The following is a 56,254-nucleotide window of genomic DNA, read 5'->3' on the forward strand; positions in this document are numbered from 1 at the left end:
GATCGTCGGTCTTCTGGTCGTCCCAGCTCTCGGGCAGGAACAGGCGCCAGTTCAGCGGGGCCGAGCAGGTGTCGGTGACGGCGTGCACGCTGACCTCGCAGGTACAGCCCGCCGTTGAGTCGCTGCTCCCGCCGCGAGAACGGCGCGAACACCTCACCGGCGAACTCCTCCAGGCGGTCACGCACAGCGTCCAACTCGGCGGGCATCACTCCAAGATCATCTCACAGGCCATCCCGAAGTAACAAAGTCCTACTAGTTGACTATGAGCGAAGTGCGTTGATCGCGATCTGCTTCAGGCCCTCTGCCCGCATCTGACCTGCGTCCAGATCGAGACGGTATGGACAACCGGCTGTGGGGTGCGGATCCACGCACGCACGAGCGAGACACCGGCACCCTGCCCGGGCTGCGGGATGGCATCGGGCCGGGTGCACAGCCGCTACGACCGGCACCTGTCCGACACCGCCACCGCAGGCCAGGAAGTGCTGATCCGATTGCAGGTCCGGCGGTTGTTCTGCGACAACCCCCACTGCGTCAAGAAGACGTTCGCCGAGCAGGTACCCGCGCTGACGAGCCGACACGCCCGGCGAAACCGCGATCTTACAACGGGTGCTGGCCGCGGTCGCGTTAGCCCTTGGTGGCCGTGCCGGTGCCCGACTGACACGGCACCTGGCCGCATCGGTCAGCCGGATGAGGCTGCTACGGATCCTGCGTGGCCTTCCCGACCCGCCACACCCCACTCCGAGGGTGCTCGGCGTGGACGACTTCGCCCTGCGCGGAGGTCACCACTACGGCACGCTGCTGGTCGACCTCGAGTCCCATAGCCCGATCGATGTGCTCACGACCGCACCGCGCCGACCTTGGCCGAGTGGCTGCACGTCCATCCCGGCGTCCAGATCGTCTGCCGCAACCGCGCCAGTGCCTACGCCGACGGCGCCCGCGACGGCGCACCGGACGCGACCCAGGTCACCGATCGCTGGCACATCTGAGCCAACCTGGCCGAGGCGGTCGAACGCACCGTGGCCCGACACCAGGACTGCCTGACCGCCGCCCTGACCGTCCAGACCGACGGCAACGCTGACGGCGACGAGGCTGACGACGACGGTCAGCCGATCCAGACGAGCACCCGCAGTCTCCGCCACCCGTTGCGCCGGCGGACCGGACGGATCGGTGGGCAGTTCGAGCGTGTGAACGGCACGCGGCCGTGCACGCAATGCTGGACCAAGGCATTGCGATCAGAGAGATCTGCCGACAACTCGGTCTCGCGCGAGGCAGAGTGTGCCGCTTCGCTCGCGCCGACACCGTTGAAGAGTTGTTGACCCACAACGGAACTGGGCGCCGGACGAGCATCCTAGAGCCGCTCAAACCCTACTTGCGCCAGCGCTGCAGCGAGGGCTGCACCAATGCCGCCGTGTTGTTCGTCGAGATCGCAGCACGCGGCTATCGCGGCGGCCACACCCTGGTGCGCCACTACCTACGACAGTTCCGCACCACCGCGGGCATCCCACGGCCCCCGCGCACACCGCCCTCGGTCCGTCACGTCGTCCGCTAGATCATGACAAACCCGCCGAACATGAACGGGACCGACCAACGGAGGCTGGACGCCATCCTCGCCACCAGCACCCAGCTGACCGCGTTGGCCGGCCACGTCCGCACCTTCGCCACCGTGCTATGTTCGCGACGCGGTCAGGAGCTGGAGGCGTGGATGACCACCGTCGACACCGATGACCACCAGCACTGCGGTCATTTGTTCGAGGGTTGCGCTGTAACCACGACTCGGTCAAAGCCGGGCTCACCCTGCGCTGGTGCAGCGGGATCGGCGAAGGCCGCGTGAACCGCCTGATTATGTGGAATCTGATCTGTCAAGGTCGTCGGCGGTGCCGGTGACAGCTGGCCCGCAGTCATTCGGGAGGTGGGGCGATGACCAAGGCGACCGCGTCGTGGGGGTTGTCGGATTCTGCGATGACGGGTCCGTCGGGCGAGCGCGCTCCACGGAATCTGAGCCAAAACCACATCACGCAGACAGAACTAGCCGCCGATCGTAGCGGCTGTGCACCCGACCGGCGCGGGGTGACCACATGTGGGGCAGGCTACCTCCCTGCCCGGGACCGCACCCACACGTACACGGCATCGGCCGCTCGCTCGATCCGCTCGATCACCACACTGCCGAGATGCGGAAGCGCCACGTCAACAACATGATCACCGCACGCTGAAGATGATCACACATCCGATCGACACCCGAACTACTTGATCACGCAAACTGGCCCAGAGTCCGTGAACACGGCAGGCGGCAGGCGACCACACGACACCCGACTTATTACCCAAAAATTTCGACAGTCTCACTACATGCGAACCGGCAGGCGACAGGTTAAGCTGACGGAGTCAACTCTTGCGAACGGAGAAATTGAGCGGTGAACAACATCGAACTGGCCGCCACTGCTGGGTTTGTGAATATGCAAACACTGGAGGTGGTCGAGCCGGTCTCGCCCACAGGATGTGCCTATATAGTAGTCGCGACAAAGGGTTTCGTTCAGGTGCTTGAAGGAGAAGCGGTTCGGTCCGTATGGCAATTCCCCGCCCGCGCCCGTCAAGGCTTTACTCATCAGTCGAATCTAACAGTCCCTACCGGTCGGCAGCTTGGTCAGGCGCTCTTCTCGGAGATGTCCGCCGACGCCCTGTGTGGCGCAATTGCCGGCGCCTAGTGAGGTGATCTCGCCAAGATTGGGTTGCCAAACACGAAGCGCTGATTCGAGGTGGCGGGGTAGGGAATCCCGCGCGAAGACGGACGGGGAGCCCTTGGTGGAAGTGCTCTCGTCAAAGATGATCTCCATGTCTCCAAGGAGTCCATGTGATCACGTATCGAGCCATGCTCGATGTCCCGCGCGCACTCGCCTAGTGAGGTTCACTTCGAACGGTGGACAGGGCTTACAAGGTTCAAGCAGCCGCTGGCGGTGATTTCCCATAGGCGTCGGGCTGAGCATGCCGATCGAGGAGTGTCGTCGCGCACTGTTGTAGAAAGTGCCAACTTGTCAACCGTGGCAATGAGTTTCGCCTTCGTAGCGTACACGCGCCAGTAGTACTCCTCGTGTTTGAACGTCGACCAGAACGACTCCGCCGGGCTGTTGTCCCAGCAGATCCCGGTCGCACCCATCGACCGCCGCAGCCCATGTCGGAAACACGCCCGCGCCGTCAGGTGCGCGGTGGACTCGCCGCCGCGGTCCGAATGCAGAATCGTGCCACGACGCCGGCCGCCTCGTGTCGCCACCGCGCCATGACGCTGTAGCCCAACACTTTTCGGGAATGACCGTCCCGGATTGCGCACAGGAACATCTCGCCCTCACCATCGCTGCAGGCGACAACAGAGTGCGCTACCGGAACGCGCGACCATGGTCAATACCAGATGGTGGCAGCATCGGGGTTGTCCTCAATATTCTAGTCGGTTTTCCAAAATTATCTGACTAGTATTTCAGTGCAATGGTGCATGTGCCCCGATGGGTGTCGCCGCTCGCCTTGTGTAGCATTAACTCGCCTCGTCTTCGTCGGCATAGCCATGAGGCTGTGGGGTGTGATTCAGTCTATTCAAAATAGAATTCGTTTGCCATTTTTGTTGAATCTTGGATGTAAGAATCTGCGCGCGAGACGTGTCCGTCCACGGGGGTGTAGGCCGGTAATCGGCTCCGACCTGGAAGTCTTGATCAAGGGCTCTTCATAGGCCCCCGCATCGTCCCAGGTCAGAGGTGTTCGGGTATGGGTACCGCGAAAGCGAGTTATAAAAATGGTTGAAGTAGCCGCTTTTGGTCATTTTTCCAACAAGTCGAAGTCTCTATTACCTTTGAGTATCACTGTGGCTAACAATCTGATTGCGTGTTTCGCGGAAATTGTTGCCGAGGCTGGCGTCAACACCGCTGTCAATCTTGCCGGCTTCTTTCGTGCTAATGCGCTGCGGACTGCGGCAAAGGCTGCGCATGGTGGCTTCGTGGGGGATTTCGAGGTTGACGGCAGCTATCTTACCGAGATTTCTGGCGCGTCAGTTGATGCCCTGGTCGCCATTCGGACTGGTGTGGCGTCCAGCTGAAAGCATCCGACTCTGGACCTCGCCCGGTTTAGCTGCGGGAGACCGGGTTGAGACTGCAGTAGTGGTACAGCCGTTGTCGTATTGGTACTCCAGCCGCACTTCGTAGTATTTGACCTGTCTGCGCTGGTAGTGGGGTTGGTGGGCGCGGTATTGATGCCGGCGGCGCCAGTGGGACCAGGCCCAGGTCACGACGTGGTTGAACGGCGTGGTGATCAGGTGTGCCAGCAGACGTTTGACCTCGCCCAATGTGACTGGGATGAGGCCGCTGCCAGGGCTTCTGGGGCGATCGCGGCGGTGACGGCGAGGTAGGTGTGCGCGAGCATCGCCAGGGTGATGTACCGGTACCAGGCGTCGTAGCGACGCACTTGGTAGTGGTCCAGGCCGACTTCGGTTTTGGCGGTCTGGAAAACAGTCCTCGATCGCCCATCGCGCCGCGGCCATCTGAATGAGGTCGTCATCGGTCGTTCCTGTTGGAGCGCAACACAAGTAGTAGGCGATCTCGTACTTGCCTTTACTGTTGGGGGTCAGTGAACGGCGAGCCGGCGGCCACCGTTCCCATCCGGGCGGGGTGGTGTCGGAGTAGGTCGGTAACTCCGCGACGGCCCAGTCGAACCTCCGTGGTCCTTTGGCTCCCTCACTACAGCTGCGGCGTTCCACGCCTGATCGGGTGCGTGGGCGACGAGCATGTCGGCGCGGGACGGGCCGGCCACCGCGGGGATGGTCTGACTGCTGGACACGGCCACGACGCAGCCGATGCGTTGGTCTTCCAGCCAACGGCGGAACTTTGAGTCCCCGCCGTAGGCTTCGTCGGCGGTGACCCACGTGGCGGGCACGCTGGCGTCCATAGCACGGGCGAGCATCTGTCGCGCCAGCACTGGCTGGGTCGCGAAATCGACCTCGTCAGGGCACCGCGGCCTTACGACAGCGGTCCCGATCGGCGATCCAGGACTTCGGCAGGCACAGTTCGCGGTCGATCGACGTGCGGCCTTTGCTTGTGGCGTAGGCGCAGAACACTCCGAGTCGGCAGTTCTCGATGCGGTCGGCGGTGCCGGAGTACTCACGTTGGACGCCGGCAGACTTGCAGCCCTTCTTCAGGAACCCGGTTTCGTCCACGATCAACACGCCGTCACGCTCGCCCAGGTGGCTGACCGCGATTAGGTGCGGACGTCATCCCGCACACCGTCGGCGTTCCAGACCGCCGCGTTGAGCAGGCGCTGCATGCCATCGGGAGTCAGGTCACCGGCCGCCTCGGCCAATGTCCACCCGTTCTTTCCGGCCAGCGGCGCCAGTAGGCCACGCACGTAGGCTCGTGTCCGCCGCCGGGGCTCCGCTCGCTGGAACCCCGCGCAACTTGCGCGAACAGATCGTCCAGTCCGGCCACCCACGCGGTCGGGTCACCATCCGTCGCGGCGGCGGTGCCGAAGTCCATCTTGGTGGTGTCCATGCAGTTGGCCAAGGTTCGGGTTGCGCGGATGATTGCCGACGTCGCGGACGCAGATCGGCAGCGGCTCAGCTGCGGGGACGGAGTTCGTGGCCCTCGGGTGTCGGACTGGACTGGACGGCGGTGGAGATCCGACCGCTGCGCCGGTGGGGGCAGGGGCACTGGTTGTTGGCCCGTCGCTCGGTCAGCGATCCGACCGACATCGCCTACTACGCGTGCTTCGGGCCTGTCGATACCAGCTTGGCGGAGCTGGTCCGAGTCGCGGGCAGCCGCTGGGCGATCGAGGAGTGTTTCCAGACGGCGAAGAACGAGACCGGCCTGGATCACTACCAAGTGCGGGGCTACCAGGCGTGGTGCCCTGCACAGCACGTTGTCGATGACGGCGCTGGCGTTCCTGGTGATCACACGGCCAACCCTTGAAAAGGGGGCTCAGCCGCAGGCGGCGGTCAGACCGTGATCCTGTTGTCGGTCAACGAGGTTCGCCGGTTATGGAATTGGGCCGTGGTCCGCGTTGTCCACACGGTCGATCACGTCCTGCACTGGTCACGGCGGCGGTTGGCGAGCCAGGCTCGCGCTCGCGCCAGCCACCACCGGAGACGAGATCACAACCTGTCGTTGTCGTACTAAGGTGCGAATGTGGGGTGTGCGTACCTGGGCGGCGATCGTGGGCAGGGTCACCCTGCTGGTGGGCATGCTCTTCGACGACGCCGGGCGACCCCAGCTGTTGGCCAGCGCGGTGCTCACCGTTGTGGTGACTGTTGTCGGCCTCGTCCGGCAGCGGCAATCGGCGCTGGCGCTCGACGAGTGAAGGCGCGCCCGGTAGAGGTCCGATGTGGACGGCCAGCGCCGTCGGGAACGAAGAGGGCTCTCGCGTCACTTGGATGGGGGGTGACACAGGTGACGCGAGAGCCCAGGATCCCCTCATGGTCCGGCTGGGACCGGTCGCCACGAGGGGAGCTCGTCATCCCAGCCGGCGCAGCGGTGGGAAGCTGTACGAGAACATGCTCGACACGTCGTCCCGGGTGGTAGCCAGGGTGGCGATCGGCCGCAGCTGCAGCTGCACGCCCGGTCCCCTACTGGTGTACAGCATGGGCGGGATGCGGCCTCCGTAGTCACTTGTGCAGAGCACGAGTTCGTCGTCGGCGTACACCTCGATGAACTCCCCGACAAGCAGCAGGCGCAACCGTGTCGGAACGGACCTCAGCTCGACGACCTCCCCGCCCCCTCCCGGCCGCCACAACTCCAGCGAGCGGTCCACGTAGCGCAGCTCCAAGCTCTGCCGTAGCGCGATTGACACCGGGCCTTTCGGCCTCACAGTGACGGTGCCGCTGGTCTGGCCGGAGAGGCATGCCGGCAGGAAATACGGGTCCAGGCCGGGCCACCAGCGCAACCTGGGTCGCGTCGGGTCACTCAGGTCGAGCAGCTTCGGCTGTGCGAGCATGCCTCGACATGGCTTCCCCTCGTCGGTGAGTCCGGTCCTGCGCTGCACAGTGTGCAGCAGCAGCAACTCGTCCCTCGGGCCACGGACCAGCCGTGGGGCGTACGGTCCGGGCGGGGCGATCGGCCCCAGCGGGTGCCACGGCCCACCCAGCTCGGGAGCGGTCCAGGCCCGGATCTGGTGCACAGGAGCGTGCGAGCCCAGCAGCAGCCAGCCCTGCGGGATCCGCTCCAGCACCGGGCACTCTAGCTCGTCGATCGTGCCTGGGCTCAGCATCGGCGGCTGGACCTCCCAGTTCACCAGATCATCGGATGTGGCCAGACCAACGCAGCCGGACACTCCGAGCGGCCTGCTCCGGTCGGACGCGCACACCGCCATCGCCCACCGCGTTCCCTCGCCGGGTACCACGAACGGATCCCGCCAGGCCATGCCGGGCTCGTCGACACGATACCAACGCGGGTCGGCCCGAACGATCGGGTCGGACCGCACCCGACGCCAGCCGGTGCCGTCGCGGCTGTCGGTGTGGGCGAGCCCGATTGCCTGTTCTGCCCAGGGGCGGGCGGTGACCCCGGTATAGGCCATCGCGGCTCCGGACGACAGGGGCACTGTGTGCATGGCCCAGACCCCGGAATCGTCGAAGTTGCCGGGTGACGCCACCCCGAAACAGGGGCCGAGGGGCTCCCAGTCGACCAGATTCAGACTCGAGGCGTGGCCGTAGGAGGTCTCCATGGTCTTCTCGTCGAAGGTCGCGGCCCACGGTCCCTGCACATGCAGCAGGTGGTATACGGAATCGATCGTGAGCAGCTCGAAGTCGTTGAGGAAAAGACCAGGGGGTGCGAAACGCATCCCGGCTCCAATCGGTGAAGTCATCCAATCCTATATCTGTCCGACCAGGTCGTGGAATCAGCGTTCTGCGGAAATCTCTGTTCTCAGCCCGCCGAATCGGTTGCCGACGCCGGGGCGACGTCGACAGCGGCCTCGCGCGCGGTCAGGGCGGTGCCCAGCACCTGCAGGCCGCGTGTCGACGTCGGGTCCTGCCCGGTGACATCCTCGATGCGTTGCAACCGGTAGTCCAGCGTGCTGCGATGGATCTCCAGGTCTGCTGCGGCCTTGGTCCTGTTTCCGTCAGCGGCGAGCAACGCCTGCAAGGTGGCCAGCATCTGGGGGCTGTTGGCCACCGGTTCGATTATCGAGACCGTGGGACTGACCACTGCCGGTTGCGCCAGCACCGCGTATTCGACCAACACGTCGCTGAGCCGATAGCAGCCTGGGGCGCGGCCGAACGCGAGCGCGGAGGCGACTACGTCCACGGCCTCGGCGCGGGCCTGTGGCAATTGTTCGGTGGGTGCCCAGCACACACCTGCCCATGAGGGTGAAGGCAGTTGTTTGTGCAGTTCGGCGCAGTGTCGCATGGCGGAGACGCCGTCGGTGGCCGGCACCAGCAGGTAGCCGCCGGCCGGACAGAGGGCAGACAGGACGTCGTCAGAGAGTGGCCCGACGGGGTGGCTGTCGACCGTATGGCCGGTCGGCGCGGTCGTCCGGTAGGCCAGGACGGCGTAGGCGAGGGCGATCGCGCCCGTCGCCGCGGGGGCGGGGCGGCCGTGTAGCAGCTCAACCGCGGTCGGATGCAGTTTGGTGGCCCGGGCGCCGCGCGCTTCCTGGTATCCGAGGAGCAGCTCACGCGTCAATCGATTGCCGGTCTCGGTGAGTGATCGCAGCCGCCGGGCGATCAGTTCGGGCTTGCCATGGACGGCGCGGGTGAGCGTGGCGGCGGCCTGCTCTTCGACCTTGTCCAGCAGGTCCAGGAGCGGATCGAGTGGCCATCGCCGCAGCGCCCAACTGAGGCCGAGGGTACGCAGCGCGGCCTCGTCGCTGGGGTCCCACTCCGCGCTCGCGCCACTGTCCACCTGAGAGCAGTAGACCGCGATCGCCACCTTGACGGTTTCTCGAGCCTTTCGGTGCTGTTCTTCGGTCAGACCGCCGAATTCCTTGACGACGTGCGACCAGATGCTTATTCGATGCTGGTCGGCGTGGACGGACCCAGGTGCAGTCATTACTCGTGAATTTCCTTCACGTGTGACCGGTGCCTTCACGGTTCGCTCCATTTGGTATTATCTGCTTGGTCGTAGTGTAATCGGGGTGCCAGGCAGATTTGCATGTTCGTTGGGTCACTGTGCTGATTGTCGGCGAATTTCGGAAGGTGTTTCACTTTTTTTCAAAGATGCTTGGTGGGGTTGTGTTGCTCTGGTCGGGTGAACCTCTGGGGCTACTCTGATGGTGGTCGATTATTCGGTTGGGGAAGGGCGGTGACAGTCGTGTCAGACGAGATCAAGGCACACCAGGTCCGGTGTCGCGACGCTGCCGGCCGGCAGCGGTCGAGCAGTGTGGTGCGGTTGCCCGACGGGCGGGTGGGCATCGGTGTGCCGGCCGGGGAGTGGGCCGAGCCGGAACCGGGCGACGCAGCCGCGTTCGCCATGGCGGTCGGGAGCGCCGGCATCGGCGCAGTCCCGTTCGCCATGGCCGCGAGCGGGAACAGTTCCGTGACACGGCTGAGGAAACCTGCCTGAGGCAGTCAGTTCGGCATCCCGACCGGGCTGCCGCTGCTGGCCCGCACGACCAGTTCGGTCGGCACCACGACGTCCCGCGGTGTGGTCGACCGCCCGCGCAACTCGTCCAGCAGCACCCGCACGGCCTCGCTGCCCTGCTCCACCACTGGCTGGGCGACGGTGGTCAGGTCCAGCGCGGCCGCCAGCTCGTGATTGTCGAAACCCACGAGTGACACATCCTCGGGAACGGTCCGGCGTCTCCGTCGCAACGTCCGCAGCGCGCCGTAAGCCATCTCATCGGACAGCGCGAATACCGCGGTGGGCGGCGAGTCGCCGTCCAACAGCGTGTTCATCGCCGCCTCGCCGCCGGCCACCGTGAACCCGCCCACGGCCTGCCACTGAGGCAGCGGCGTGATGCCGGCAGCGTGCAGCGCACTCAGGTAGCCCTGCTTTCGCTGTCGCGGAGTCGTGAACCCGAACGGCGCGGGATCGTCGTCACAGATCAGCCCAATGCGCTCGTGTCCCAGCCGAATCAGGTAGTCGACCGCATGCGCCGACGCCGTGAAGTCCTCTATTCGCACCGAGGAGAAGCCGGCCACCCGCGTGCCGACGAACACCACCGGCACCCCCAGGCTCCGCACCGCGGCGAGCTCCCGCTTGGTCAGCGGCAGGCAGAGTACGATCATCGCGTCGACCCTGCGCCGCATCGACATCTGCTCGAACAAGCGGGTGCGGCTCTCGGCATCGCCGATTCCGTACAGCACCAGATCCAGCCCTTCATCGCGCAGCACGCGCTCGATCCCGGTGATGACCGTGCCGAAGAACCATCGGGAGGTGAACGGCGCCACCACGCCGACCGAGTTGGTGAGGCCGGAAGCCAGGCTGGACGCGTTGAACGGCAACACGTATCCCAGCTCGGCGGCGGCTGACTCGACCCGAGCCCTGGTCTCCGCGGTCACCGAGGAAAGTCCGCGCAGCGCTCTCGACACCGTCGCCGTCGAGACGTTCGCATATCGAGCGACGTCACGGATCGAGACCATCAGTGCTTCCCGGTGTGCTCGTGGCTTGTGTGCTCACTAGTGGTTGGCCACGGAAGGAAGGGCGGCGCGTTCCATGTCCACAGTGCAGATGGTCAACGCGGCGCCGAGCACCTGCAACCCGCGCGGCGTCGTCGGGGAATGACCGGTCATCGCCTCGATGCGGCTCAGGCGGTAGTCCAGTGTGCTCCGATGCACCACGAGCAGTCGAGCCGCCTGGCTGCGGTTGCTGTCGGCCTCCAGCAAGGCTTTCAACGTCGTCCGCAGCACGTGGTTGGCCACCACCGGTCGGCCGATGCGGATCAGCTCGTCGCGAAGCCTGTCCTGCCGGGACGCCGCGTATTCGACGAGGAAGTCGGCAACACGGTATGTCCCCGGGGGGCTCGCGGTGGCTATCGCGATGGCGACGGCCTCTGCGGCCTCCTCGCCGGTGGCGGCAAGCGTGGCGCGCTGTCCCCACGCCACCCCGCACCACAGCGCGTCCGTGGTCAGGCCACGCAGTTGCCTGGCCACGTCGGTCGCGACCTCGACGCGGGCCGCTGGGCCCACCAGGTAGCCGCCGACGCCCTGCAGGAGAGCGGCGTAAGTCGACCATGCCGACGTCGCCAGCATCCGCCGCAGCTGGGTGATCGTGTCGGAGGACTTGGCCCGGACGGCCACCACGGCGTAGGAATCGGCCAGTCGCTGAGGCAGGTCTTCGGGCACCTCGGCGCCGGACAGGAGCTTGCGCACCAGCTGTTCGTCACTCCAGCTCTCGGCCGCCGGTCTGTCGCCGAGCCACCCGCTCAGGAATCCACTCAGCAGCGATCTCGTCAGCCGGTGCCCGCTCGCCATCATCTGCTTGAGCCGGCCGGTCAAGTCGGCGAGCGCCGGCGCGGCGACGAGCGTGACCTCGTCCATCACTCGGACAGTGAGGTCGCCGAGCACGCCGACCAGCGCGTCGATCGACACTCCGGTGACGGCCGCGCTGACTCCCAGCCTGTGCAGGTCGGGCCGTGGTTGGGGGACACCTTCGGCCACCGCGACCAGATGGGCGGTGACGATCCGCAGCAACGGCTCGAGATCGGCGAACCTACGGGCGGCCGGGGACGCGGCGGTCAGTGCTCGATCGGCCAGGACCGACGTGTCGAGGGAGTCGGCGAGCACGCGCGCGTCGTCGGGGCGGACGGCCTCACGACTCAGATCCGTACCCATCACTGGACCAGTCCTCCCGCCGTTAAGGGGTTATTTCGCGCCCACGCGAATGTGTTTTGCAGTGAACCACCGGCCGTGTGGTCGCTGCAAGCGTTACATCGAGATCTCCGCCGCAGGTCGTTCCTTGCGGCGAGGAACTTTCTCCGATTTTTGTGGAGTCGGCGCCCGTTGCGGACTTGTGGAAATCTTTGAACAGTTTTCTCTGCTTGTTCGGATAGTCCGGGGGCTAATTTGGTCATGATGGTGGATGTCTCTATAGTGTCCCTCTTGTAAAGTCTATGTCTGGGCAGTGGTTGGGCCATTGTGGGAAATAGAAATAGCTACAGTCAGAGGGGACAGTAGATGGGTAAGAACAGTGCGGTCTCGTTCTTCGCAAACGGTCCTGCGGGCGCCGCCGTTCGGCCGCTCGACCTCACCGACTCGGTCGCGCCCGCGTCGTGCTTCTGGGCCGCGGCCAACGGTGCGGCGCTCGGCGTGATCACCGTCGCTATCTGTGAGAAGGCGGTCGAGTATGTCACGGCGCATTTTGTGCATGGAAACTTCTCGACGGACCATGCTCCGGAGATCGACGGAATGGTGGTGAGCCTGTCAGGTGACGAGCTCATCGCCCTGCTCGATAACGTGTCGTCGAACCTGCGGTGACGCACTGCGCACGTCTCATGTGTTGAATTGAATTTCCTGGACATGGCAAGTCTGTGTTGTTCACCTCGGCGGACGTGTCGCATTCGCCCACGTCACGTTGAGCGGCGTTCTCTGACGCTGCTGTGACATTTTCCTTCGAGACAAAGGTAAAACTGATGAACGCTATCGAGATGTTCGCCAACGGTCCGTCCGGCGGAGAGGTCCGCCCGCTCGCAGTGGTGGAGGCGGCGTTGCCCACCTCGTGCTTCTGGGCGGCCCTCGCTGGCGGCGCGTTCGGCGTGCTCGCTCAGGCTGCTGTGAACAGGTACGTCGCGGCGCACTACGGCTCCCACCTCACCGCGGAGAGCCCCGTGGCCTCCAGCGCCGTGTCCGTAGCTCTATCCGGCGACCAACTGTTGGCCCTGGCCAGTGGTCACACCGCCTGACCGGCAACGCTGTTCACGGCGCAGGGGTGGGAGCACGCAACGCGTGACTCCACCCCTGCGCCGTGCTCGGGCCGGAATCCGGCGGCTCTCGTCCATGGTCAGCGTGTGGCCGGCCAGGCCCGCCGTCAGCGCCTGAAGTCCCCTGGTTCGTGACCGGTGATCTTGGGGATCCGGTCGGGCCGGTTCTGTAACCGATTCGGAGACGGCGCCCCGAATCGGTGGCCATTCGGGCAGCACGACCGGCTGAGGTTGTCGACAGGAATACCGTCGGGGAATGGCCGATGAGTTCAGCCAACGCCAGCCCGGCGTGGCAGACCACCGCGGGAATGCCCGCGGACGCGGCTTGCCGGATGGTCTCGGCTTGCTCGGTGGCGTCGAAGCCGCACAGCATGATGCCCAATGGCCACAAGGCGATGGCCTGGTACAAAGCCTGCGTGCGTCCTTGGCATTGCCCATGCCGTCCAGGATCGTGACGTGCCACGCCGCCGCGACCACCGCCTTGCCGACGCTGCTGACACCGTAGTTGGTCAGGTCGGCCGCGACGTGCGTGACAGTGCCGCCCCGGCGCTGAGCTCGCGGTCCCCTGGGAGAGGTGAGAACCCCGCGGCGTTGTTGAGACCTTCGGCCACCCGCTGCCGGGCGTCCGTGAGGATGTCCTTAACGCCGGGCGGAACCGTCATGTCGACGGCGGCCACCGGAGTGTGGTCGCTCAGCGCCGCGTCGATCGGGCCGGTGCACGCGGATCCCAGCAGGGCGACGGCGACGGCCGTGACGACCCAGCGCTTCACGGCTCGACCGAGAGCTGTCGGGCGCGAGCCGCTCGCTTGTGGCTGGCGAGGCTGGCGATGACGATGGCCGCGACCAATGTGAGTCCGGTGAACAGTGGCTCCAGGTAGAACTGACCGGGAAGCACCTGCTGCAGGCCGGAGATGCCGATCATGGTAGCCGTGACACCGGTCAGCGTTCCCCAGGCGTTGACCCGGCCGGGACGGATGGTCGTGGAGCCGATCAGGGCCGCGGCCAGTGCGGGCAGCAGGAAGCCCGGGCCGATGTCGGCCTGGGCTATGCCGGCCTGACGGGCGGCGAGCAGGATGCCGCCGAGCGCGGACAGCACACCGGCGGCCATCATCGAGCCGACCACGTAGTGCCGGCAGCGAATGCCTGTCGACTCGGCGCCGTGGCGATTAGAGCCGACCACGTACAGGTAGCGGCCGACAGGGAAGAACTCCAGTACGACCCAGACCACGACGGTAAGGGCGACGGCGAGCACGAACGGACCGGCGACCGGCCCAATCGACCAGTCGACCAGCCCGTGGAGATAGGCGGATTGCTGGCTGCCGGGGTCGACCAGCTGTCGGCCGCCGGTGCGCCAGTAGCTGATCGCGAAGATCAGCTGGCCGGTGGCGAGGGTGGCGACGAAGGCGTCGACCTTGGCCAACTCGATCAGCAGGGCGTTGGCCAGTCCAACGACGGCGCCGCCGACCAGTACCAGTGGAATCGCCAGCCAGCAGTCGATGCCGTCGATCTGCAGCGACACCGCCATCACCTGCCACAGGCCCAGCGCGTAGCCCGCGGACATGTCGATCTTCCCGGCCACCATCGGTACGGTCACCGCGAGCGCCATGACCAGCGGCACGGCGTTGCCGGCCGTGATCAGTCGGAGATTGAGCGGCGTCGGGAAGGTGCGCGGGCACAGCACCGCGAACAGCACGAACAGTGCCAGGGTGGCCAGGACCATGCCGTAGACGACGAGCACACGGCGGGAACGCGACGTGCCCTTACGAGGCTCGAGCGCGGTCGACCGCACCGAGGTGTCGTTGGACAAGGCTGCCTCCTCGATATGCGGGACTTTTTCCTACGACTGCGCGGGGACGAGGTAACCGACACCGCGGATCGTCCTGATCAGGCGCTGCTCAGTGTCGGCGAGTTTGCGGCGCAGGTAGTAGATGTAGGTCTCGATGTTGCCGTAGTCGTGGGTGCGGTTGTGACCCCAGACCGCCAGCTGCAGGTCCGCCTTGGCGACCGGCCGACCGGCGTGCGTGATCAGGTGGTTGAGCAGCTTGTACTCGGTCCCGCTCAGTTCGACCGTCCGGTCGTCCAACATTGCCTGTTGGGTCAGCGGATCCAGTTGGATGCCGGCCGCGTGCGGCGGTCCGACCTGAGTCGTGGCGAACACCGGACCGCGCCGTAACAGGATCCGCACCCGGGCGACCAGTTCGTTGATGTTGAACGGTTTGGTGACGTAGTCGTCGGCGCCGACGGAGAGACCGCGAACCTTGTCCTCGTCGTTGTGGCGAGCGGTGAGGAACAACACCGGCGCGGCCAACCCGGCCTGGCGCAACCGATCGTACAGCGTGAATCCGTCGCTGTCGGGCAGGGTCAGGTCCAGCAGGACGGCGTCAGGGCGGTGTCGTGTGACGTGGTCGATGGCCTGACGCGCCGTGGACGCGACGGTGACGTCGAAGCCGCGGAAGCGAAACGCTGTGGACAGCAGGGCGGCGATGCTGACCTCGTCATCGACCACGAGCAGTTGGATCCGCGTTGTGGTGGGGGTCATTGACCCATTAGAACAGTTGGTCGGGGACTTCCATACGTGCCAATTCCTTGTGAGGCAGGGGAAACCGCATCGACACGAAAGACTTCCGCGCATGGCGGGCATGGCGTACGGGAGGGCGAGCGAGGCCGTCACATCGATCTGAGTGATAATCATTTTCATCTAACGTCTGGTCGTTCTGGGGCACGGCGAGAGGGCGGGATGGACGACAGTGCGACCGATCCGGACGGGTGATCCTGAGGTGAACCGGAGTCGGCCGCCCGACGGCAGGCCGATCTGGCTGTCGGCGGCGCCGACCTGGACTCGCTCTACCGGCTCATCCGCGAACTCGACCGTGTGGCATGGCTGACGATGGCCCACGCCCTGCGTTGCTCCGGCCTGTTCGCCGGTGACGGCGACGAGTACGACCTCGATCAGATCTACCGATTCATAGGTGCCGCGCCACCAGGGATCGTCTGCCGTTGGTGGCGATCGCCTGGTGGGAAGGGAATACCGGTGTCTACGGTGGACTGACCGAGGCCTCCGCGGCGGCGATCGATGGCGTGCTCGCCGGCCTCGACACCATAGCCGCCGGTCTTGAGCAGGGCCTTGGCATGGCAAGGTTCTTCCGCGCGTCGGCCTCCTACCTGCCGGAATTGCTGCGGGACGCCGTGTCGTTGCAGGCGCTGCTGTTCGCCGACGGCGATTCGGACGTCGTCCATGACGTCTGCCAGCGCAACCTGTCCAGCCGCAATGCGAACGCGGTCGCAGCGGTGGTGATCGCGGAGTTCGCCGATTCACGGCCGGAGTTGCGGGTCGTCGAGCTCGGCTCCGGCATCGGCGGCACGACCGTGGTGGTGATCGATGCCCTGCAAGGCAAGCAAGTCGATTACCTGCTCACCGACCTGACCAGGTCCTTCCTGACTTCGCACGGGCGACAGTCGGGCACTTGCCTTGGTTGCGGCGTGGACTGCTGGACGTCAACCGCGAATGCACCGAGCAGGGACACCGTCCGAGCACAGCCAATGTCCTGCACACAGCCCACCACACCACCGGGGCTCTGTCCAGAATCAGGGACCTCGTCGGCCCCAGCGGCTGGGTGATGTTCCTTGAAGGCAGCGTCGAGCACTACCAGTTGATGACGTCGGGGCAGTTCCTGATGTCACCGCCGGCGCAGCACGCGGACCGCGACTTCGCGGACTTCCGCCGCGGCGCCGACAGTGTCTTTCCCCAGCCGGGACGAGTGGTTGGAGGCCTTGCGCGCGGCCGCGGACGCGGTCGGTGCCTGCGCCGGCGCCGCGATCTCCGCCCACCCGGTGACCAATCTCGCCCACCGATTCGACCCGCTGGGTGGCGCTGATCCGGCCGTCAGCCCGCACCTGCACACCGGCAACGTCGCCGACTACCGCATGTTCCCTCATGGACATGGCTACCTCCATGTCCCGACGGCCCGTTCTCCGCCGACGGACACACCCCCCGTACAGCGCGAACGCCCGAGGCGTGGTGTTCACTCAAGGAGCCGGAGTCGTTGCTGAGCTGGCTATCGGACGTACTCGCCGACGGCGACCAGGTGCGCGCGGTGTTTATGAGCCTCGGCGGTCGGCAACGACGGTGCCGGGCGCGCCGGCTTCACCGCGCTCCCTCCGCGCTCGGCCAGGCCCGCACCAACGCCGAGCCGCTGGCCGTCGCCGACGTCGAACCACGCCGGTGTCCTCTATGGAGTGTGACGGCACCGGAACAGCGCTGGGGTACCTGATCGAGGTGTAGGCGCTCAAGTGGGCGTTCGGGCCGGCGGATCGCCCTGGTGCGGTTGGCTCGCTCAAGGGCAACGTCGGGCACGCCGACTCGGCCGCCGGCGTCGCCGGCCGGATCAAGGCCGTGCAGGCGCTGGAACCCCGCACCCTGCCGGCCACGCCCCACCTTTACCGGCCAAACCCGCAGCTGAGCCTGGTTGGATCGGCGTTCCGGCTGGTGGACGCGCTTCAGGAGTGGCGGTCGGACGGGCTCCACATCGCTGGTGTCAGCTCGTTCGGCATCGGCGGTACCAACTGCCACGTCGTTGTCAGGCAGGCGCCGGAGCTGCCGGCGGCCACTGTCGAAGCCGGGCGGCAGCCTCGCGCCCGTTCGACCCGGGCCACCAGGAAGGCTACCGGGATCGAGCCAACCGTGTTGCCGTGCAACGGTTTGACGTCGGACGAGTACTCGCAACCGGAGTCGCGCACAGCCGACCGACACACCACAAGGTGGGGACCAAACATCGACGAAAAGCTTAAAAGACAAGCTTAGAAAGCTGAAACCGCACGTGGTTTGCTGTCCGGCAGATCTCCTTCGGCGGCGATGAGTCGTAAGTCTGACTGTATTAGCCTCGCCGCGCAGGCTCGCACGAGCGGTGCGAATCGGTAGCGGAAGGGCTTGAGCGCCGAATCCGCCGTGACCGCTTCGACATCGGCGAGCTGGAACTCGACCAAGGTTTCCAACGTCAACTCAGCGGAGCGGCGGTCAACGCCCAGGATGTCGGCGGCCTGGCTGACGCTGATGGGGGCGGTATTGCGGACCAGGCTAAGGAAGGCAGCACCGTGACCGGCCGGGAGTGCACGGCAGGTTAGTTCCACACCGTGCAATACGTCCATCTGAGCGCTGACGAGTTCGTCAGGCCAGTCGTCCTCGTTGCGCAGACGTTCTACAAGGTGGCCAATTGACCAATGTGGACGGACCGCCAGTCGGCCGCCACACGCGACCAGGGCAGCTGGGAGTGCGCTGAACATGTGGATCAATTGGCGGGCGGCATCTAGTTCACGGCGCAGGCGTCCCCAGCCGATGATGCTGCTCAGCAGCTCCAGGGCTTCATGTTCGGTCAGCCTCGGCAGCTCCACATGGAGACCGACGGCGCGTTGGGACAGTCGAGTGCGGGTTCCGATGATGGCGGCTCCGCCGCTACCCTGGGGGATGAGCTGAGTCAGTTCGCCCTCGCTGACGACATTGTCGAGCACGACCAGGACACGGCGCCGGTCGGTCCAGTTGTGGAACAGCCGGGCGCGTGCGTCCGCGCCGTTGGGCAGCGCGCCGTTGGGCAGCCCGCCGGTAGGCCCGAAGATGGCGTGCAAGAAGCTGTCCAGCGCCTGCTCAGGAGTGATCTTGGCAAGGTCAGCGTGGAACTGGCCGTGCGGAAAACGGGCGCGCACGGCGTGGGCGGAGTGGACGCAGAAGGCGGTCTTGCCCGCGCCCGGCGGCCCCACGACGGTGACTACGGCGGGGGCGTTGGTGGTGCGGTTGGCAAGGTGGTGCTCAACAGCCGCCCTTGCGTCCGTGCGACCGATGAAGGCGGGCACATCCGGGGGCAGCTGAGCGGGTGATTCCAGCAGAGCGGAAGTGTGGATTGCACCGGTGGTGGCGACCGCCTGGTCAAGATTGCCCACAAGCAGCGCGCGCTGGGCGCTTTGCAGTTGTGGGCCAGGCTCCAGGCCGAGGCTCTCGATCAAGGCAGTGCGGATTCGTTGGAAAACCTTCAGGGCCTCGCCGCGGCGGCCGGCGCGGTGCAGAGCGGTGATGAGCTTGGCGTGGAGGCCCTCGTGGACGGGGTGCTCCCGGACGAGGGCGCCAAGTGTGGTGATGACCTCTCCGTGGCGGCCGAGCATGAGCTGGATGTCCGTGTGCTGTTCTATAGCCGCGATGCGAATTTCCTCCAGCCGCCGGACGTGCCCTTCGAGCTCGGGGCCGGGGCTCACGTCGCTCAGGGCTCGGCCGCGCCAGAGGGCCAGCGCATCGCGCAGAGTAACGGCGGCGACCTCCAGCTTGCCGTGGTCGAACTCGGCCTGGCCCCGGTCGACCAGTTCGGTGAACAGCCAGGCGTCCACAGCGTCATCGGGCAACGTGAGGGTGTAACCGATGTTCCGGGTGTGCAGGATCGTGGCCGTGCCGTCGGCGGGTACGCCCACGGCCAGGAGCTTGCGTAAATGGGACATGTGGGTCTGGAGTGTGCCTATGGCCTTCTCTGGAGGGGTCGTACCCCAGAGTTCTGTGATCAACTGTCCGATGTGAACGACCTGGTTGACATTGATCGCCAGTAGAGCAAACGCCTGTCGAAGCTTGCCCTGGGACAGAGTGACCGGTATCTCACCACGGGTCACCTCGAACTGGCCGAGCACACGGATCTGCATGGGCGCACCTCCCGGGTCCCAGGGATCCTAGGTGCACTCGAATGCCCGCAAGAGCGGATTCCGACCAATTAGGGAATTTGTCAGCGTGAGTCGGGATGCGACGTCCGCGACCCTGTTGTTCGTCCATGGGCAGGGTGACGGGGGCTGATATCGTATCGGGTCGGCCAGCTTCAGGTAGTCGTGGTGACCTGCATAGTTCGGAAAACAAGTTCTTGTTTCGCGCATGGTACTCGTCGTTGCGGCGGGATATCCTGTCCAGATCGAACCGGGCGGATGAATGGTGGTATTCCGATGGGACTCGACGTCGAACCACTCAGCCGTCGCGCACTGAACATGCTCCGCGCGGTAGCCGCCGGACGCGGCCGGTTGACCCTGAGCTGTGAGCTCGACCTCTACGTGGATGGGCTTCCTTGCTGCGACCAGATTACGGCGAGGTCCCTGACGCGCGCGGGGCTGATTGCCCCGGGCCAGCCAGGGCGGTTGGGGGAGAGCGTACCGGCGGTACTCACTCCCGATGGCAGCGCGGCCGTCGCCGACGCCCGGCTGTCCGTCGCCAGCTGAATCAGCCGAGTTCGAGCAACTCTGTCACAGTCATCGGATCTATTGACCAGTCGTCTCGCCGCAGGGCAATGGGCAGGTCGCCAACGAAGCCGAACGCGACGTGGGCGGCACGTCTGATATAGAAACCTGCTTTCGCTGTGACCATGATGGTCTACAGGTCCGTGCACGCTACGAATGTGTATGTGCTGGTGATCTGCAGTGGGCGAAGGTGGTTTGCTTATCCGTCTCGGCCAAGGCTGCGACTCGTTCTGCGAGGGGCCGGCGTGCGTAGGCTTGAATGTCGTTCATGCTGCGTTATTTCGCCAGTCGTCAGTGTTTGCACGGAGTATCTTGCCGTTGCGGGTCTGTGGCGTCGAACATCCGAGTGTTTCGCGATGCGGAGGCGTCTGCGCGCATCGAAGGTATTTCGTGCACAGCGCGTACCGTGAAGTTCGGAAATCGTTCCGAAGTCGTCCCAATGTATGAGGTGTTCCAGGCATGAACCTCTATGCTTCCGGCATCACGCCGAGCCCCTGATGGGTCCGGCCTCCAGTCCTGTCGAAGGTGCGCCCGATGGAAGTCCACCACGAGATGGTCTATGCGGCCCTGTTCTCCAAACTACGCCCCTCGGGCGAGGACTCATCACGGATTGTGCTGGCAGAGCTCTGCTACGACAGCGGCGATCCGTACGCGGTCACAGTCGATCTCGACTGCGGATCGAACGTGCGCTGGCTGATCGGACGGGATCTGCTCGTGGACGGGATGTTCTCGCCGGTCGGCGAGGGGAACGTGCGGGTGTCACCGGCTGGCAGTAGACAGGTAATCGTGCTTGCGTTGTCCTCGCCGGATGGCGAGGCCGTGCTGGAGGTCGCGGCTGTGGCGCTCGGCGCGTTCCTCGCCGGCACATTCGAATGCGTCGCCGCAGGCGAGGAGAGCGCGTTCATCGACTTTGATACTGAAATCGCGAAGCTGCGCGGATACTGAACGGAAGTCGCGGTTGGCATTGTGATATATGAAGGCCGGGCCCAGAACGTGCCGGTACCTGTGCCCGTGAGAAGGGCCGTAAGCCCCTCGTCGCCAACCGAGGCACAGTGTCGAGGTGTACCTGTCAAAGTTCTGGCCGCCCAACCGAAAAAAACACATGTGTGGTGTGTGCCATGGTTCGTGGCACACACCACACATGAATTAGCTCACCCGACCTGGCCTGTTCGCGCGGGTTCCGAGCGACACCAGGATGTCCTTTCCGTGACCTGATTCTGCGTCACTCGGAAGTGATTTCCTGGCCGACCCAAAGATCGGGCGTTCAGGATGTCGTCAGACAGCTGGCGAGATCGTGGACCGACATTCCTGCCGCATCGTGCTGCAAACGACTCAACGGGCTATCAACAATGCGTCGTCCGCCGACACCGATAACGGCGGCAAGCCTCTCCAGTGCATTCGCTCCGCCGATAACCACACACTTGGTTCCCTGAACCCATACCGCACCGCACAGTAGCGGAGTCGAGGCTACGCGGATGTCGAGCGAAACAAGAAAGCCCCCCTCGGCAACGGTACCTGCGTTCGCCAAGCGTTCAATTTCGTTCATGGCAGTCAAGCTACCATCAGTTTAGTCGACGGAAATCCACCGATCGATCGATTCGCGATTCTTTCAATGCAGTGCGGAATTTTCTCACGAGGTTCGCGAGTGGCCATGGCGTGCGGTGTTGTGGGCTGCGGACACCGCGGGACCCCCAGACATGCGCTGTCGGATTGTCTGAGCGCGAGGCTCCTCCGGGCCGCCCGGTAGTACCAGGGCTCCCCACCCACCTTCGGAGGTCTCGGTTCTGCGGCCTGGTACCTGACCGTCCCAACCGCGTGGGCTTCTTCGGCGTTCAGCACAACAATCTTGGCGAGATCACCTCAGTGTGACGGCCATTCAACCCGCTGTAGTTCGTCGATGTGATGGTTAGAATTTCAAGGAAAATTGTAAGAAGATTTCTTCATCAGGCTTGTGGATTCTTTGCGATAGGGGGAGTGCTACTGTTCGTCGCGGTGTCATTCTACTCCTGAAGGGTATGAGAATGAATCTTGTCGAAACCATCGCCGACAAGCGGATGCCGGCCACTGGCGGCGGTGAGTTGGCGCCGCTCGAACTGGCGACCGTGCTAGACCCAGTGGGCTGTGGGCTGGGTATCGGGGCAGTGTTCGCGGCCATGGAGAGGGCGTTGGCTATGGGGCGAACCGACCTCGCCGAACACCTCGCGCATGAGCTGGCACTGGCCCGCACATTCGGCAGTGTGCATCACTATGCTGAGTCACTCGCCGGCCTGGCTGGCTCGTTCGGCGACCAGTCGGTCACCGACCTGACGGCGCTCTGGACGTCGTTGCGCTGATGTTGACGTGAGGGCGGGCGGCCTAGCCGACATTCAGGCAACTTGGTGCTCCTATCAGACCGGCATCGACCAAGTAGGTGTTTGATCGGCTATGTCGCCACCTCGTCTCCGCGTAGCAGGTTCGGTTGTTTGTGGGGCTTGATCGTCGGTGTGGGATGATCTTGGTGCGCAGGCCGGTCAGGAGCGTCCGTCGTCTGAGGAGCTCGCCGGCCTGGTCGGCAGTCTCAAACTGCATTGCACGAGCCGGGCGGTAGCAGATGACCGCGCAGTCCAACCGGGCGAACGCCGTGAAGTGGACGGCCTTGCACTCGTAGCGGCGGGCCGGCCGACGGAAGCAGGATACCCGCTACAGGGTCCGCTCGATCACGTACCGATGGCGACCCAGGCACTTGGCCGACTCGATACCCGGCGGGCGATCCGGGCGATGATGCCCCGCCGACTCATCGCCTTTCGGCAGGGCGGATAGTCGTCGCCCTTGTCCGCGCGCACCTTGCGCGGCCGCCCGGTCGGTTCCTTGACTGGGGCGACGGCATCGACCACCGTCGCCAACTCCAGATGATCGTTGCGGTTGGCCGCAGAAGTGACCACGGCCAACGGCGGCGGCTCCGGTCGCTGATCGCGTGGATTTTCGAGCCGGGCTTGCCTCGATCGACCGGGCTGGAGCCGGTCAGGTCCCCCCTTGACCGCACGGACGTGCACGTTGTCCACCGATGCCGCGACCAGTCGATCGCCCCGGCCGAGCCGAGCAGATCCAACAGCCTCTCGTGCAGGTGGGTGAACGCCTCCGGCTCGACCCACTCGGTGAACCCGACGGTGCGCGGTGGCACGACTGACCCCGAACGAGGACGGCAGCGCGTCCCAGGCGCACCGGTCCGCAGCACTTACAGGATGGCGGCCAGCACCGCAGGCGGCGCCGGCCGCCGCCCTGGTGGCGTTGCGGCGCATCGGGCAGCAGCGAGTGTGCCAGCAGCCACACCGACTCCCGGTACCCCTTCTCCACGGCGTCCATAAGCGATCAACGCTATCGCCTGCCCCGCAACGCGCCCAAATGAGATGTGGTCTTAACCGCGAACGTTGATCAGCGCGTCGACTGAAACCGGTTCGGCACCGCAGAGATCGACAAGGCTGTCGCTTCCATGGAACAGGCCGATGGTCGCCTGCATGGCCGCCCACTGGCGATCCGTCTGCGCGAAACGGGCGGCGGCGCGCTGGTCAGCGGCGACGGCGATTTGTGCCATCTTGTCGACCCCGATACTCGTCACGCAACTGACCGGCGTAACCAGATTACGCAGCTCAAGGGGTCGTGGCGCGCCGTCGAGACAGGCCTGTCGGATCGCTGCCAGTTCTACAGTGTTCATGTCAGCAAAGTTGTAGACGACCACAACATCGTCAAGCTCAGCGGCAGAATATCCGAAAAACATGGAAACGAGTGCGCTATCGACGCGCGATTCTCGGAACTTGCTTGCGTGTTCACGCCACACGTCGCAGGATGGGCTGACCAGGCTGCCAATAGCGGTATCGGCCATCGGAGCGTGAAGGTTCACTGTGGACGGAGTGCGCGACGCGATCGCGCTCGAATCGGTCACCGTGACGTTCGGCGGCGGATACACCGCAGTCGCGGACATCACTTTCGCTGTGCCCGCCGGGAGTTTCGTCTCGGTAGTGGGCCCCACTGGCTGCGGCAAATCCACCGTCCTGAACTGCGTCGCCGGTCTTTGCGCGCCCACAACGGGCCAGGTGCTCGTCGCGGACCGGCCGCTACGCGGTCTCAACCGCGCGGCAGGGTATCTGTTCCAACAGGACACCCTGCTTCCCTGGAAGTCCGTCCAGGACAACATCGCGCTGGGACTGCAGATCAATGGTGTCGGTCAGAAGGAACGCGCCCGCCTGAGCACGGAGTGGGCCGCCAGGGTCGGGCTCGAGGGCTTCACGAACAGCTATCCGCACGAGCTGTCCGGCGGTATGCGCAAACGGACCGCGCTGGCCCAGGTGTGGATCACCGAGCCGGACATCCTGCTGATGGACGAGCCGTTCGGCGCGCTCGACGTGCAAACCCGGCAGATCATGCACAGCGAGTTGCTCCGGCTGTGGACCGGAAGCGGCAAGACTGTACTGTTCGTCACCCACGACCTCGACGAAGCCGTCACACTGTCCGACGAGGTCATCGTGCTCTCGGCCGGGCCTGCCAGCCATGTCCTTGGACGCTATCCGGTCGGCCTGCCCAGGCCACGCGATCCGATCGACACCAGGATGTCGACGGAGTACGGCGAGATCTACCAGTCGATCTGGTCCGCCCTACGTGCCGAGGTGCTCCGAGGTTATGCGTAGACTGCTCATTCCACTGGTCCAAATCGGACTCGTCTTGGCCGTCCTGGCCAACTGGGAGTTCGGCGGCTACGACGAGTTCTTCTTCAGCAAGCCCAGCTCGGTCCTCGGCCGAATCGAGCAATGGCTCGCCGACGGCACGATGTGGGCAGACCTGGGCGTGACGCTCACCGAAGCCGGTCTGGCGCTGCTGATCGGCACGGCGGCGGGGCTGGTCGTCGGGCTCGCACTTGGACGTGTCAAGTTCCTGGGAGCGGTGTTCAGCCCCTTCATCAAGGCTCTCAACGCCCTGCCCAGGGTCGTGCTCGCTCCCCTGTTCCTGTTGTGGTTCGGACTCGGCGTGTGGTCGAAGGTGGCGTTCGGTGTGACGCTGGTCTTCTTCGTCGTCTTCCTGAACACCTACCAGGGAGTGCGCCAGGTCCGGCGCGCACTGGTCGACAACGCCAGGATGCTGGGCGCCACCGAGACCCAACTGGTCCGGCACGTGATGTTGCCCAGCGCACTGAGCTGGATCTTCGCCAGTTTGCATCTCAGCGTCGGCTTCGCCCTGGTCGGCGCGGTGGTCGGCGAGTACCTCGGCGCCGCCGCCGGAATGGGCTACCTCATCTCCCAGGCCCAGGGAACGTTGGACACCACCGGTGTGTTCGCCGGCATCGCCGTCCTGACGGTCGTGGTGCTGCTGGTCGACTTCGGCGTGGGGCTGGTCGAACGAGAGCTGTTGCGTTGGAAACCGGAGGAACAATGAAACGTCTGCTGACCGTGGCGCTCGCGGCGCTGGTGCTCACCGGTTGCGCCCAGCAGTCGAACCCACTCGAAAGCGACACCAAGGTCACGATCGGTATCGGCGGCCAGCCGCTGCTGGTGTACCTGCCCACGACGCTGGCCGACCGGCTCGGCTACTACCGCGACGAGGGATTGCAGGTGAATCTGCAGGACCTCAAGAGCGGGTCGAACGCCGTGCAGGCCGTCCAGGGCGGCAGCGTGGACGTGGCCAGCGGGTACTACGACCACACGGTGCAACTACAGGCCAAGGGCCGGCGGGTTACCTCGTTCGTCACCATGGGCCGGCTGCCGTCCGTCGCGCTGGTCGTCTCTCCCCACAGCAGCAGGAAGATCACTTCGATCTCGGATCTGAAGGGGGCCAACGTCGGGGTGACCGCACCGGGCTCGTCCACCGACTTCTTTCTCAAGTACCTGCTGGTCAAGCACGGCATGGCCGCCTCGGACGCGCATACCCTCGCGGTGGGCGGCGATGCCAGCGCGGTCGCCGCCATGCAGCAGGGCAAGGTCGACGCCGCGGTGATGGTCGACCCGTCGATCAGCCTGCTCCAGAAGCGGGCCGGCGAGCTGCGGATCCTCGCCGACGCGCGAACCAGCGCGGGCGTCAAGCAGGAGTTCGGCGTGGATAGCTACCCCGGCTCGGTCTTCTACGCCAGCCAGGACTGGTTGGCGCACAATGGAGACACCAGCCGCAAGCTCGCCAAGGCTGTGGTCCGGGCGCTGCAGTGGATCCATCAGCACTCCGCCACCGAGATCGCTCAGGCCATGCCGGCCGAATACGCGGGGGGCGACCCGGGCGTCTACGTCACGGCGATCGACCGGGCCAAGGAATCCTTCAGCGCTGACGGGGTCATGCCCGCCGACGGCGCCAAGGCCGCCTACACCGTGCTCTCCGAATTCAACTCCGAGGTGGCCAAGGCGAAGATCGACCTGTCCAGCACCTACTCCAACGACTACCTCCCGGCCCGGTAGTAGAAGAAGCCCGAAGCCACCCAACCGGTGGCTTCGGGCTTCCATCACTGTAGGTCATCCGACGTCAGGAGAAGGACGACCGATTCCCAGCAGCTCGATCGCCGTCTGGTCGTCGAGCGAGACAGCAGCGGTGCCTTGAACATCCGTGTCGGGGGTGTACCCCTTGACGCCCTGCGCCAGGTGAGCCACAACACGGTTGGCAAGGCGCTCAGCCGTGGCGTTCTCGACGGCCTGCAGTAAGGCGGAGCCCCTCCGCACAGTGCGTGATGGCGGTCGCCACGCAGGACATCGGCTTCTGGGCGGACACCACCTCGAGCGGACGCAGTTCGCCGCCCACTGTGGACATCCGCTCGGCCGCGGTCTCCATGGAATTCATTCGCGGTCTCCGTTCATTGGTTATCGTCGGCAGTCCATCGGCCATCGCGAGATTCGCGGTCCGGTCTCGTTGGCTAGACCCGCGCGGCGATGTCGATCAGGTCCACCGCGGACAGCAGTGCCGACGGCGCCGTGGACGACGTGACTTCCTCGACGCGGTGAAAGCCGCCCTGGTCGTACCCGGCGAAGGCATGGCGGCCGGGGGTCTGGATCATGGCGAGCTCGGCGTTTTTCACCGCCTTGCCGATCCGGGCAACCAGGCCGACAGCCTCCTCGAAGCAGGTGAGCGGCTGGACGACGTCGTGACCGATCTCCAAGGGCTGGACGGCGGAGCCGATGCTCCCGGCGAAGCATTCGATGCGGTTCATGAACTTTCCTCACTTTAGGTGAACTGGCGGACGCTGCAGATCCTGCCCGGACGAACCAGGGTGCACACTCCACATATGCGGGAAGTTAACGCGGCGGGGCTGTCCTGGCTTAACTCAACCTTCCGTCGCGAACCTGTGCTGACGCCAACGTACACAAGAGAATCCGCGATCCCCCAGAAAATCCTCCACACATCGCCATAGCTCCGCGCGCGTAGGATCGCTTCGACGCAGCCAGGGCGGACGAACCGTGCACGAGATCGACCGGTGACGCCAACACCGGGTGCCGATCCTCGACCTTCCGTCCATTATGGACATTCGAAGACGAAGCGGTCACCGGCATCGGGAAACTCCCGTCAAAACATCCCTGAGCCGCATTGGAAAGGGGAAACCTAGCCGGCGCACGGTGACCCGAGCAGACGCGCTCACGCCGAATTCGCTCCCAGTAACAACCTTTCCGGCACCGCCCAGGAGGAGATCTGTGTGGACTGTTCACCGACTCGCTGGAACATGCGGTGTCGTCGTTGCGGGCGACTTCTTCACTCTGGGCGGCGATTCGCCGCGCGCGATGCGACTGACCGCCAAGGTCCGCGACGCTGAAGGTCGAACTGCCGGTGCGGACCGTGTACGAGCAGAGTACGCCCACCCGGCTGGCACCGATGCTGTACCACTTGGATTGGGACTGTCTGGCGCTGGCACGACAGCCCACGGCCGAGACTGTGCCGCTCCCCGCGGCGCAACGACGAGTGTGGTTCCTCAATCACCTCGGGCTGGCCGGCTCCGATCACGCGATCCCGCTCTCGCTGCGCTTGACCGGCCGGCTCGACCGGGCCGCGCTCGAAGCCGCACTCGCCGACGTGGCGACCAGGAATGCGACGCAGCGCACGGTGTTTCCGACGGAGGGCGCGAGGAGCGCTCCGGTCACCCGAGGCTGGTCGCCTACATCGTGGGGACAGGTTGACGAGGACAAACTCCGCGAACGGAAGCCACATGGTCCCCGAGGCGTTCGTGCGCATGACGGCGCTTCCACTGACCACTGCCGGCCGGGTTGATCGCGCGACCGCCAGCTCCACGGGCAAAGGCCGGTGGGCAGCCGTCAAACGAAATGGAGAAGCAGCTGTGCGAACTCCTCGTCGGGATGCTGGGGATCGACGAACCGCGAGTGAACGATGGGTTCTTCTAACTCGGCGGGGACAGCGTCATCGCGATCCAGTTGATCGCCCGCGCCCGGCAGCACGGTGTGGTCCTGGCACCGCGCAGCGTGTTCGAACACCAGGCCGTCGAGACGCTGGCGAAGGTCGCGGGCAGCGCGTGGGGGACCGTCGTGGGTGACCCGGTGAACCAGCTGCCGCTCACCCCGGTGATGCACTGGCTGTTTGCCCGGGACGGCTCGTTCAACCACCTCAGTCAATCGGTGTTGCTGACCGTGCCCAAGGGCGTCGATGTCCTGCACATCACCACGGCGATCGACACCCTGCTCGGCCGCCACGACATGCTCCGAGCGCAACTGGAGAGCGGCACGCTTCGCGTGCGGCCGCTGGGCGCGATCCGGGCGAGCGACGTCCTCCAGCGTTGCATCGCCAACTCGGGTCTCTGCGAGGCCGTGGCCACGCAGAGCCGGATCGCCGTCGCCGCGCTGAATCCCGCCGCCGGTGTGATGATGCGGGCGACCTGGTTCGATCGCGGCGTCGACCGGAGCAGCAGGCTGCTGCTGACACTGCACCAACTCGTCGTGGACGGCGCGTCGTGGCGGATCCTGATGGCGGATCTCGCGCTGATGTGGGCCGGACGATCGCTCAGGCCGGTGGGCACCTCTTTCCAGACCTGGGCCAGGTCGCTACCCGCACGCGCTCGGTCGACCGCAGGCCTGAACAGATGGTTGGAAGTCGGCGCCGGGGCCGGTGGTCGGCTGGACTGCCGGCCGTTGGATCCCACTCTGGACATCATGGCGACCATGCGGTCGCTGAACGCCACGCTACCGCCGGAGCAGACCGGGCGCCTGATCGAGACCGCTCCCGCCGCCTCCGGCTCACAGATCACCGATGTGCTGCTCACCGCCCTAGTCCGAGCGATCGGACAGGACCACCTTCTGGTGGATGTGGAGACGCACGGCCGCGACGAACTCGATCCGGAGATGGACCTGACTCGAACGGTGGGCTGGTTCACCGCAGTGCACCCCGTCCGTTTGCGCCTCGGCGGCCATCACGTCCACGGCGGCGACCCCGTGGACTACGGGCTGCTGCGTTGGCTCAACCCGGACACCGGCCCCACGCTCGCGGCACTGCCCTCGGCCCAGATCACCTTCAGCTACCTCGGTCGGATCACCGCGCCGGGTGACGGTGACTGGACCCTGGCGCCGGAATCGGCGGTCGTGGCCAGTGGCATGGACATGCGCCTGGCCTGCACGCACGTGCTCGATGTGACGGTGATTGTCCGCGACAGCGCCGACGGGCCCGAGGTGAACGCGACCTGGACCTGGCCGTCGAGGTTGCTGTCACAAGGTCGCGTCGAGAGCCTGGTCGGGTGTTGGCTGCGCGAATTGGGGCTTCTGGCTCGAGACGCCCGAGCCCGATAGTTTCTCGGACCCATCAACCGAAGAACCATCGTCAGAACTCTCCCAGAGCCAGCTCGGGGAAACGTTGAATTACCTCTCGGCAGCACGACTGATGTGGCGCGAACATCCAACCAACGTCTACGTTCGGCACGGAGGTCAAATCGGCCGTTAATCCAGCAAAGGACACCATGCCCATGTTGATCGAGAAGTACGCCAACCAGGCCAGTGAGCCGACTCCCTGCGACATGCCGACAGACGTCTTGCCGATCTCCTGTGCGTTCTTCGAGCGGGCGATCCTAGTCGCGGCCAACGTCGCCGCCAATGGCGACGGCGTGGCGGCGCGCGCAGCACTGGCCGCCTACCGGGCCGGGCACCTCGTCGATGCTTATTACCGTGGCGGACTCAGCTACATAGGCTCATTAGGGCGCGCGGTGACGCACGACTCGGACCCGATGTCGGTTCACGACCTCCTGGACGCCCGCATCGTGATGTGGTAACCCGGCACACCAACCAGGCCGGCGAACAGGGTGGGTTCATGCCCCCCGCGATCGATCGGCGCCCGGGACCACGGCTCACAGGGCTACGGCTCGTCCGACCCTGGTCGACCGGGTTCAGCTATCCATCAAACCGATCTGCGAAGATTTCTTGCTTATTTTGACCGATGCCGGACCGGCTTTCCGGCAGGTAACCTCGGCGCGCCAGCACAGTACCGCAAGAAAATCTGGATGGTGGATCATGAACCGAGTGGAGCTCGCCGCAGCCGAGGCCACCGATATTCCGCTCCTGGCTGTGGCCTCGGCCGCAGAGCCGACGGCGTGCACCTGGAACCTTGTCGAAGCGGCGATCTTCGCCGCCGGCACCTATCTGAACGCCACCGCCATTCAACGCGTCAACGGGAAGCACCGCGTCGACACTGACACGTCGTCGCACTGGCACGGCGAGAGCACACTGACCGGGTTGCTGGAACTCCCCCCGATTGTCCCTCGGTAACGACATCTTGAGGTAGCCCCCGACGGTTCACCTGTACGTCACGGGGCGAGGAGCGGTCGTCACGGTTACAGGCACAGTGAGTTGACGCAGGGCGCCATCGACGACATCGATGGCGCCCTGCGTCAACGAGCGCGTGCCGAACGGGTTCGGCCAGTGGAGATCCCAAGCTCGACCAGAAGTAATTCAACGAGTCGCTCGGCACGGTCTTCGCCGCGGGTAGCATGCGTCGACACTGATCGGCGAGGCGGCACGGCCGACCCGGCTGAACACGCCGTTCGCGCTGGTTTGCCCTTCCGTCGACCAGCCTCCACCAAACGGCGCATATGCTTCCGCACTTTTGAGCGCCGCGCATCCCGTCATTCAGCAACATCACCAGAGATTGCTCTTGGCAGCCGAACCTGAAGTGAACAAGCAACTAACACGCTTGGCTTCCAGTCGAGCGTGTGCAATCGTATGTCAGCGCCGCAAAATGGGACATCCGTAAGGCAAGAAGAGTGCCTCTCATTCACGGGATTTCAACCACAGGACGCCGCGACGCCGCCGGATCGGCGAGATCACTGATGCGAGGGATTAGCAATGCTTACTGCCGGGGCACGAGTTGTCACCGTGGCGAACGCCACCAGATTCGAGGGCGGAGGCTACCTTACAAACGTGGCTGCTCCGACAATGTCGGAGTGCGCGGTGCTGGTGGCAGCGGTCGGGGCGGGCGCCGCGGTGGCCGCCTGCGCCGGATACATAGCCAATGCCTGGGCCAATCTCGCCAACCAGCACCACGGGCACAAGCGCCTGATCGTAGACTCGGCCCTTCCCGTCGTCAGCGCCGGGAGCAGGTCAGTGGAACTTCTTCTCAACACCAAGGTCGACTCCCTGTGACACCCGGACCGGCAGAATCCAGCGCCCACAGGTCCTGACGCTTCTGCCTCCCTTTTCGACTGATTCGCCAATTGAATTCCTCCTCGCAAAGGAGTTGAAAGATGTCCAGGTCCGACGATTCCCCGGTCGTTGTCGCTGCCAATCGAGGAGAATTTGGTACCGAGGGTGGCCATTTTGCGCCTCAGTCGACCGGGCCGGTCACCTGTGCCATCGTCCGAACGCTGGTCGCCGGCTTCGCCACCGCGTTTCTGACCAGCATCGGGGTCGTCGAGGCCTACCGCCGGTACGGCGGCGTCGACCGGACGGAACCGCTCCTAGACGGCCCTCGGAGCGGGGACCTGTCGGTGCGCCGATTGGCCGACATCCGACTCGCCGCCCTCGATCACTGACCACCAGAACGCTCAGCGCCAGGCCGTCGTTGGTTGGTGGAGGCCGGAGCGGTGTGTGTCGCAGATCTTCCGGTCGGGGCGTATGGATCAGATCGCGAGTGCCAGTGGGCCTATCGTGGTGAACGGGTGGTGGACCTCGGAGACCACCACGAGTGGATCAGCCGGGGCCGCGTTGGTCCATCCGACGCCGGTTGCCGCGGCGTCGCGTGTCCCGCCCCCGAGGTCGTCCGACAGAATCGGGAACTTTTGCGCGGGCAGGCCCTCACGTGGCTCGAACCGTACTCTCGGAGTCGCCAGTGAAGCGGCCGTCGCGGCTGCTGAAGATCGAGAGGAAGCGTTCCCCCATGATGACATCCGTTCAGGCCGCCGCCAACGAGCAAATTCCCGCAATCGGTGGAAGGCTCTCCCCGTTGGTCATGCCATCCCCTGAGAAGGTGGTGAGCTGCGCGGGGCTCGAAGAGGCCGCGATCATCTTTGCCGCCCAGGCCGCCAAGAATGCTTACGCTGCAACCGCCCACGGGTTGGGCAGGGAGGCCCTCCGGGCGATCTTCAGGCAGGGCGCGGTGGTCGGGGCCTTCACCGTGTCCGAGACGGGCGCCTCCATGATCAAGAGCTCGGGCCCGCTGTCGGTCGCCGAGTTGGTGCGGGTCCGGGCGCTCGACTGAGAACCGCAGGCGGTTACGGGGAAGTTAACATCACCCCTTCCAACAGGGCGGCAACCGGCTGCGGTGGTTTGCCGCGACCGGGCTGTCGTCTAGATTCTAGGCTAGTTGCTCCTGCTCGATGGCTGCCATGGCGTTGCCCGCGAGCCCGGCGGTGATGCCGCCGTCGACCGGCAGTACGGTGCCGGTGACGTACGCGGACCGCTCGCTGGCTAGGTAGACGGCAGCGTGCGCGATGTCGGTGGGGGAGCCCTCGCGGTCCAGTGGACGGATGGACTTCATCACCGCACGGAGCTGACGCACAGCGGAATCGCTGTCGGGCAGGTGAGCGGTGGCGGTACCCAGGATCGGAGTGGGTATGGCGCCGGGCGCGATGGTGTTGACGCGGACGTTGTAACGACCGAGGTCGATGGCGGCGCACTTGGTGAAGTGGATGACCCCGGCCTTGGCGGCCCGGTACGCAAATTCGCCGGTGCCGCCCTGCACGCCGCCGATCGAGGTGGTGTTGATGATCGAGCCGCCGCCGTTGGCGGCCATGTGCCGGGCGGCGTGCTGTGTGCCGCGGATGACGCCGAGCAGGTCGACGGCCATGATGCGGTCGAAGTCGGCGAAGTCGTCGTCCAGGAAGTTGCCGCGCATGGCGGTGGGGATGCCGGCGTTGTTGAACATGACGTGCAGGCCGCCGAAGCTCTCCACGGTGAACGCGACCAGGTCGGCCAGCTGTTCGGAGTCGGCGACGTCGGTGTGCTTGAACAGCGCATCGGGGCCGAGCTCGGCGGCGACGGATTCGCCGAGCTCGCGGTTGATGTCGGCGATGACCACCCGGGCGCCTTCGGCCAGGAACGTCTCGACCGATGCGCGGCCGATCCCGGAGGCGCCGCCGGTGACGATCGCGACCTTGTCGGACAGCTCGTTGCTCATGTCATGGCTCCTTCGGGTGGTTACCAGGTGACCGGCAGCGCGGTGACGCCGTAGGCGAAGTGGTCGGTCTTGTACTCGATCTGGTCCAGCTCGGTGGCTAGCGCCAGGGTGGGCACGCGGCGGTAGAGCGTGCTGTAGACGATCTGCAGTTCGGCACGGGCCAGCTGCTGCCCGACGCACTGGTGGATGCCGAACCCGAAGGCGTGGTGCGCGCGAGCCTGCCGATGCAGGTCGAGCCGCTCGGGTACGGGGAAGACCTGCGGGTCCCAGTTGGCGATCGGCAGCGGCACGATGATGCCGTCGCCGGCGCGGATCACCTCGCCGCCGATCTGGATGTCCTCGGTGGCGATGCGGCGTAGCCCGTGCTGGGCAATGGACAGGTAGCGCAGCATCTCCTCGACGGCGTCGGCAGTGACCCTCGGGTCGTCGCTGTCCCGGAACACCGCCAGCTGCTCGGGGTTCTGCAACAGGGCGAGGGTGCCGAGCGCGATCATGTTCGCGCTGGTCTCGTGCCCGGCGATCAGCAGCACCACGGCCATCTGGGCGGCCTCGGCCACGGTGACCTCGCCTCCCCGGACCTTCTCGGCGATGTCGGACACCCAGCCCTCGCCCGGCGTCTCGACCCGCTCCGTGATCAGCTGGGCGAGGTAGCCGCCGAGTTCCGCACTGGACCGGGCGCCCTCCTCGGCGGTGGCGTTGCGGTCGACGGCGACGACCGCGTGGAGCTGGAAGAATTCGTGGTCGGAGTAGGGCACGCCGAGCATCTCGCTGATCATGAGCGTCGGCAGCGGCAAGGCCAGGGCGTCCACCAGGTCGGTCGGTTTCGGGCCGGCGAGCATGGCGTCGATGAGTTCGTCGGTGTAACGCTGGATCCCCGGGCGCAAGGCCGCCACGCGCTTGACGGTGAACGGCGGCGTCATCAGCCGGCGGAACCGGGTGTGTTCGGGTGCGTCGGTGTTGAAGATAGTCGGCGGTCGGTGGTCGGTGGTCTGCGCCATGTTCAGGTTCTGGTGCGGGAAGCCGGGGCGCTTCTCGTCCATGCTGACCCGGGGGTCGGACAGGATGGCCCGTTGCTCGGCGTGGCCGGTGACGAACCAGTGCGTGCTGCCGTCCCAGATCCGTGCCTTCGACAGTGGTCGCGCGGCCGCGACCGCGCGCTGGTCGGGCGGGGGAGCGAAGGGGCAGCCGGTGGCCCGGGCGGACGGGAACTCGATCAGTGCCTCGGTCATGTCGGTCTCCTGTGGACGATCAGTCTTCGATGGTGATGGCCAGGGCGGGGCAGACGGCGGCGGCTTGCCGGACGTCGTCGGCCAGGTCGGCGGGTGGCGAGGCGTTGAGCAGGACGACGATGCCGTCCTCGTCCCGTTGGTCGAACACGGCGGCCGCGGCGGCCACGCATGATCCGGCCGCGACGCACCTGCTCTGATCGATGCTGACCTTCATGGTCTTCTCCCGATGGTTGGGTCAGCGGCCGGTCGGGACGAGCCCGGCGGTCGCGTCGACGATCTCTTGGCGGCGCAGGCGGGTCTGCTTCGGCATGTTCCAGCCGACGACGGCGACGGGACGGCCGGCCACGCTGTGCCGGGCCACGAAACGGCGGCTTGCGATGTCACCGTCCACAATGGTCACGTTGGCGTCGGCACGCGGCGTCCCGTGGACTTGGATCTTGGCGTCGAACTGGTCGGTCCAGAAGTAGGGGATCGGCCTGTAGGGCCGGTCGGCGCCGAGGATGTTGGCGGCCACGACGGACGCCTGCTCGATAGCGTTGGTACGGTTCTCCAGCCTCAGCAGGGAATCGTAATGTTGCCAGCGGGCGACGTCGCCGACGGCGTGGATTCCTTCCGCAGCGCGACAACGGGAGTCGCAGACCACGCCGTTGTCCAACGTCAGGCCGCTTCCAGACAGCCAGTCGGTGTTGGGGATGCCGCCGATGGCCACCACGACGACGTCCGCCGGCAGTTCCTCACCGGTGTCCAGGCGCACCCCCGCGACCCGGCTCCGACGGCCGGTCAGCGCGGTGACGCCCGTGCCGAGCCGGAGTTGGATGCCGTACTCGGCGTGTACGTCGCCGAGCAGGCTCGAGACCATCGGGCCCAGCTGGCTGAACATCGGCGCCGGCTGCGGGCCGACCATCGTTACGTCGAGGCCCAGCGTGCGGGCGGTAGCGGCGATCTCCGCGCCGAGCACACCCTCGCCGACGACCACGAGCCGCTTCGACTGCGCCAGGTCCACTTGGAGCGCGAGAGTGTCGCCGAGCGTGCGCAGGACATGCACACCGGCCAGGTCTGCCGTTTCGGGCAGTGCGCGGGGGCGGACGCCGGTGGCGAGCACGATCGACTCGGCTCGCAGCACGCGTCCCGACGCGGTTTGCACGGTCCGGGTCGCGGCGTCTAGGCCGATGGCCGGATCGCCGAGCACGAACTCGGCGTCCAGGTCGGACAGTGCTGCCGACGACCGCAGCTGCGCCCGCTCGGGTTCCCACTGACCGGCCAGGACCTGTTTGGACAGCGGCGGCCGGTCGTAGGGCAGGTGCGGCTCGGCGCCCAGCAGGGTCAGCCGGCCGCGATATCCACCACGCCGCAGCGATTCCGCTGTGGACAGGCCGGCCGCCGACGCGCCGACGATCAGAACGCTGGCGGGGGTGTTCATGCTCTCTCCCGAGGGTTCGTGGGTGCAGGTCAGGCCGTCCGGCGGCGCAGCACGAGGCCGGAGCCGGCGCCGAGGCCGACGACACCGAGCCCGATGGCGGTCATCAGCCCCTGGACGCCGCCGACGAGCAGGTAGACCAGGACGCCGGAGGTGACGTTGAACAGGAACAGGAACCACAGCACCGGCCGGGAGGTCAGGAACGACTTGATCGGCTCCCGACGAGCCAGCAGCGAGCCCGCCACCAGCGAGACCAGCACCATCGTCACGCTGGCCATGGTCTGCTGGGTGGGGTCGGGGATCAGGCGGCCGACGGACAGCGTGCCGAGCAGGCCGAACACGAAGGCGAACCCGAGTAGCCAGGAGACCAAGGTCTTCACGGGGTGCGTCCTTTCGGGACTGTTGGTGTGGTTTCGATGTGGAAAACGATGCCGCCGACGGCCGGCCGGAACGAGGGGGCGCACACCCAAATGCGTGGTGTAGTCCGCTACACCACGACGGTGGCGCCTGCCCGGGCGCGCAAGCGCGCCGGGCCGCCTAGCCTTTGCTCCATGCGCAAGACGGTGCGGCAGGCCGGCCGGGCCACCGCTCACCTGGCCCGGGCCGCAGCCTTGGCCTTGGGCACCTACCTGTTCATCACGATGCTGCTGATCGCGGTCGCCGGCGCCATGGTGGTGATCGGGATCGGCACGGTGCCGGAGACGGTGCTGCTAGTACGCAAGATCGCCGGGGCCAAGCGCCGCCACGTGCGGGAGTGGACGGGGCGGGAGATTCCCGAGGCGTACCTGGCTATTCCCGGCCCGCTCCGGGAGAGCCTGCGCGCGGCGGTCCGCGATCCCTGCACCTACGCCGACCTGCGCTGGATGCTCGCTTACTACGGATACGGCGTGCTGGCCGTGCTGGCGATGCCGCTGTGGCCGCTCGGCCTGCTGGTGGACGGGGTCTGGTGTGGGCTGCTGCGAAGGCGCGCGATGCTGTTGCCGCTGATCGTCCGGCTGGCCGACCTCGACGCCGCCTGGTCGACGGCGCTGCTCAAGCCGCCGCCGAGGGCACGGCTGGCCGAGCGCGTCCGGGAACTGGCCGATACACGGGCCGGTGCGGTTGCTGCGCACGGCGCCGAACTTCGCCGGATTGAGCGGGATCTGCACGACGGCGTGCAAGCGCGGCTGGTGTCCATGTCGATGCGGATCGGCCTGGCCAAACGTGCGTACGAGAAGGACCCGGTGGCCGGCCGCAAGCTGCTGGACGACGCCCAGGCCCAGGCGGAGGAGGCGCTGACGGAGCTACGGCATGTGGTGCGGGGCATCCACCCGCCGATCCTCACCGACCGCGGTCTGGTCGGCGCCGTCCGGGCGCTCGCGGCCGGCAGCGGACTGACCGTCGTGGTGGCCGGGGACGACGCGGGCCCCCGGGCCCCGGCCGCCGTTGAGGCGGCCGCGTACTTCGTCGTGGCCGAGGCGCTGACGAACGCGGCGAAACACAGTGGAGCGGACCGGGCCGAGGTTCGCATCGCGCGGACGGACATCGGCCTGCGGGTACTGGTGCGGGACGAGGGCCGTGGCGGTGCCGAGGATCTGGGGACCAGTGGGTCCGGGCTGCTGGGGATACGTCGCCGGATCGCGGCCCTCGACGGCACCATGGCGTTGAGCAGTCCGGCCGGTGGGCCGACGATGATCGATGTGGAGCTGCCATGCGCGTGGTGATCGCCGAGGACAACGCCCTGCTGCGGGAGGGGCTGCTGCTGCTGCTCACCTCGGCCGGCCACGAGGTGGTGGCGGTGGCGACCAGCGGGCCGGAGGTGTTGCCGGCGTTGCTGGAGCATCGTCCCGACGTCGCGGTGCTGGATGTTCGGATGCCGCCAGGGTTCCGGGACGAGGGTCTGCTGGCGGCGTTGGCGGCGCGTGCGGAGATCCCCGGGCTGCCGGTGCTAGTGCTGTCGCAGTACGTCGAGCAGGCCTACGCAGCCGAGCTGCTGGGTGGCGGCGCGAGCGGCATCGGCTATCTGCTCAAGGACCGGGTGGGCCGGGTGGACGAGTTCCTGGAGGCGCTCGACCGGGTTGCCGCCGGCGGCACCGCACTCGATCCGGAGGTGATCACCGAGCTGCTGACCCGCCGCCGGGACTCGCCGCTGGACGCGCTGACGCCCCGGGAGCGGCAAGTGCTGGAGCTGATGGCCGAGGGGCACGACAACACCACGATCGCTTCGACGCTGGTCATCACCGAACGGTCCGTGCACAAGCACATCGGCAACGTTTTCGCCAAGCTCGACCTGCCGCCCAGCGACAGCGGGCACCGGCGGGTGGTGGCGGTGCTGACTTACCTCAACAACACGTAAGAGGGAAGGTTGCCGGCTGTGCGTGCCGGCACCACGCCCACGCTCGTCAGGCGGCGTTTAGGTGCTTACGGACGAAGCCCCGAGACGATCTTGTCGGCGTAGGACATGGCCTTCAATCCGATCGGTTCACGTGGCTGGGGCCGGGCTCGCAAGGGTGCCGTAGCGGCGAGCGGTCGGCTGTGCTCGCCGTCGGCCGCCGGTTGCGCCGGCGTCTGCTCACACCGGCCCATCCGGATGATCAACAAGGTACCGGCAGGGGACAACCATGTCCTCACCTCGCCGGCACCGTGAACATTATCGACCAGTACGATGAACACGTAGCCGGCAGCGTGAGCACCACGACCGGCAGCATTGCCCAATGTTCATGCTCATAGTCAACACCGGCTTGGTGCTCATCCTCAACCCGCGCGACACCACTCCTGGAGCTTGGTGTTGAAGATGTTGACGTCGTCGATGTGCACACCGTCGAACAGGCGGTAGAACTCCTCGACATCGATCCGATGGCTTCGCTCGACTGTTCCGTTCGGTCGCGGCGTGGGGGCTTGATGTAGGCGTGCTGGATTCCTTGTCCATTACGTCCCAGTGGAACGCGGACTGGAACTCCGTGCCGTTGTCGGTCTGGATTGTCGCGAGCGCGAAGGGTAGCTGTGTCAGGACGTGGTCGAGGAACTGGATGGCGGTCTTCATGGTCCGCTGTCGGGTGCAGTCGTCGATCGCGGTGTATTGGTAGAACTGGCTGCGCTTGCCGACTGGCTTCACCTCTGACTCGGGCCGGTGCGGGGTCGCTTCGAGCGGTCGTGCGGGCCGTCGACGCCCTCGGCCTCGTATCGGTGTAGCCAGTTGCGGTAGGTCGGTCGGGTGCTGCCGAAGTAGCGGCAGGCCATGGCGAGGTTGCCCGTGACTTCCTCGACGTGTCGCAGGACCGCCAGGCGGTGTCGCACCTGGCGGTCCTGCCGAGGGGTACTCGCCCAGGTCTCTCTATGATCAAGAGGCCTCGGTGTCAAGCATCTCCGTCAGTTTTGTCGACACGAAGGTCGGGGTCTGACGGGACAACTGCAGTGCGGCACGGGTGAAACGGCTATTAATCCCTTGTGTGGACGTGGATCTTGGTCGATTGCCGTCTGTCAAGGGCTTCGTTATTTCTCGAGGTTAACCGGGGGATTGTCGGTCAAAGCTCGCGCAAAGCCGGCTCGCCCCCGATGTGCCCTCAGTGGCTCTTATTGTCCGTGATCCACACTTTGGCGACCGCGTCGCTGGTGTTTGGAACGGTGACAGGATCGCTGAGAGTTTTCACATCCCCAGGCTTTTGGCTGGAGAGGAGGAGTCTTGTACCCTTCTTCCACCAATAGCCGTAGACGGGGGTGTCGCAGCCGATCGCTGGGATATTGTACGGACCGAGCGCGACGCCAACTGGCGGGAACGTCTGCCAATTCTGATTGGTGCCCCGCACTACGAAGGACTGGAATGCGGGGCCGCCGCTGCAGATTTGGATCTGTACCGACGAATTGTCGGCGGCGTAACTCGCTCCGGGTGTGGCCAGACCGCCGACGGCGAAAGTGGCGGCTACCGCTACGGCAATCTTGACCCAGGGTTGGGACATAAACGTCACTACCTTATTGTTGTGCCTCGAGGGAATTTCTCCCTTCGACGAGTTCACCTTGCAGGGGTGGTAACCATCCCGGGGATGGCCCTGCCACCTTGTGTGATGAGACCTAATATGGACAGTTGCGACGCAGTAGCTCCATTCCGGTGCGGGTTGAACCCTTCAGCACCGGCGTTGGCCAAGGCCGGCTTCCTGCGCCGCGATCGTCGCGATTGGTCTGCAGCTTGAGTGCAAGGGGCGCGCCACTATTTCCGTAGAACGCGGATAACGTCATACACCCGTGACGAGAGCGCTGAAGGCACATTCGACTCCGCGGCGCGCAGACGCGGTCCGGCAAGGTCGTGTACAGTACGGGTCTCAACATGGCATGCGGACTGGAGCGAGGTCCAGCGGAACGAATCTCGTCCCGTCCATCGGGAGACGTCGAACGACTTCCGACTCTCCCTCGCGTGTGAGCGGATTCTGGTGAACGTACCGAGCCGCATGGATTCTTCGTGCCGGCCTGGCGGGTGATCGGGCTGGCCCTGGAGCAGCTCTCGCGGGCCTGGGCCGAGGCGTAGCGAGTCAACTTTCCCGGATACCGGTCTGGGCACGATCCTTTCGACCGCTGCGGTCTGGGGGCACAATGCTTCCTGCCGGCAGCTATCCAACGGCCTCGGCAAAGTCGTATTTCAGCTGGTGAGCAGTAGTGTGACCGGACGGAGCGGGTCCCAGGCGTGATGTCGGACGGTATGGGCGATGTCCAGGCGCAGGACGCTGATAGTCAGGTTGCGCAGTGAGGCCATGACGCGGGGGCCGTTGCCGGTGCGGATCTGGGAGCGGTCCTCGTCGAGGGTGACGTCATGTACCCAGTGGAGGTGGGTTTCGAGGCTCCAGTTGCCGCGGATCCAGGTGGCGAGGTCCCGTGGGGCGACAAACGACTTTTCCGGAGCCCTGCGCCATCGCCGACACTAGCTTCGGCGATGGCGCCACCGAGTCGACGACCATGATCCGCACGAAATAGAGGCATGGGTTTGCTCCACCCATTCGGGTGGCTCTAGGTGGCATGCCCCTCAATTCGCCGCTGACGGCGTTAACGGTGGTGGCAGGTGCGGTCCCGTTCAGGGACACACCGCGCCCGTCGTAGCGGCCCAATGACGGACAATTCTTTCCGGCAGCGCATGGTGACGTTCTTATGGCCGGTGGACACGTCGTCCCCGTCAGTGTCGCCCGCGCTGGACCGTGAACTGCTCGACCGCACTCTGATCTGGAACCAGCTCCATCTTCTGCGCGCTGGGCGAGTTCAAGGACCACCACAAGCGGCACCGCCCCATCAAAATCGGCACTGCCTCCATCAAGCTATGGATCAGGCAGCACCACTTCGTCCGGTCCCGCCAGTCACCGATCCAGGAGGGGCCGCCCATCTGGACGTACGCCGACATGACCGTCTCGGGGGAATCATCCACGAGTGTCGACGGGCGGCCTGACCTGTGCGGACGTGATTTCTCGGCAGGTTCAGCGTTGCCGGTGCGAAGCGGATGCGTCCTCCTTTTCGGCCCAAAACCGACATCACAGCTCAACCTGACGTCGACGCCAGGCCTGAACGTACATCTGAACATCTGCCGCGAATTTCGGAAATTCCGGCAGCGACGACCTCGACGTGCAGATCCTTGGCTAAGGTGGTCACCGGCAAGTCTGGGGTGACACCGTGTTCCGCTTCGGCCGAGCAAATCGCTCAGGTCGACCATGCATTCAGATGGCATAAAGAAACACGGCGAACCGGCGGCTATCCGTTACTTCACCGTCGGAACCCCGCTCGCAAAGGGGTCGAAAACCAACCGGGTCGACGCGCCTGGGTTGTGCTCCGTAGTCAGGAACATAAAGTTACCGGGCGAGCGCGGGACCGCGCAGAAGGCGAGCGTACGTGGCATGTACGGACCGAATTCTCCTGCTATCTTTATGGATGTGCAAACCCTTCTCGTCGAGCTTCTCGCCGGCTACCTTGAGACGCCATCGACCGAAATTCAGGTGAACACGCCACTTTCCGAATATGGTCTGGATTCAGTATACGCGCTGACCGTGTGCGCCGATGTCGAGGAACGTCTGGGCCTTGTACTGGATCCGGCCATTATGTGGGACTACCCGACGGTGGACGCCCTTTCCCACGCTATCGTGAAGATCGCGAACTCGTCCGCCGCCCCGGCCGACGGCCAGTCGACACAGCCGCAGCACCCGCGCAACCCACGTAGCCTGCCGACCCAGGACCTGCTCGGCGAGGCCGTGCTGCCCGCCGACATCACGCCAACGCCGGATGCCTTGCCGGCGGCCTCGGCCCCTTACCGCACCGCTCTCGTCACCGGCGCCACTGGATTCGCGGGCGCGTTCATTCTTCGCGAGTTGCTCGACCGGTCCACCGCCCAGGTTTTCGTGCTCGTGCGCGCGCAGGACGCGGACGACGCCGTCCGCCGTGTGCGCGAGAACCTGACGAAGTACGGGCTGTGGCGGGACGACGACCACCGCCGGCTGGTCGGTGTGGCCGGTGATCTCGGCCTTCCCGATCTGGGCCTTTCCCAGACGGTCTACCGCGAGCTGGCCGACCAGGTCGAAGTGATCATCCACAATGGCGCGACGGTCAACTTCGTGCTGCCGTACGCGCGGCTGAAATCGGTCAATGTGCTAGGTACCCAGGAGATACTCCGGTTGGCCTGCCGAGGACGGATCAAGCCTGTCCACCACGTGTCCTCGCTCGGAGTGATTCCCGAGCGCCCCGGCGTGCAGTACTTCGCCGAAGCCGAGCTCACCGACCCGGCTGACGTACTGGGCGGATACCGGCAGACGAAGTGGGTTTCCGACCGCCTGGTCACGCTCGCCGGGAGCCGCGGACTACCCGTCTGTATCTACCGCCCCGGCAGCATTACCGGGGCCCAGGCCACTGGTGTCAGCCCGATGGACTTCGTCAACGCGCTGATAACGGGTTGTACACAGCTCCGCTCCGCGTTGGAGTTCGATGTCGACGTCCTGGCCGTGCCAGTCGACTTCTGCGGCGCGGCTATCGTGCACATCGCGCTGAGCGGTACCCGGCACGGCAGCGTGTTCCACCTGCCCGGCAGCCGCCCGCTGCCCTGGAACGAGTTGATCGGGATGGTCCGCGACTGCGGCTACCCGATGCGTTCGGCCCCCTACCAGCAGTGGCACGACGAATTAGCGGCCGCGTCGGGTCACGCGCTCGTGCCCTACCTGACGCTGTTCGACCAGGATGCTCCCGGCGCCGAGATCGGGGTGGCGGGTAACGAGCCGCACATCGCCACCGCCAACATCGACGCCGCCCTGATGGGCAGCGGCATCGAGTGCCGACCCGTGAACCGGGAGATGGTCTCCTCCTGCCTCGACTACCTGGTGCGCCTGGGCCATCTCACCCCCCCTTTGACGGAGCCGGCTGCCCTGGTCCGGCCGCGAGGCTGACCAGCATATGAGAGCGCAGATGACCAGGCAGATAGCGGACGCGCTGAACGTCACCGAACTGCTCCAGGCACAAGCTGCCGCGCAGGGCGAACGGGCCGCGGTGCTGATGGCGCGTCGGGCCGGCGCTGGCAGCGGTGACTGTCTCTCCTTTGCCGCTCTGGACGCTGAGGCGAGGAGAATCGGGTCCCGGCTCGGCGAGCGCCTGCGGCCGGGTGCCCGGGTGCTGCTGCTCTACCCGAGAGGAGTGGAGTTCGCGGCCGCCTTCTTTGGCTGCTGTTATGCCGGCATGATCGCGGTACCGGCGCCGCTTCCCGGCCAGTACCGGTACCAGCGGCAGCGCTTGGCGGCAATCGCGGCGGACGCCACTATCTCGGCGGTGCTCACGGTCCGTCAGGCACTCCCCGAGATATCGAGCTGGATTGCGGAGTCCGGTCAGGACGGCCTGCTTACGCTGGTCACCGACGATCCCGACGCCGCCGGTCCGGACGTCTGGTCCATGCCGCCGACCGATCGCGACACCGTGGCACTGCTGCAGTACACCTCGGGCTCGACCGGCAGCCCCAAGGGAGTCGTCGTCACGCACGGCAACCTTCTGCACAACGTGGCCGCCCTGTTACGGGCCTACGGCCACGCTGGACCCCTGCGGTGCGGGGGCTGGGTCCCGATGTACCACGACATGGGCCTGATCGGCCATCTGCTACCCGGCCTGTTCTCCGGCGGCGGTGTGGTGCTGATGAGCCCGACCGAGTTCGTCACCCGGCCGCACCGATGGCTGGAGGTGATCGACGAGTACGACCTGGCGATGTCGGCCGCGCCGAACTTCGGCTACGAGAGGTGCGTCCGCCACGTCAGCCAGGAGCAGATCGCCCAGCTTGACCTGTCCCGCTGGGAGTACGCCGCCAACGGGTCCGAGCCGATCAGGGCCGCGACCCTGGCCGCCTTCGCCAAGCGGTTCGCCGCCGCCGGCTTCCGCGCCACATCGTTCTTTCCCAGCTACGGGATGGCCGAGGCCACCCTGATCGTGTCCGGCAGTAGCAAGCGCGAGCCGGTGGTCACACGGGCCGACCCGAAGTTGCTGGAACGGCACGAGTTCGCCCCGGCCCGCCCCGGCGTGCCGGGCCGGGACGTGGTCAGCTGCGGCGTTCCCGCCGACGGTATCCAGCTGCGCGTAGTCGACCCCACCACTTCGCAAGTGCTGCCAGCGGGCCGGATCGGTGAGCTCTGGCTGCGAGGCGACAGCGTGGCCAAGGGGTACTGGCGCAACGATGCCGCGACACAGGCTGCCTTCCAGGCGCGCACCGCCGACGACGAGAGCGGCTACCTGCGCACCGGTGACCTCGGCGTGATCCACGAGGGTGAGTTGTACGTGACCGGCCGGATCAAGGAACTGCTCATCATCAAGGGGCGCAACGTCTATCCGCAGGACATCGAGCACCAGATCCGGGCCGAGCACGAGGAACTGGCGAACGGGGTCGGGGCGGTCTTCACGGTCGACGTGGCGGGTTGGGAGGAGACCGTGGTCACTCATGAAATCGGTGCCGAGCGCGATCCCGAACGCCTGCGGGAGCTCGCCATCGCCATCCGCGCCACCGTGTCCCGCGAGTTCGGCCTCTACGCGGCGGGCGTCCTCCTGCTCCGGCCGAACAGTGTGCCGCGGACGACCAGCGGAAAGGTGCAACGGGTGGCGATGCGTGAACAATTCCGCCGGGGCGGACTGGCGTCGCTGTACGAACACCTTGACCAGCGGCTTGCCGCGCCGCACAGCGCCTCCGCGAAGGTTGGCGAGGTGACGCGGTGATGGCGGTTGAATCGGCACAGGCGCAACGACGGCAGCGGTCTCGGGTGGCCGAACTCGAACGACTGCTGGCCGAACTGGCCCGCGAGGGCGGACCCTTCTCGTCGGGATACAACGCGCGGCTGGACCGGCAGGAGGCCTACCCCGCCGAGGCCTTCCGAATCCTCGACGAATTCGGCATGGCCAGCAACTACGTGCCTACCCGCCTCGGTGGCCGGTTGGACAGCGTGCCCGAGCTCATCCAGCTCTTCCGGGTCGTGTCACGCCATGACCTGAGCGTCATCGTGGCCTACGGCAAGACGATCCTCGGTGCCGCACCGACGTGGGTGGCCGGCCGGCCGGATCAGGCCCGGTGGCTGGCCGGCGAGGTGCTGTCGTCCACAATGGTCACCTGGGCGCTGACCGAACGCCACCACGGTGCGGACCTGCTTTCCGGCGAGCTCACCGCGACCCGCTCCGCCGACGGCTGGCGGCTGGACGGCACGAAATGGCTTATCAACAACGGCACCCGAGCCCCACTGGTCTGCCTGCTCGCCCGCACCAGCGCCGAGGGCGGATCCCGAGGCTTCAGCCTGTTCCTGGTCGACAAGCGCGAGCTCCCACCATCTGCGTACAGTCACCTGCCCAAGGAACGGACGCACGGTGTCCGCGGTGTCGACATCAGCGGCATGACCTTCCATGGCGCGCACATCCCCCCGGGCGCTCTGATCGGCGATGTCGGTGCCGGGATCGAGATCGTCCTGAAGACGATGCAGCTCACCCGCATCGTGGCCGTATCGCTGTCGCTCGGCGCGGCCGATCACGCCTTGCGCCTGGCGGGCAGCTTCCTCCGGCGGCGCCGGCTGTACGGACGCGGCCTGGCCGAGTTGCCCGCCGTCCGCACCACGCTGGGCGAGGTTGCGGCGAGCGCCCTGCTCAGCGAGGTCGTGGCGATGGTCGCGGCCCGCGGCGTCCACACGATCAGCACCGAGATGAGCGTCATCACCTCGATCACCAAGGCTCTGGTGCCCACCCTCGGCGACGAGCTGCTCCGCCAGGTCGGCGAGTTGCTCGGCGCGCGCGGCGTCCTCCTCGACGTGTTCGCCGACGGGGCGTTCGAAAAGCTCAGCCGGGATCACCGCATCGTCGCCATCTTCGACGGGAGCACCGTCGTCAACCGCAACGCGCTGATCAACCAATTTCCTTTGCTGGCCCGCGCTTATCACTCGGGACGCTGGGACTCCGCTGGAGTGGCGGGCGCGGCAAGTCTGACCGGCCCGCTTCCCGACCTCGATCTGAGCGCGTTGACCCTGCTGTCCCGGACCGGTTGCAGCATGGTGCAGAGCGTGCCCGACGCGGTGGCCCAAATCGGCCGGCAGACCGCTCGAGGCAAGCTCCCCGCGTACGTCGCCAGGCAGGCCGCTGACTTCGCGCGGACCGTCGATGCGGTCCTGGCCGAGGTGACCTCATATGTGCCGTCGTCCCGTGAGGTTCCCGACAGCGCGTTCACCCTCGCCGCCCGCTACGAGCTCTGTTTCGCGGGTGCCGCCTGCATGCGGGTTTGGCTGCACAGCGAGCAGGCGGCCGTGGCGGGAGGGACGGCCGGCGCGCTGTGGCGGGACGGCACCTGGTTGTCAGCCTGCCTGGCTCGGGTTCTGACGCTGCTCGGCGCCGCCCCGGAGGGGGCTGGCGACCACGCCTACGACCGGCTGGCCGACGTGGTGCTGGCGGTGCCTGAAGACCACGTGCTCAGCCTGGTTCCGGATGACTTCTGCCTGGGGAGCCGAGCATGACTCACGAAACTCCCATCCAGCCGGCGGATCGAAGGCCACCTGTCCCAGGCTTGGTGCATCCTCGCCTGGACGAGCTCGAGCGCGGTCTCGGCGAGGCCTGGGACGACGGCAACCCGGTCGGCTTCCCGGCGGTGCTGCGCGCCGACGAACGGGCCGAGGTGCTCACAGCGGGTGAGGACGTGCTCGACGCCTTCGGGCTGAACGAGGAGTTCGTCCCACCCGAGTTCGGCGGCCACCTGATCCGCACGGACCACCTGATCCAGCTCATGCGCGCGGTCTGCCGCCGCGATCCGAGCCTGATCTTCGGCTATGGGATGCCCTCGTTGATGGCCGCGGTGAACGTGTGGGCCGCCGGCAGCCCGTCGCAGTGCCGTGACATGGCAGGCCGGCTGCTGGCAAACCAGAAGTTCGCGTGTGCCTACCACGAACTGGCCCACGGCGGCGACGTGGGGCAGGTCGACCTCGATGCCACCGACTACGGCCACGGACGTCTCTTCAACGGCGGCAAGCAGGTCATCGCCAACGTCGAACGAGCGGATGGGCTGGTGCTGTTAGCCCGCACCGACCACCAGTCCGGTAGCCGCAGCCACTCCCAGTTTCTGCTCGACAAGGCGGCCCTACCGTCCGACCGGTTCCGGTACCTGCCGAGGTACCACACCGGTGGGCTGCGCGGGGTCCAGCTCGGCGGGATGGAGTTCGTGAACTGCCCGGTTCCCTCCGAGGCCATCGTCGGCCCGGCCGGACACGGCATGGAGACGGCGCTGCGTTCCTTCCAACTCACCCGGGTCGTCCTGCCCGGCGTGACAGTGGGGATCCTCGACACCGCGCTGCGGGCGGCGGTGCGGTACGCGCTCGGCCGAAAGTTGTACGGCCGGACGGTGACAGACCTGCCGCACCCGAGGGCCGTCCTCGTCGACACCTTCGCCGACCTCCTGCTGAGCGACTGCGTCAGCACCGTCGCCGCCCGCGCCCTGCACACGCTGCCACGCGAGGCCGGGGTAACCGCAGCGGCAGCCAAATATCTGGTCCCCACGGTTCTGGTCGACGCCGTCACCTGCTTGTCGACGCTGCTAGGCGCCCAGTTCTACCTCCGCGGCGGCGACCACATGATCATGCAGAAGCTAGTCCGTGACATCACGCCCACGAGCGTCATCCACGCCTCCCGCACCACCTGTCAGCTGACCATGCTGCCGCAGCTCCCCCTGTTGGCACGCCGGTCGTGGCCGGCCGGGGAACCAGCCCCTGAGCAGACATTCCAGCTCTCCGCCGGCCTGCCGGACCTGCGATTTGCCCAACTCTCGCTCTCCAGCGGCGGAAACGATCACCTCTGCGCATCCCTGCGAAACGCCCTGGAGCTAACTCCGGTGGACGGCGAGCACAGGGAGATCAGGAGCCTGCTGGAGCTGTTCGTCGCCGAACTCGACGATCTCACCGGCGAATGCGCACCTCTGCGGCCGGCCGAACTGACCGTCACCGCCTCTCGAAACCTCCACCGGCTGACCGCACGCTACGCCGTCATCCTCGCCGCCGGCTGCTGTGTGAACATCTGGCGCCACGCGTCCCCGGACCAGCCGTTCCTCCGGCACCCCGGCTGGGTGAGCGCCGCCCTCATCCGGCTGGCGGCTCGCCTCGGCAGGCGTCCGGAAGGACTACCAGACCACATCCGGACCCACCTGTTTGACGAGTTGCTGCACCGCTATCACGACTCGCGCACCTTCGACCTGGCCGGCAGCCATCTCGGCGGTGAGCGCCACGACGATGGGGCCCTGTCCTGGGGCAGTCGATGATCGGGAAGACTGCTCTCGTCACTGGGGCGTCGCGTGGGGTCGGGGCACGGACCGCCGTCCTGCTCGCGACCGCCGGCGCGGACGTCGTCATCAACTACCGCGAGCGGAAGGTCCTCGCGGAGCGGGTGAGCCAAGACATCGTCCGCCTCGGGCGGCGAGCGCCCACCGCCCGCGCCGATCTGACCGACCCCGGCGCGGTCCGGCGGATGTTCACCGCCGTCGCCCGCACCTTCGACAAGTTGGACCTGCTGGTCCTCAACGCGAGTGGTGGCCTGGAGAAGGACCGCCCACCGGACTACGCGCACCGACTCAACGTCGACGCCCAGCTCCGGGTCGTAGACCTGGCCCTCCCGCTGATGCCCGTGGGTGGGCGCGTCGTCTACGTCACCAGCCACCACGCGCACTTCTACGGCCGGCGGCCCACGATCGCGGAATACGAGCCGGTCGCGGCCAGCAAGAGGGCGGGTGAGGACGCGTTGCGCGCCCGCCTCGACGAGCTGACCGAGCGCGGACTGCACCTGGTCGTGGTGAGCGGGGACGTGATCGAACGTACGGTCACCGCCGTGCTGTTGGAGCGTGCCCGCCCCGAGATCTTCCAGCACAAGCGCACGCGCCTCGGGAAGCTGCTGGACGTCGACGAGTTCGCCACGGCGGTGGCTCGGGCCGCGCGGGACCCAGGTCTGGGTCACGGAACGACGATCTATGTCGGCTCGACCGACTGACGCCTGCCGGACGGCAATCGACCACACCTAGCCACCGGGCAGCGCCGAATGGCCACACCCAGCATCTGACACAGGACTTGACATGGAACTGAGCCTGTTCTTCTTCGCGGACGACAGCACGTCCACGACCATGACGCCCGGGGGGCGGTACCAGTTGTTGCTGGAATCGGCCCGCTTCGCCGACGCCCACGATTTCACCGCGGTATGGACGCCGGAACGACACTTCCATCCGTTCGGCGGCCTCTACCCCAATCCATCGGTCACCGGGGCGGCCGTCGCGGCGGTTACGGAACGGGTCGGGGTCCGGGCGGGCAGCGTCGTGGTCCCACTGCACGATCCGCTTCGGGTCGTCGAGGAATGGTCGGTGGTGGACAACATCTCCCGGGGCCGGGCGGGCGTCTCGTTCGCGTCCGGCTGGCATCCCCACGATTTCACGCTGAACCCGGCGCGGTTCGCCGACCGCCGGGACGCGGCCCTGACGGCGATGGAGACGGTGCGGACGCTGTGGCGAGGCGAGTCGGTGCCGCGCGTCGATGGCCGCGGCGACCCGGTCGACATCAGGATCTACCCACCGCCCGTGCAGTCCGAGCTGCCGATGTGGCTGACCAGCGCCGGCTCGGTGGACACCTTCCGAGCGGCTGGTGAAATCGGCGCGGGTGTGCTGACCCACCTGGTGAAGCAGGGGACCGATGTCCTTGCGGGCAGCATCGGCGAATACCGGAAGTCGTTCCGTGCGCACGGCGCCGCCATCGCCGCACCGGGTCATGTCACCCTCATGATGCACGCCTTCGTCGGCCCAGACGACAGTGTCTTCGATGAGCTGCGCGGACCGATGCGGGAGTATGTCGGCGCCTCACTCGGCCTGTTCAAAACCGGCAACGCCACCACGGAGGGCGCGAAACGCGAAGCAAGCCCGCACATGCGCGAGCGCGCACTCGAACTGAGCGTCGAAAGGTACTTCCGGACGGTCGGGCTGTTCGGCTCGGTGGAGCGGGCGGTCGACACGGTCAAGCGGATGCGCGGCATCGGCGTTGACGAAATCGCCTGCCTCATCGACTTCGGCATGCCGGCCACGGCTGTGCTGGACTCGCTGAAGTATCTCGATCAGGTACGGCAGGCGGTGGCGTGACTCAACAGTCGTCGCCCGACCAGACCCAATGTTGACCGGGAATCGCGAGGGAGCTATGAAAAACAGCCACATTCACTCCCAGTTGGTAACTATTGTCGCCAAAATTGCCGAGGTTGACCCACTGGAAGTGACACCAAAAACTTCACTGCGGGACGAACTCGACATCGACTCGCTGACCATGGTAGATTTAGTGGCCCAAATACAGGACGATCTCGGGGTTCAGATCGAGGACGAGGACCTTACCCGCATCCGAACAGTTGACGACCTTGTTCAGTACGTCCGCGGACGCTCGTGACGTGGCCGGCCGTGAGGAATCTGTGGAATCGCCCGAAGAGTCGAGCGCATTGCGGCGGGCCATGCAGACGATCAGCGCCATGCGCGCGGAACTCGACTCCTACCGCGTCGGAAGCCCTATCGCAGTCGTCGGCGCGTCGGTGCGACTTCCCGGCGGAGTCCACACCGTCGGAGATTTTATGGAAGCGCTTTACGGCGGTCAAGAGTTAATTAGCGATCCGCCCGAGGATCGTAAACCCTTCCTTGACCAGGAAAGCTTGAAAAGTGCGCCCAGTCGAGGCGGCTACCTGCATGGGGCGCTGGAGTTCGACGCCGAGTTCTTCGGAATCGCCGCGCGGGAGGCGCGGTCCATGGATCCCCAGCACCGCATCCTCCTCGAGGTGATCTGGGAGGCGTTCGAAGACGCTGGTATTCAGGTCACCGATCGGCCGCATTCGACGGGCGTCTACGTCGGAATCACCTCCGCAGACTACCGAAAATCGGTGAACGAGCGGCCACCCGCGCATTGGACGACCGGCAACGGGCATTGTTTCGCGGCGGGTCGTATCGCCTACACCCTGAACTTCATGGGCCCCACCATGGCCATCGATACGGCCTGTTCATCGTCTCTGGTAGCCGTCCATTCGGCATGTCGGGCACTCATCGGCCGAGAATGCGATAGGGCGGTCGCGGCCGGTGTGAACCTTATCCTCGCCACGCAGTCGACGGTCGAAATCCATAAGACCGGCGCTCTTTCCCCTAGTGGTCGGTGCCGCCCCTTCGACGCGCGGGCCAATGGATTCGTGCGCGGCGAAGGGTGTGGCGCCCTGGTTCTCAAACGCTATGTGGATGCCGTCGCCGACGGCGATCATATTCTGGCCGTGCTAGAAGGCAGTGCGATCAACCAGGACGGCCAGTCCGCCGGATTTGCCGCCCCCAACCCCGCGGCTCAGGCAAGTCTCATCGAGTTGACCCTGAGTCGCGCCGGCCGAAAGGCTGCGGACGTTGCGCTGCTTGAAGCGCATGGAACCGGAACCGCCTTGGGCGACCCGATAGAGCTCACCGCGGTCGCGGATTCCCTGGGAAATAGCAAAGGCAACTGGCCGCTGCTTGTCGGATCGGTCAAGGCAAACATCGGACACCCCGAAGCCGCAGGCGGGATTCTCGGGCTGATAAAAGCGATCGAGTGTCTGCGGCGGGACAGAGTCCCACCGCAGGCGAACTTCACGACCCTCAACCCTCGAGTCGACCTCGTGGGTACCCGGATCGCGATCCCCACCAGCCCAACGGACCTGCCATCCGATGCCAACGCCGTTGCGATGGTCAACGCCTTCGGAATGAGCGGGACCAACGCGTGTGTGGTCGTCGGGCGCCCACCGGCCCCGCTTGAACGTATCCTCACCGATGCACCGGGCTTTGTCGTTTCGGCTCCCGACGACGCCGGGCTTGCCGCCGTCGCGGCGGCGTATTCGGCCACGCTGACGGCTGAACCGTCCAACCAGGAGCGTTTCGCGTCCTTCGCGTGGACGGCAACGTTCGGCCGGACCCGGCTCCGCCACGCGCGATGGGTCGCCGCCGGCACGGCGCGCGAGGCGGTATCCGCGCTCGACGCTCTCGCCAGCGGTGAGCCGGACACCCGGGTCAGGACCATCGGCGCGGACGCCGAGGTCCCCTGGACTGCCCCTCGGAGCTCGCTCCGCGGAAACGTTCCGACATATCCCTGGCGGCGCAAGAGGTATGTGCCCGAGTGGATGAGCTGACCGTAGGAGATCTTGGTAAACATGTGGCACACACGCTTGTCACGGACCAGCGGATGACCGCGAAGCGTATCCCTGTCGCCGTTGTCGGCATGGCGGGAAGGTTCCCAGGAGCGAGGAACGTCGAAGAGTTCTGGCGTCTGCTTGTCGATCGTCGCGATATGATCGAAGCGCCGCCCGCGGGCCGAACGCGACTCGGACGCCCCGTCGGCAACCTACCCGCTCAAGGTGGCTTCCTACCGGACATCGACCGATTCGACGCCGCGTTCTTCAACATCTCACCGCGCGAAGCGGCCGTGATCGATCCACAGCAGCGGCTGATGCTGGAGACCGCCTGGCATGCCATCGAGGATTCCGGCACACGGGCCCAGGACTTGCGTGGTAGCTCGACCGGCGTGTGGATGGGCGGCCTGTGGCACGACTATGAGCTCCTGCGCAAGGATGCCGGCGAGCAGGCGACGCGGCACAGCATTTTCGGTGGCTCCCTCGATATGCTCGCCGCACGGGTCTCCTACTTTCTCGGCCTTCGAGGTCCCAGCCTGACCGTGGAGTCCAGCTGCTCGTCTTCGCTCGTCGCCGTCCACCTGGCCTGCCAGGCACTCGCGTCCGGCGAAGTGGATGGAGCACTGGTAGGCGGTTGCAACCTGGTGCTGAGCCAGGAGGTCAGCGCCGGCCTTGCCGAATTCGGCGGCCTTTCCCCCACCGGGCGCTGCCGGCCGTTCGGCGTGGGGGCGGATGGTTTCGTTCGCGGCGAAGGCGTCGCCGTTGTCCATCTGAAGACGCTGGCGGCCGCGCGCCGAGACGGGGATCGCGTCCGCGCCGTGATAGCCGCGAGCGCGGTCAACAACGACGGCGGCGGCGAGAGTCTGGTGACACCCAGCCCGCACGCGCAGGAACAGCTCTTGCGCGGTGTGTACGGAGCTGACGGTGTCGCGCCCGAACTCGTCGACTACGTGGAGGCACACGGCACGGGCACGTTACGAGGCGACCCGATCGAGGCGGTCGCGTTGGGACGCGTGCTCGGTCGCGGCGACGCACCCCTGCCGATCGGCTCCGTGAAGGGCAATATCGGCCACCTTGAGCCCGCCGCGGGACTGGCTGGGCTCGTCAAAGCCGTGCTGTGCCTGGAAAACCAGATGGTCCCACCGTCCTTGCACGCGGACGTGACGAATCCGAGCATCGACCTGGACGGACTGGGGCTTCGGGTGGCGAACACGCCCGTCGCGCTCGACCCCGAACGAGATGTCCACATCGGCGTCAACTCCTTCGGCTGGGGCGGCACGAATGCCCACGTGGTGCTGCGACGAGAACACGGCGAGACACCACCTGCGAACCCAGCCTGTGCGGGACCCCCGACAGTGCGCCTGAGCGCTCATTCGAGCGAGGTGCTCGAAGTGCGTGAACGGGACGTCATGGGCGTGCTCGACAACAGCCGGGGACTGGCGGAGGCTTCCGCTCTGGCCGACACGCTCGCGTGGCGTCGTGACCACTTCGCCGAACGGGTCGCGTTGACGGTGACCTCTGACCAGCCGGATGGCCCGAGGCTGATCGACCGCGTGGCGGGACGGGCTCGCACACCCCAACTCGTGGCCTTCGCCTTCCCGGGCCAGGGTGCACAGTGGAACGGCATGGGCGCCGGACTGTACGGCGTGGACGACGCCTTTACCCGCACCCTTGACCGCTGCGCGGAGGCGCTCCTGTCGGAGACCGGCTGGGACGTCCGGGAAAGCCTGTGCGACGGTCAGGCTGATCGGCCGAGCGAGCCCGTGGACCGGATCCAGCCCGCGTCGTGGGCGATGGCGGTGGCGCTCGCGTCGGCATGGCGCAACGCCGGCGTGCGTCCGGACGTCCTCGTCGGGCACAGTCAGGGGGAAATCGCGGCGGCGACCGACGCCGGAATCCTGTCGATAGCCGACGGTGCGGCCGTGGTCGCGCGCCGCAGCCGAATCCTGCGGGCCGTCGCTGGTCGCGGGCGCATGCTGATGGTCGACATGGACCTCGACGCGGCAACGCGGGCACTGGCCGGATTCGAGAAGACTGTGTCCATTGCCGCGCACAATGGTCCGCGGTCCTGTGTGCTCGCCGGGGATGGCGAGTACGTCCTGTTGCTCAAAGAGATTCTGGATGCCCAGGACGTGTACTGCCGGCTGATCGACGTCGACTACGCGTCGCACAGCCCTCAGGTAGAACCATTGCTGGCCGACATCCGCGCCGCGCTGGCGTCGCTCCAGCCGCGGCCGGGACACACCCCGCTGCTGTCGACGGTCACCCTGCGGCGCGAGGCCGGTGACCGGTGGGGAGGTTCCTACTGGGCGGAAAACCTCCGGTCGCGGGTGCGTTTCGCCGAGGCCGTGTCCCAGCTTGTCGACGACGGCCTGTCCCATGTGGTGGAAGTGAGCCCGCACCCGGTGCTGGGTCCGGCGCTGAACGAGATCGTCGCCCGTGCCGAGCGTCAACCGGCCGTGCTCGAAACACTCAGACGTGGGGCCAGGAGCAGCCGTGACTTTGCGGTTGCCAGCGCGAGGGCCTGGGTCAGCGGCCTGGCGGCCAACGGACCCCAGCCCAGGAGCCGGCCGGCTGCGGCCCTGCCGGCCTATCCGTTCGGCGGACGGCGGTATTGGGTGGCGGAAGAGTCCGGCGGCGGCCGTGCCGCCAGCCCGGCGCGCCTCACCCTGCTGCCGACTCCTGTGCCGGGTCTTTCCACGGCGACGACCCAATTGGGAGTGGCTGGGTCCCGCTGGCTGGCCGATCATCGGGTGGAAGACGAGATCGTGGTCCCGGCCGGCGCGTACTTGAACATACTCGCCGCCGCGGCGGATGCGGAAAATCCACTCGGTCGGCTGCACCTCACGGATCTGGTGTTCACGACCCCCCTTCTGGTGGGCACGGCGCCCACGACCGTCGCGATAACCTGGCGACGGGCCGATGGCGGGGCCTCCGTGTCGCTTCGCTCCCAGGGCGAGGCCGGCGACGGCGATCAGGCCGCGCGCTGGACCGAACACCTCCATGGCCGGAACCGCCTCCACACCACGGCGTTGCCCGCGGCCGATTTCCCCTCTTCCATACTGTCAACCGTCCCGGACCGGGAGGATCTGTTCTATCAGTCGTGTGCGGCCCGGGGCCTGCGCTACGGGCCCGCGTTCCGCACGGTCACCTCGGTACGGCGGGCCGCGGACGAGGCTCTGGTGTCGCTTTCACTACCGGGATCAGTCGCCGCCGACCCCGACGCGGGAACCCTCCATTCCGTCCTCTGGGACGGTATCCTGCAAGCCGGGCTTGCCGTCGAACCCATCGAGACAGCGGTACTGCCGGCCGGACTGACAGAGGTGTCGCTGGACCTGCTCAAGCCGGGTGCAGTTCGCGAGTTGTGGGCACACGCGCGACGATCCAG

54 protein-coding genes and 4 pseudogenes (1 of these 58 cut by a window edge) are annotated in these 56,254 nt (G+C 66.2%); 34 read left to right on the forward strand and 24 right to left on the reverse strand.

The window, feature by feature from the left end:
- A pseudogene (locus tag BCF44_RS59355) lies at positions 1-100 on the reverse strand (transposase); the annotation flags it as partial.
- Positions 101-356: 256 nt separating this feature from the next.
- Between BCF44_RS59355 and BCF44_RS59360 the strand changes: the two are divergent.
- The 4 genes from BCF44_RS59360 to BCF44_RS55000 all read left to right on the forward strand — a co-directional run bounded on the left by BCF44_RS59360 (position 357) and on the right by BCF44_RS55000 (position 4,072).
- Positions 357-821 (forward strand): transposase family protein, encoded by a 465-nt coding sequence (locus tag BCF44_RS59360; RefSeq protein WP_379799339.1) that lies wholly within the window; start codon positions 357-359, stop codon positions 819-821.
- 36 nt (positions 822-857) lie between these two features.
- The gene (locus BCF44_RS58850) at positions 858-986 is read left to right on the forward strand and encodes a hypothetical protein (protein ID WP_281283250.1); all 129 of its coding nucleotides are present in this window, start codon (positions 858-860) and stop codon (positions 984-986) included.
- Positions 987-2,408: 1,422 nt separating this feature from the next.
- Positions 2,409-2,699 carry a hypothetical protein gene (locus BCF44_RS54995; RefSeq protein ID WP_147328953.1) on the forward strand — a complete coding sequence of 97 codons (291 nt, stop codon included), beginning with the start codon at positions 2,409-2,411 and terminating at the stop codon, positions 2,697-2,699.
- Positions 2,700-3,772: 1,073 nt separating this feature from the next.
- Positions 3,773-4,072: a hypothetical protein gene (locus BCF44_RS55000; protein WP_147328954.1), complete on the forward strand. Its 300-nt coding sequence runs from the start codon at positions 3,773-3,775 to the stop codon at positions 4,070-4,072.
- Positions 4,073-4,365: 293 nt separating this feature from the next.
- Here BCF44_RS55000 and BCF44_RS48425 read toward each other — a convergent pair.
- Positions 4,366-5,501, reverse strand: a pseudogene (locus BCF44_RS48425) (IS701 family transposase); the annotation flags it as partial.
- On the opposite strand from BCF44_RS48425, the pseudogene BCF44_RS59365 reads away from it, so the two are divergent.
- Positions 5,485-5,970: pseudogene (locus BCF44_RS59365) on the forward strand (IS701 family transposase); the annotation flags it as partial. The pseudogenes BCF44_RS48425 and BCF44_RS59365 sit on opposite strands and share 17 nt — an antisense overlap.
- Positions 5,971-6,147: 177 nt before the next feature.
- Complete coding sequence (locus BCF44_RS56190) at positions 6,148-6,321, forward strand: hypothetical protein (RefSeq protein ID WP_170218156.1); 174 nt, start codon at positions 6,148-6,150, stop codon at positions 6,319-6,321.
- Between the two features lie 153 nt (positions 6,322-6,474).
- Here the strand turns inward: BCF44_RS56190 and BCF44_RS48435 are convergent, their stop codons facing one another.
- Entirely contained in the window at positions 6,475-7,797 is a 1,323-nt protein-coding gene (locus BCF44_RS48435) for a glycoside hydrolase family protein (RefSeq protein ID WP_116181355.1), read from the reverse strand.
- An 83-nt stretch (positions 7,798-7,880) separates the two neighbouring features.
- Entirely contained in the window at positions 7,881-9,005 is a 1,125-nt protein-coding gene (locus BCF44_RS48440; protein ID WP_147328955.1) for a helix-turn-helix domain-containing protein, read from the reverse strand.
- 252 nt (positions 9,006-9,257) lie between these two features.
- Between BCF44_RS48440 and BCF44_RS48445 the strand changes: the two genes are divergently transcribed.
- Complete coding sequence (locus BCF44_RS48445; protein ID WP_147328956.1) at positions 9,258-9,518, forward strand: hypothetical protein; 261 nt, start codon at positions 9,258-9,260, stop codon at positions 9,516-9,518.
- A 5-nt stretch (positions 9,519-9,523) separates the two neighbouring features.
- On the opposite strand, the gene BCF44_RS48450 is transcribed toward BCF44_RS48445, so the two are convergent.
- Together BCF44_RS48450 and BCF44_RS48455 are read right to left on the reverse strand one after the other, a co-directional pair.
- A complete protein-coding gene (locus BCF44_RS48450) occupies positions 9,524-10,537 on the reverse strand; it encodes a LacI family DNA-binding transcriptional regulator (protein ID WP_116181358.1) in 1,014 nt (337 codons plus the stop codon).
- Between the two features lie 36 nt (positions 10,538-10,573).
- Positions 10,574-11,728 carry a helix-turn-helix domain-containing protein gene (locus BCF44_RS48455; RefSeq protein WP_116181359.1) on the reverse strand — a complete coding sequence of 385 codons (1,155 nt, stop codon included), beginning with the start codon at positions 11,726-11,728 and terminating at the stop codon, positions 10,574-10,576.
- A gap of 342 nt (positions 11,729-12,070) precedes the next feature.
- Between BCF44_RS48455 and BCF44_RS48460 the strand changes: the two genes are divergently transcribed.
- From BCF44_RS48460 to BCF44_RS55005, 3 genes are all read left to right on the forward strand, one after another.
- Positions 12,071-12,370, forward strand: coding sequence for a hypothetical protein (locus tag BCF44_RS48460; protein WP_116181360.1), 300 nt, complete (start codon positions 12,071-12,073; stop codon positions 12,368-12,370).
- Positions 12,371-12,525: 155 nt separating this feature from the next.
- Positions 12,526-12,795: a hypothetical protein gene (locus BCF44_RS48465; RefSeq protein ID WP_116181361.1), complete on the forward strand. Its 270-nt coding sequence runs from the start codon at positions 12,526-12,528 to the stop codon at positions 12,793-12,795.
- Positions 12,796-13,069: 274 nt separating this feature from the next.
- Positions 13,070-13,318, forward strand: coding sequence for a hypothetical protein (locus BCF44_RS55005; RefSeq protein WP_147328957.1), 249 nt, complete (start codon positions 13,070-13,072; stop codon positions 13,316-13,318).
- 4 nt (positions 13,319-13,322) lie between these two features.
- Here BCF44_RS55005 and BCF44_RS48470 read toward each other — a convergent pair whose 3' ends face one another.
- The 3 genes from BCF44_RS48470 to BCF44_RS48480 are packed head-to-tail and all read right to left on the reverse strand — an operon-like array spanning position 13,323 to position 15,352.
- Positions 13,323-13,583, reverse strand: a complete 261-nt coding sequence (locus BCF44_RS48470) for a hypothetical protein (RefSeq protein WP_116181362.1) — start codon at positions 13,581-13,583, stop codon at positions 13,323-13,325.
- Positions 13,580-14,620 carry an ABC transporter permease gene (locus tag BCF44_RS48475; RefSeq protein WP_211353584.1) on the reverse strand — a complete coding sequence of 347 codons (1,041 nt, stop codon included), beginning with the start codon at positions 14,618-14,620 and terminating at the stop codon, positions 13,580-13,582. The genes BCF44_RS48470 and BCF44_RS48475 overlap by 4 nt, the downstream gene beginning before the upstream one ends.
- 30 nt (positions 14,621-14,650) lie before the next feature.
- Positions 14,651-15,352 (reverse strand): response regulator transcription factor, encoded by a 702-nt coding sequence (locus BCF44_RS48480; protein ID WP_170218157.1) that lies wholly within the window; start codon positions 15,350-15,352, stop codon positions 14,651-14,653.
- Positions 15,353-15,810: 458 nt separating this feature from the next.
- Here BCF44_RS48480 and BCF44_RS48485 point away from each other — a divergent pair, with 458 nt between their 5' ends.
- A complete protein-coding gene (locus tag BCF44_RS48485) occupies positions 15,811-16,431 on the forward strand; it encodes a hypothetical protein (protein WP_147328958.1) in 621 nt (206 codons plus the stop codon).
- A 59-nt stretch (positions 16,432-16,490) separates the two neighbouring features.
- On the opposite strand, the gene BCF44_RS56195 is transcribed toward BCF44_RS48485, so the two are convergent.
- A complete protein-coding gene (locus BCF44_RS56195; protein WP_170218158.1) occupies positions 16,491-16,652 on the reverse strand; it encodes a hypothetical protein in 162 nt (53 codons plus the stop codon).
- Between the two features lie 455 nt (positions 16,653-17,107).
- On the opposite strand from BCF44_RS56195, the pseudogene BCF44_RS59375 reads away from it, so the two are divergent.
- Positions 17,108-17,614: pseudogene (locus tag BCF44_RS59375) on the forward strand (ketoacyl-synthetase C-terminal extension domain-containing protein); the annotation flags it as partial.
- On the opposite strand, the gene BCF44_RS48495 reads toward BCF44_RS59375, so the two are convergent.
- Positions 17,611-19,485 (reverse strand): AfsR/SARP family transcriptional regulator, encoded by a 1,875-nt coding sequence (locus BCF44_RS48495; protein ID WP_116181366.1) that lies wholly within the window; start codon positions 19,483-19,485, stop codon positions 17,611-17,613. The pseudogene BCF44_RS59375 and the gene BCF44_RS48495 sit on opposite strands and share 4 nt — an antisense overlap.
- A 1,113-nt stretch (positions 19,486-20,598) precedes the next feature.
- Here BCF44_RS48495 and BCF44_RS48505 point away from each other — a divergent pair.
- A complete protein-coding gene (locus tag BCF44_RS48505; RefSeq protein WP_116181368.1) occupies positions 20,599-21,009 on the forward strand; it encodes an SsgA family sporulation/cell division regulator in 411 nt (136 codons plus the stop codon).
- Between the two features lie 319 nt (positions 21,010-21,328).
- Here BCF44_RS48505 and BCF44_RS55010 read toward each other — a convergent pair whose 3' ends face one another.
- Complete coding sequence (locus BCF44_RS55010) at positions 21,329-21,610, reverse strand: hypothetical protein (protein ID WP_147328959.1); 282 nt, start codon at positions 21,608-21,610, stop codon at positions 21,329-21,331.
- Between the two features lie 475 nt (positions 21,611-22,085).
- On the opposite strand from BCF44_RS55010, the gene BCF44_RS48510 reads away from it, so the two are divergent.
- On the forward strand, positions 22,086-22,397 hold the full coding sequence (locus BCF44_RS48510) for a hypothetical protein (protein ID WP_147328960.1): 312 nt from the start codon (positions 22,086-22,088) through the stop codon (positions 22,395-22,397).
- A gap of 363 nt (positions 22,398-22,760) precedes the next feature.
- Here BCF44_RS48510 and BCF44_RS48515 read toward each other — a convergent pair whose 3' ends face one another.
- Together BCF44_RS48515 and BCF44_RS55015 are read right to left on the reverse strand one after the other, a co-directional pair.
- A complete protein-coding gene (locus BCF44_RS48515; RefSeq protein WP_116181370.1) occupies positions 22,761-22,991 on the reverse strand; it encodes a hypothetical protein in 231 nt (76 codons plus the stop codon).
- Between the two features lie 467 nt (positions 22,992-23,458).
- Positions 23,459-23,923 carry a hypothetical protein gene (locus tag BCF44_RS55015; protein ID WP_147328961.1) on the reverse strand — a complete coding sequence of 155 codons (465 nt, stop codon included), beginning with the start codon at positions 23,921-23,923 and terminating at the stop codon, positions 23,459-23,461.
- A 28-nt stretch (positions 23,924-23,951) separates the two neighbouring features.
- Here BCF44_RS55015 and BCF44_RS48520 point away from each other — a divergent pair, with 28 nt between their 5' ends.
- From BCF44_RS48520 to BCF44_RS48530, 3 genes are read left to right on the forward strand one after another with little or no spacing between them, the layout of a single operon-like run.
- Positions 23,952-24,725: an ABC transporter ATP-binding protein gene (locus BCF44_RS48520; protein WP_116181371.1), complete on the forward strand. Its 774-nt coding sequence runs from the start codon at positions 23,952-23,954 to the stop codon at positions 24,723-24,725.
- Positions 24,718-25,467, forward strand: coding sequence for an ABC transporter permease (locus BCF44_RS48525; RefSeq protein ID WP_116181372.1), 750 nt, complete (start codon positions 24,718-24,720; stop codon positions 25,465-25,467). The genes BCF44_RS48520 and BCF44_RS48525 overlap by 8 nt, the downstream gene beginning before the upstream one ends.
- The gene (locus tag BCF44_RS48530; protein ID WP_116181373.1) at positions 25,464-26,474 is read left to right on the forward strand and encodes an ABC transporter substrate-binding protein; all 1,011 of its coding nucleotides are present in this window, start codon (positions 25,464-25,466) and stop codon (positions 26,472-26,474) included. Before BCF44_RS48525 ends, BCF44_RS48530 begins: the two co-directional genes overlap by 4 nt.
- A 208-nt stretch (positions 26,475-26,682) precedes the next feature.
- Here BCF44_RS48530 and BCF44_RS56200 read toward each other — a convergent pair whose 3' ends face one another.
- Together BCF44_RS56200 and BCF44_RS48535 are read right to left on the reverse strand one after the other, a co-directional pair.
- A complete protein-coding gene (locus BCF44_RS56200; protein ID WP_170218159.1) occupies positions 26,683-26,850 on the reverse strand; it encodes a hypothetical protein in 168 nt (55 codons plus the stop codon).
- Positions 26,851-26,923: 73 nt separating this feature from the next.
- Positions 26,924-27,217 (reverse strand): hypothetical protein, encoded by a 294-nt coding sequence (locus BCF44_RS48535; protein ID WP_116181374.1) that lies wholly within the window; start codon positions 27,215-27,217, stop codon positions 26,924-26,926.
- A gap of 656 nt (positions 27,218-27,873) precedes the next feature.
- Between BCF44_RS48535 and BCF44_RS59380 the strand changes: the two genes are divergently transcribed.
- Positions 27,874-28,266, forward strand: a complete 393-nt coding sequence (locus BCF44_RS59380; RefSeq protein ID WP_379799418.1) for a condensation domain-containing protein — start codon at positions 27,874-27,876, stop codon at positions 28,264-28,266.
- Between the two features lie 44 nt (positions 28,267-28,310).
- Here BCF44_RS59380 and BCF44_RS56205 read toward each other — a convergent pair whose 3' ends face one another.
- Positions 28,311-28,451, reverse strand: coding sequence for a hypothetical protein (locus tag BCF44_RS56205; protein WP_170218160.1), 141 nt, complete (start codon positions 28,449-28,451; stop codon positions 28,311-28,313).
- Between BCF44_RS56205 and BCF44_RS48545 the strand changes: the two genes are divergently transcribed.
- The 5 genes from BCF44_RS48545 (at position 28,428) to BCF44_RS48570 (ending at position 32,685) form a co-directional block, all read left to right on the forward strand.
- On the forward strand, positions 28,428-29,789 hold the full coding sequence (locus tag BCF44_RS48545; RefSeq protein ID WP_342775744.1) for a condensation domain-containing protein: 1,362 nt from the start codon (positions 28,428-28,430) through the stop codon (positions 29,787-29,789). The two genes, BCF44_RS56205 and BCF44_RS48545, sit on opposite strands and share 24 nt — an antisense overlap.
- A gap of 173 nt (positions 29,790-29,962) precedes the next feature.
- Entirely contained in the window at positions 29,963-30,265 is a 303-nt protein-coding gene (locus tag BCF44_RS48550; protein ID WP_116181377.1) for a hypothetical protein, read from the forward strand.
- A 247-nt stretch (positions 30,266-30,512) separates the two neighbouring features.
- Complete coding sequence (locus BCF44_RS48555) at positions 30,513-30,758, forward strand: hypothetical protein (protein WP_116181378.1); 246 nt, start codon at positions 30,513-30,515, stop codon at positions 30,756-30,758.
- A 651-nt stretch (positions 30,759-31,409) separates the two neighbouring features.
- Entirely contained in the window at positions 31,410-31,631 is a 222-nt protein-coding gene (locus BCF44_RS48560) for a hypothetical protein (protein ID WP_147328963.1), read from the forward strand.
- Positions 31,632-32,316: 685 nt separating this feature from the next.
- Positions 32,317-32,685, forward strand: a complete 369-nt coding sequence (locus BCF44_RS48570) for a hypothetical protein (protein ID WP_147328964.1) — start codon at positions 32,317-32,319, stop codon at positions 32,683-32,685.
- A 96-nt stretch (positions 32,686-32,781) separates the two neighbouring features.
- Here the strand turns inward: BCF44_RS48570 and BCF44_RS48575 are convergent, their stop codons facing one another.
- From BCF44_RS48575 to BCF44_RS57075, 5 genes are read right to left on the reverse strand one after another with little or no spacing between them, the layout of a single operon-like run.
- Complete coding sequence (locus BCF44_RS48575; protein ID WP_116181382.1) at positions 32,782-33,603, reverse strand: SDR family NAD(P)-dependent oxidoreductase; 822 nt, start codon at positions 33,601-33,603, stop codon at positions 32,782-32,784.
- A 20-nt stretch (positions 33,604-33,623) separates the two neighbouring features.
- Positions 33,624-34,832 carry a cytochrome P450 gene (locus BCF44_RS48580; protein ID WP_116181383.1) on the reverse strand — a complete coding sequence of 403 codons (1,209 nt, stop codon included), beginning with the start codon at positions 34,830-34,832 and terminating at the stop codon, positions 33,624-33,626.
- A 19-nt stretch (positions 34,833-34,851) separates the two neighbouring features.
- A complete protein-coding gene (locus BCF44_RS48585) occupies positions 34,852-35,046 on the reverse strand; it encodes a ferredoxin (protein ID WP_116181384.1) in 195 nt (64 codons plus the stop codon).
- A 21-nt stretch (positions 35,047-35,067) separates the two neighbouring features.
- Positions 35,068-36,252, reverse strand: coding sequence for an NAD(P)/FAD-dependent oxidoreductase (locus BCF44_RS48590; RefSeq protein WP_116181385.1), 1,185 nt, complete (start codon positions 36,250-36,252; stop codon positions 35,068-35,070).
- 29 nt (positions 36,253-36,281) lie between these two features.
- Positions 36,282-36,629 (reverse strand): hypothetical protein, encoded by a 348-nt coding sequence (locus BCF44_RS57075; RefSeq protein ID WP_211353585.1) that lies wholly within the window; start codon positions 36,627-36,629, stop codon positions 36,282-36,284.
- 171 nt (positions 36,630-36,800) lie between these two features.
- On the opposite strand from BCF44_RS57075, the gene BCF44_RS48600 reads away from it, so the two are divergent.
- Complete coding sequence (locus BCF44_RS48600) at positions 36,801-37,952, forward strand: sensor histidine kinase (protein WP_116181386.1); 1,152 nt, start codon at positions 36,801-36,803, stop codon at positions 37,950-37,952.
- Positions 37,940-38,584, forward strand: coding sequence for a LuxR C-terminal-related transcriptional regulator (locus BCF44_RS48605; protein ID WP_116181387.1), 645 nt, complete (start codon positions 37,940-37,942; stop codon positions 38,582-38,584). Before BCF44_RS48600 ends, BCF44_RS48605 begins: the two co-directional genes overlap by 13 nt.
- A 755-nt stretch (positions 38,585-39,339) precedes the next feature.
- Here BCF44_RS48605 and BCF44_RS48610 read toward each other — a convergent pair.
- A complete protein-coding gene (locus tag BCF44_RS48610) occupies positions 39,340-39,525 on the reverse strand; it encodes a helix-turn-helix domain-containing protein (protein ID WP_170218161.1) in 186 nt (61 codons plus the stop codon).
- Positions 39,526-39,791: 266 nt separating this feature from the next.
- On the reverse strand, positions 39,792-40,241 hold the full coding sequence (locus BCF44_RS55020; RefSeq protein WP_147328965.1) for a hypothetical protein: 450 nt from the start codon (positions 40,239-40,241) through the stop codon (positions 39,792-39,794).
- A 1,890-nt stretch (positions 40,242-42,131) separates the two neighbouring features.
- On the opposite strand from BCF44_RS55020, the gene BCF44_RS48620 reads away from it, so the two are divergent.
- From BCF44_RS48620 to BCF44_RS48660, 9 genes are all read left to right on the forward strand, one after another.
- Complete coding sequence (locus BCF44_RS48620; RefSeq protein WP_170218162.1) at positions 42,132-43,628, forward strand: thioester reductase domain-containing protein; 1,497 nt, start codon at positions 42,132-42,134, stop codon at positions 43,626-43,628.
- Positions 43,629-43,647: 19 nt separating this feature from the next.
- A complete protein-coding gene (locus BCF44_RS48625; protein WP_116181391.1) occupies positions 43,648-45,426 on the forward strand; it encodes a fatty acyl-AMP ligase in 1,779 nt (592 codons plus the stop codon).
- Complete coding sequence (locus BCF44_RS48630) at positions 45,426-47,195, forward strand: acyl-CoA dehydrogenase family protein (protein WP_116181392.1); 1,770 nt, start codon at positions 45,426-45,428, stop codon at positions 47,193-47,195. Before BCF44_RS48625 ends, BCF44_RS48630 begins: the two co-directional genes overlap by 1 nt.
- A 53-nt stretch (positions 47,196-47,248) precedes the next feature.
- Positions 47,249-48,982: an acyl-CoA dehydrogenase family protein gene (locus BCF44_RS48635; RefSeq protein WP_170218163.1), complete on the forward strand. Its 1,734-nt coding sequence runs from the start codon at positions 47,249-47,251 to the stop codon at positions 48,980-48,982.
- On the forward strand, positions 48,979-49,704 hold the full coding sequence (locus BCF44_RS48640) for an SDR family oxidoreductase (protein WP_116181394.1): 726 nt from the start codon (positions 48,979-48,981) through the stop codon (positions 49,702-49,704). Before BCF44_RS48635 ends, BCF44_RS48640 begins: the two co-directional genes overlap by 4 nt.
- An 82-nt stretch (positions 49,705-49,786) precedes the next feature.
- Entirely contained in the window at positions 49,787-50,833 is a 1,047-nt protein-coding gene (locus BCF44_RS48645) for a MupA/Atu3671 family FMN-dependent luciferase-like monooxygenase (RefSeq protein WP_116181395.1), read from the forward strand.
- 55 nt (positions 50,834-50,888) lie between these two features.
- Positions 50,889-51,128: an acyl carrier protein gene (locus BCF44_RS48650; protein WP_116181396.1), complete on the forward strand. Its 240-nt coding sequence runs from the start codon at positions 50,889-50,891 to the stop codon at positions 51,126-51,128.
- Between the two features lies 1 nt (position 51,129).
- On the forward strand, positions 51,130-52,866 hold the full coding sequence (locus BCF44_RS48655) for a beta-ketoacyl [acyl carrier protein] synthase domain-containing protein (RefSeq protein WP_147328966.1): 1,737 nt from the start codon (positions 51,130-51,132) through the stop codon (positions 52,864-52,866).
- Positions 52,854-56,254, forward strand: partial view of a type I polyketide synthase gene (locus BCF44_RS48660; RefSeq protein ID WP_147328967.1) — the 5' portion only. The gene runs 2,794 nt beyond the window's last position; the window shows 3,401 of its 6,195 coding nt (coding positions 1-3,401); the start codon lies at positions 52,854-52,856; its stop codon lies beyond the right edge, outside the window. The genes BCF44_RS48655 and BCF44_RS48660 overlap by 13 nt, the downstream gene beginning before the upstream one ends.

This window comes from Kutzneria buriramensis, from assembly GCF_003387475.1.
Taxonomy (GTDB): Bacteria; Actinomycetota; Actinomycetes; order Mycobacteriales; family Pseudonocardiaceae; genus Kutzneria; species Kutzneria buriramensis.

Excerpts from the sequence above, each read along its gene's own strand:
- BCF44_RS48640 (WP_116181394.1), top strand. The coding sequence starts at position 48,979 with ATGATCGGGAAGACTGCTCTCGTCACTGGGGCGTCGCGTGGGGTCGGG.
- BCF44_RS48550 (WP_116181377.1), top strand. The coding sequence starts at position 29,963 with ATGTTGATCGAGAAGTACGCCAACCAGGCCAGTGAGCCGACTCCCTGC.
- BCF44_RS48580 (WP_116181383.1), bottom strand. The coding sequence starts at position 34,832 with ATGACCGAGGCACTGATCGAGTTCCCGTCCGCCCGGGCCACCGGCTGC.
- BCF44_RS59380 (WP_379799418.1), top strand. The coding sequence starts at position 27,874 with ATGCTGTACCACTTGGATTGGGACTGTCTGGCGCTGGCACGACAGCCC.
- BCF44_RS48650 (WP_116181396.1), top strand. The coding sequence starts at position 50,889 with ATGAAAAACAGCCACATTCACTCCCAGTTGGTAACTATTGTCGCCAAA.
- BCF44_RS48585 (WP_116181384.1), bottom strand. The coding sequence starts at position 35,046 with ATGAAGGTCAGCATCGATCAGAGCAGGTGCGTCGCGGCCGGATCATGC.
- BCF44_RS55005 (WP_147328957.1), top strand. The coding sequence starts at position 13,070 with ATGGCCGATGAGTTCAGCCAACGCCAGCCCGGCGTGGCAGACCACCGC.
- BCF44_RS48455 (WP_116181359.1), bottom strand. The coding sequence starts at position 11,728 with ATGGGTACGGATCTGAGTCGTGAGGCCGTCCGCCCCGACGACGCGCGC.
- BCF44_RS48460 (WP_116181360.1), top strand. The coding sequence starts at position 12,071 with ATGGGTAAGAACAGTGCGGTCTCGTTCTTCGCAAACGGTCCTGCGGGC.
- BCF44_RS55015 (WP_147328961.1), bottom strand. The coding sequence starts at position 23,923 with ATGGCCGATACCGCTATTGGCAGCCTGGTCAGCCCATCCTGCGACGTG.
- BCF44_RS48590 (WP_116181385.1), bottom strand. The coding sequence starts at position 36,252 with ATGAACACCCCCGCCAGCGTTCTGATCGTCGGCGCGTCGGCGGCCGGC.
- BCF44_RS56190 (WP_170218156.1), top strand. The coding sequence starts at position 6,148 with ATGTGGGGTGTGCGTACCTGGGCGGCGATCGTGGGCAGGGTCACCCTG.
- BCF44_RS48605 (WP_116181387.1), top strand. The coding sequence starts at position 37,940 with ATGCGCGTGGTGATCGCCGAGGACAACGCCCTGCTGCGGGAGGGGCTG.
- BCF44_RS48530 (WP_116181373.1), top strand. The coding sequence starts at position 25,464 with ATGAAACGTCTGCTGACCGTGGCGCTCGCGGCGCTGGTGCTCACCGGT.
- BCF44_RS55010 (WP_147328959.1), bottom strand. The coding sequence starts at position 21,610 with ATGAACGAAATTGAACGCTTGGCGAACGCAGGTACCGTTGCCGAGGGG.
- BCF44_RS48575 (WP_116181382.1), bottom strand. The coding sequence starts at position 33,603 with ATGAGCAACGAGCTGTCCGACAAGGTCGCGATCGTCACCGGCGGCGCC.
- BCF44_RS56200 (WP_170218159.1), bottom strand. The coding sequence starts at position 26,850 with ATGAATTCCATGGAGACCGCGGCCGAGCGGATGTCCACAGTGGGCGGC.
- BCF44_RS48625 (WP_116181391.1), top strand. The coding sequence starts at position 43,648 with ATGACCAGGCAGATAGCGGACGCGCTGAACGTCACCGAACTGCTCCAG.
- BCF44_RS48440 (WP_147328955.1), bottom strand. The coding sequence starts at position 9,005 with ATGACTGCACCTGGGTCCGTCCACGCCGACCAGCATCGAATAAGCATC.
- BCF44_RS48450 (WP_116181358.1), bottom strand. The coding sequence starts at position 10,537 with ATGGTCTCGATCCGTGACGTCGCTCGATATGCGAACGTCTCGACGGCG.
- BCF44_RS48495 (WP_116181366.1), bottom strand. The coding sequence starts at position 19,485 with ATGCAGATCCGTGTGCTCGGCCAGTTCGAGGTGACCCGTGGTGAGATA.
- BCF44_RS48465 (WP_116181361.1), top strand. The coding sequence starts at position 12,526 with ATGAACGCTATCGAGATGTTCGCCAACGGTCCGTCCGGCGGAGAGGTC.
- BCF44_RS48480 (WP_170218157.1), bottom strand. The coding sequence starts at position 15,352 with ATGACCCCCACCACAACGCGGATCCAACTGCTCGTGGTCGATGACGAG.
- BCF44_RS48535 (WP_116181374.1), bottom strand. The coding sequence starts at position 27,217 with ATGAACCGCATCGAATGCTTCGCCGGGAGCATCGGCTCCGCCGTCCAG.
- BCF44_RS48505 (WP_116181368.1), top strand. The coding sequence starts at position 20,599 with ATGGAAGTCCACCACGAGATGGTCTATGCGGCCCTGTTCTCCAAACTA.
- BCF44_RS48510 (WP_147328960.1), top strand. The coding sequence starts at position 22,086 with ATGAATCTTGTCGAAACCATCGCCGACAAGCGGATGCCGGCCACTGGC.
- BCF44_RS48600 (WP_116181386.1), top strand. The coding sequence starts at position 36,801 with ATGCGCAAGACGGTGCGGCAGGCCGGCCGGGCCACCGCTCACCTGGCC.
- BCF44_RS48630 (WP_116181392.1), top strand. The coding sequence starts at position 45,426 with ATGGCGGTTGAATCGGCACAGGCGCAACGACGGCAGCGGTCTCGGGTG.
- BCF44_RS48525 (WP_116181372.1), top strand. The coding sequence starts at position 24,718 with ATGCGTAGACTGCTCATTCCACTGGTCCAAATCGGACTCGTCTTGGCC.
- BCF44_RS48645 (WP_116181395.1), top strand. The coding sequence starts at position 49,787 with ATGGAACTGAGCCTGTTCTTCTTCGCGGACGACAGCACGTCCACGACC.
- BCF44_RS48435 (WP_116181355.1), bottom strand. The coding sequence starts at position 7,797 with ATGCGTTTCGCACCCCCTGGTCTTTTCCTCAACGACTTCGAGCTGCTC.
- BCF44_RS55000 (WP_147328954.1), top strand. The coding sequence starts at position 3,773 with ATGGTTGAAGTAGCCGCTTTTGGTCATTTTTCCAACAAGTCGAAGTCT.